This is a genomic window from Microlunatus sp. M237, from assembly GCF_056896895.1.
Window position 1 is genome coordinate 624,553 of record NZ_JBXHBL010000001.1, and the last position, 55,811, is coordinate 680,363.

Below are 55,811 nucleotides of genomic sequence, written 5' to 3' on the forward strand. Positions count from 1 at the left end.
CGGCGAGGATGTCGCGCGCGTTCAGGAGCAGCAGCTCCTGGCCGTCGTACTTGACTTCGGTACCGCCGTACTTGCTGAAGATGACGACGTCACCCTCAGCGACGTCGAGCGGTACGCGGTTGCCGTTGTCGTCGATCCGCCCGGGGCCGGTCGAGAGGACCTTGCCCTCCTGCGGCTTCTCCTTGGCGGTGTCCGGGATGACCAGACCGGATGCGGTGGTCTGCTCTGCTTCGAGCGGCTGGACGAGGATGCGATCCTCGAGCGGCTTGATCGTGACTGCCACGTCAAACCCCTTTCAGAAGTGATGTGTTCAGATGGGAGGTCCCAGCTCGACGTCGTCGCGGTGCCGCCTCGCTGAGTTGGCACACTCACAAGGAGAGTGCTAATCCGACATTAGCACTCGACCTCATTGAGTGCCAGCGCGGTCCCGCCAATCCGGGTCGCGCAGTGGCTGCGGTCAGCCGCCCGTTCGGGGCCGGACCCGGGTGAGCGCCTCCTGGGCGACCCAGTGCCGGCTGCCGCCCGGGGCGGTCACCAGGCAGACTGCCGTGGAGTCGATCACGTCGACCGCCCGCACCACGCTGACGTGGCTGGGTGGGATCCGGCGGCCGTCGGACAGCGTGATCGGCGCGGCCGGGCGGACCGGAGTCCCGACCGCGAGCTGGCGCGGCTTGATCAGCAGCATGGCCAGCAGCAGCAGTGGCCCGCAGATGATGCCGAGCAGGGTGAACAGCCGGTCGTCATAGCCCTTGCGGCGCGCTTCCCAGGCCGCGGCGACGCCGGTGGCGACGTACAGCAGGATCAGCAGAGTGGGATACACGGGCGGGCCGGCTCTCCAGGGGTCGGGATCGGGCTGTCGAACCGTACCGCGTGGGACACAATGGGCAACGCAATGGCACCGAAGGCGTCTGCCCGGCGACGTACGGACGACGACGGAGGATTCCGGTGGACTGGTCACAGGTGGGCATCCTGCTGCTCGCCGGAGTCGGTACGGGGGTCGTCGGCTACGGCGTGGGGCTGGCTTCGCTGGTGTCCTTCCCGACGCTGCTGGCACTCGGCCTGCCGCCGCTGACGGCCAATGTGACCAACACGGTGGCGCTGATGGGGACCACCGCGGGCGGCCTGGTGTCCGCCCAACCGGACCTGGTGGGCCAGCGCAGCCGGGTGCTGAGGTTCGGCCTGGCCGGGGTGGCCGGTGGTGCGGTCGGGGCCGCACTGCTGCTGACGCAACCGGCAGAGGTGTTCTCGGCCGTGGTGCCGTGGCTGGTGGCGTTCGCGTCGGTGGTGCTCATCCTGCGGCCCTGGCTACGTTCGCTGCACGCCGGCCGGATCCGGGAGCGCTCCTGGTGGGTGGTGCTGCTGATCGGGGTCATCTGCATCTACGGCGGCTATTTCGGCGCTGCGGCCGGGGTGCTCATCGTGGCCACACTGGGGGCCTTCATGCCCGACGTCTACGCCCGGATCAACGCGCTGCGCTCGGTCGTCCTCGGCTCGGCCAACGCCGCCGCTTCGGCGATCTTCGTGTTCGCGGGGCCGGTGCACTGGCCCACGGTGCTGCCGCTGGCACTGGGGTGCGTGCTGGGCGCCTCGGTGGCCCCGCCGATCGTGCGACGGGTCCCGGAGACGCCGCTGCGTATCGTGGTCGGCCTGGCCGGACTGTGCCTGGCCGTGGACCTGTACCTCGGCTGAGCCCGGCCCGGGACAGCTCCGATCTCCCTCAGCTCGTGCTGGGCGCCCCGGTCTCGTTGCCGCCGCCCCGCTGGACCCGCGACGCGACCAGCACCACGGCACCCTGCGGTGTGCGGGTGATCACCAACGTGGCCGCATGGGGTCCCTTCGGCCGCAGCCGGCGGCGAAGCGCGGCGGGGTCGAGGTCGAGGCCCCGCTTCTTGATCTCCAGCGTGCCGACCCCGGCCCGCTCCACCCACTGGCGCAGCGCCTTCTCCTTGTAGGGCAGGATCTCGGCCACCTCGAAGGCAGTGACGTACGGGCTGTCGGACAGCGTGTCGGCGGTCAGATAGGCGATCTGGGGGTCCAGCAGCCGGGCACCGAGCAGCCGACCGACATAGCCGATGCCGCCGGCCCGAATCACCGCCCCGTCGGGCTCGTAGAGATAGCGGCCGGGCGGCCCGACCGGCAGCGCGTCGGTGTCGAGCGGCACCTCCAGCCGTACCGCGGCCGAGCCCGGGGCAGCCTTCGGGTCGGGCAGCAGGGTGGCCACGCGCCGGTCGGGGGCACTGCCCGGCCCCGCCCAGAGCCCGACCTCGACGGTGTCCCCCCGCTCGCTGACCCACTCCGCCTCGACCGACGGCGGCAGGAACGAGTGCGGCAGGGCGGGGCCGAGCTTGACCCCCGCCACCCGGGAGCCGTCCAGCAGGGCGAGGACGAACGGCCAGGAAGGGCTGAAGTCCTGCACCTGCCACAACCGACGATTGGCGGTGCGGCGAGCGGGGTCGCAGAACACACCGGTGCCGGGAGCCATCAGCGCGGGTGCGAGCTGCTCGGCGTCGCCGACCACGACCTCGGCCCGGCCTGCCAGGTTGGCCCTGGCCACTGCTGCGGTGGCGGGGTCGAGCTCGACTGCCACGACGTCCAGCCCGGCCGAGGCGAAGGCCATCGCGTCGGTCCCGATGCCGCAGCCCAGATCGACCACGCGGGTCACCCCGGCGGCGGCGAACCGGGCGGCGTGGTGCGCAGCGACCGTCGGCCGGGTCGCCTGCTCAAGCCCGTCCCGGGTGAACAGCATCGTTGCGGCGTCCTGGCCGAACTTGGTGATCGCCCGGCGACGCAGCTCCGTCTGACTGAGTGCGGCAGCCGCGAGGTCGGGGCCGCAGCGCGCCCGCAGCGCACTGGCCGCGGCCAGGCTGGACGGGTCCGGTTGCTCGGCAGCCAGCTCGAGGGCCAGCCGACCCTCGGCCGAGGTGAGCAGGTCGATCCGCGAGTCGTTCACACCAGGATGCGGGCGACCGGCAGCGACGAGTTGGCGCCGATGTCGAATCCCGAGGGACGACCCCCACGGGAGACGATCTCGGATCCCAGCACGGCGATCATTGCGCCGTTGTCGGTGCACAGGGCCGGTCGCGGGGTGCGCAGGGCGATGCCGTTCTCCGCCGTCCGCTCGGCCAGCAGCTCGCGCAACCGCCGGTTCGCCGCCACCCCGCCGCCGATCAGCAGGTCAGTGGCGCCGGTGGCGAGGCAGGCGTCCACCGCCTTCGCACTGAGGACGTCGCAGACCGCTTCTTGGAAGCTCGCCGCCACGTCGGCGATCGGCACGTCCTCGCCGTCGCGCTGACGCGCCTCGACCCAACGCGCCACCGCTGTCTTGAGGCCAGAGAACGAGAAGTCGAAGCGATGCTCCACCAGGTCCTTGCGGGCGGTCAGCCCGCGCGGGAAGGCGATCAGCTTCTTGTCCCCGGTCGCCGCCTTGTCGATGTGCGGGCCACCGGGGTATGGCAGACCCAGCACCCTGGCCACCTTGTCGTACGCCTCTCCGGCGGCGTCGTCGACGGTCGAGCCGAGCTCGGTGATGGCGGATGCGACATCGTCCACTCGGAGCAGGGAGGTGTGCCCGCCCGACACCAGCAGCGCCACGCAGGGCTCCGGCAGCGGACCGTGCTCGAGCAGGTCCACAGCCACGTGCCCGGCCAGGTGGTTGACCCCGTAGAGCGGCTTATCCAGCGCGTACGCCAGCGCCTTGGCGCCGGCCAGGCCGACCACCAGCGCCCCCATCAGCCCCGGACCGGCGGTGACCGCAATACCGTCGACCTCGCTGAGGTCGATGTCGGCGGTGGCACAGGCCCGCTCCAGGGTCGGCACGAGCGCCTGCAGGTGGGCACGGCTGGCCACCTCCGGCACCACCCCACCGAAGCGGATGTGCTCCTCGACGCTGGAGGCGACCTCGTTGGCCAGCAGCTCGTGGCCGCGGACGATGCCGACGCCCGTCTCGTCGCAGGAGGACTCGATCCCCAGGATCAGCGGCCCGCTCATGCGTTCTCTCCGGCTGCGAGCTGGGCGTGCAGGTCATAGAGCTTCAAGATCAAGGCGTGCTTTCCGGGTCCGTAGTAGTTCTGGCGGGCGGCGAGCTGTTCGAAGCCGCACCGCTGATAGAGCGCGATGGCCGGCTCGTTGGTGTATTGCACCTCGAGCATCACCGACCGCGCGCCGAGATGGTGCACCGCGGCGAGGGCGGCCCGGACCAGCCCGGTGCCGACTCCGCTGCGACGGTGTTCCGGAGCGACCACGAGTCGCTGGAGGTCAGCGATGTGGTCGACCGTCTGCATCGAGATCACTCCGACCGGGTGGTGAGCACGCGCCAGCAGAACCGTACGTCGCTCGCCCAACAGCTCCCCCAGCCAGCTGCGCTCGCTCCAGCGTTCCGCGGCCGGGAACCCGGACTCCTCGAGTGCGAGCAGGGCGGGCAGGTCGTCGCGGTGGGCCGGGGTGATGCTGACCTCGGCCGCATCGGTGGCGGGAGTCATGGTCGCGGTCCTCGGGGGGACCTGCGAGGTCCACGCTCGAGCAGCACCGACTTCGGCCGGGCGGGCTCCGTCGCGTCCGGGCGCCGCAGATAGAGCGGCTCGGTGCCGGCGTCCGGCAGCTGCAGTCCGACAGCGGCGAGCACGCCCGGGTCCAGGCGTCGCGGCCCGAGCTCGGCTAGGACGCGGTCCGGATACAGGTCGGCGCCTGGTCCGATGGTCGGCAACGCCGGCAGCTCCGACGGGTCGCTCACCCGCGGGCCGTCCACTCGGGTGCCGTCGGCGGCGTAGCGGGCCCAGTAAAGCTCCTTGCGTCGGGCGTCGATCGCCACCACGAAGTCACCGGGCAGCGGGCCTGGATGGTCGGCGACGTGCTGGACGGCGAGCACGTCGAGGCTGCAGACGCCGTGCAGGGGCGCGCCCCAGGCGGTCGCGAGCACCTGAGCAGTGGCGATGCCGACCCGCAGCCCGGTGAACGGTCCGGGACCCAGCCCCACCACGACGGCGTCGACAGCATCGACGCCGGCCTCGGCGAGCACCGTACGGGTGAGCGGGACCAGCTGTTCGACGTGCTGCAGCCGATCGGTCACCACCTCGGCGGCCAGCACCCGGGGCCCGAGGGCTACACCGGCCGCGACCACCGTGGACGTATCGAGAGCGAGAACCACCTGCGAGGTCATGGACGTCCCTTCACGATCGCTGCCAGGTCGACGCCGTGCCAGCGGGCACCGACCGGGCGTAACACCACCGTACGGGCGTCGACCCCACCCCCGCCGGACTCGTCAGCCGCGCCGGACTCGTCTGTCCCGCCGGTCTCGTCTCCCGCGGACGCGGTGTCTGCCGGATCGGATTCGCCACGGCGGATGTCGATCTCCAACCGATGCTCGGCGAGGGACTCGGCCAGCCCTTCGCCCCACTCCACCACCGTGACGCCGGAGTCCACGGTGGCGTCCAGGTCCAGGTCATCGAGCTCGTCGGCGCCGCTCAGCCGGTAGGCGTCGACGTGCACCAGCGCGGGGTGTCCGTTGGTGGAGGGGTGGATCCTCGACAGCACGAAGGTCGGCGAGATGATCGGGCCGACGCTGCCCAGACCACGACCGATGCCTTGGGTCAGGGTGGTCTTGCCCGCGCCCAGCCCGCCGGAGGCGATCACCAGGTCGCCGGCGGTCAGCACGCCGGCCAGCCGCTCCCCCAGCTCCTGCATCGCCTCGCCGGTGGGTATCCGGACCACCACGGGCAGGTCACGACCGAGCACCACGCCATGCGCCTCCGGTCGAACCACCACGAAGTCACGGTGCCGCCAGTATTCGATCAGCTCGGCGAACTCGCTGCGGGCGAACAGCTCGACCCGGCGGAAGCCGAGCTCGGCGGCGTACTCCTGAGCGGCCGCGACCATGGCCGAGGCGACGCCGTGGCGCTGGAAGTCGGGGTGCACCGACACACGCTGGAAGGTGGCCAGGCCGGGTCGTACCTCGCTGATGAGGATGGCGCCCGCAGGGCGGCCGCCGACCGTGGCCAGGATTCCCCCGCCGGCGTCCAGCGCGGCCGCGATCGTCTCGGGCGTCTCGTTGATGGCGGTGGACGGCGGGTCCAGGGCGGGACGGGCACCGAAGGCCGCGTGGATGACCTCCACCAGGTCGGCGGCATCGTCATGCGATGCGACCGACAAGACGAGGTCTGGAATTGAGGCGTTCACCAGCGGTAATGGTACTGCCGCCGCTGACCGTCCTCAGCCGCACCTGTCCGAGGCGGCTTCGGCCCGGGTTCACCGCACGCCGGCTGGGAACGACGACGGGCCCGCCAGTGCCCACCGAAGTGGAGCACTGACGGGCCCGGCAAAGGTCACGACAGGCGCCGAGGCGCCGGTCGGTAGGTCAGGAACGACCACCCTTGTAGCCGCCACGGCCGCCACTGAAGCCGCGGCTTCCGGCGTCGCGACGGGAGAAGTCCTTGCGGTTGCGGGGACGACCGCCACCGCGCGACGGCGGGGCGATCAGACGCTCGAACTCGACGGTGGTCACCGCTGCCCCGGTGGGACGGCGGGCGCCGGTGGCCTCAGCCAGGGCGCTGTCGCCCGGCCGTGCCTCGAGCGGGGTCGGCTGGACGCCGGCCTGCTGGGTGAGGCGGGTGACCTCACGACGCTGATGCGGCAGGGTCAGGGTGACGACCACGCCGGTGCCACCGGCGCGAGCGGTTCGACCGGCGCGGTGCAGGTATTCCTTCGGACCAGCCGGCGGGTCGACCTGGAGCACCAAGCCGACGTCGTCGACGTGGATACCACGGGCGGCGACGTCAGTGGCGACGAGAACCGGCACCTGGCCGTCCTTGAAGGCGGTGAGGATCCGGGAGCGGGCGCCCTGGGTCAGACCACCATGCAGAGCACCGGCCATCACGCCGGCGTCCCGCAGCTGTTCGGCCACCCGGTCGGCACCACGCTGGGTGCGAACGAAGACGACGGTACGTCCCTCCCGGCCCGCGATCTCGGCGGTGAGGGCGTTCTTGTCGTGCGGCAGGACGTGCAGCAGGTGGTGCTCCATCGTGGTGACGCTGGCCTGGGCCGAGTCGACCTCGTGGGTGACCGGATCCTTGAGGTAGCGGCGGACCAGGCGGTCAACGGCACGGTCCAGCGTGGCGGAGAAGAGCATCCGCTGACCGCCCTCGGGAACTCCGTCGAGGATCGTGGTGACGGCGGGCATGAAGCCCAGGTCGGCCATGTGGTCGGCCTCGTCCAGCACGAGGACCTCGACCCGGGAGAGGTCGACAGCGCCCTGCTCGATCAGGTCGATCAGGCGACCGGGGGTGGCCACCACGATGTCGACGCCACGCTCGAAGGCGCGCAGCTGCGGGCCGTAGGCCATGCCGCCGGCGATCAGGGTGACTGACATGCCGACCACCTTCGCCAGCGGCGCCAGCACGTCGGCCACCTGCATGGCGAGCTCGCGGGTGGGAACCAGCACGACGCCGCGCGGGGTCTTGCTCGCAGACTTGGAGCCCGACAGCGTGGTCAGCATCGGCAGACCGAAGCCGAGCGTCTTGCCCGAGCCCGTCTGGCCGCGGCCGAGGACGTCACGACCGTTGAGGGCGTCCGGGATGGTCGCCTCCTGGATCGGGAAGGGCGCGGTGATGCCCTGCGATGCCAACGCAGCGACGAGCTGCTTGGGCAGGCCCAGTGCGGCGAAGCCGTTCTCGCCGCTCACGGACTTGAGGTTCTCAGGAGCGATCTCCTGTGCGGTCCAGCTCATGTTGTCGCTGTTTCCTTCTTCGTTGCGGTCGGGGCGGTCGAACGAGCGCTCGGACCGGTCGAAGCTGCGTTGCGGGCGGTCGGTCCGGTCGAACGACCGCTGGGGGCGCTCGGACCGGTCATACGACCGGGTGGGCCGGTCGGAGTCGGGCCGCTGCCAGCTGCGGCTCTCCGAACGGTTGGCGGACTCATCCGGACGGTTGGAGGTCCGGGCCGGACGATCACTCCGGTCAAAGCTGCGGGCGGGACGATCGGAGCGATCGAAGTCACGCGCCGGACGATCAGAACGATCGAAGCTGCGGGCGGGACGATCGGAGCGATCGAAGTCACGCGCCGGACGATCACTGCGGTCGAAGCTCCGCGCCGGACGATCAGAACGATCAAAGTCACGCGCCGGACGATCACTGCGGTCGAAGCTGCGGGCCGGACGATCAGAACGATCAAAGTCACGCGCCGGACGATCACTGCGGTCGAAGCTGCGCGCCGGACGATCAGAACGATCAAAGTCACGCGCCGGACGATCACTGCGGTCGAAGCTCCGCGCCGGACGATCACTGCGGTCGAAGCTCCGCGCCGGACGATCAGAACGATCAAAGTCACGCGCCGGACGATTAGTCCGGTCATAGCTACGGGCCGGGCGGTCGTCGCGGCTGGGCCGATCGGCCCGGATCACGCGATCGGAGTCGGCCGGACGCTCGAACCGCTGCGGCCGGTCGGTCGTGCGCTCGGTGCGCGGGCCCCACGACTCACGGTCCGAACGCTGGTAGTCGCCGGTGGTACGCGGCTGGCCACCACTGCGGCGGGCGCCGTGGCCGCGCTCGGTCCGCTCCTCCCGGCTCCACCGCTTCTTGGCGGTGCCGTCGGACTTGAAGCTCTTCGGACCTGACTTCTTAGCGGCCGCGGCGGACTTGCCGGCGCCCTTGGACGTCTTGCTGAAGGCGCGCGAGGACGCGCCGGTCTGCCGTGAAGGCATGAAAAAACCCACTTCTCATCCGCGATGGGGATGGCATTAGTTCAGGCACGTCAACGGCCCAAACTTTCACATCTTGTGGCGGGAGACGAACCAGTGCGCGTTCTGATGGTGAGCGCTAAATGTCCCGTATTGCACTGCGCAACCGGGGAGGGACAACCATATCAGGGTCGTCGTGTTGATCCCAATCGCGCCGACGAGACCGCAGGCGCTCAGACGTGCAGGTGCCGGGTGACCCGGCTGACGAGGTGGTCCAGCACCGCGTTGAACCGGTCGGAATGCTCGATGATCCCCATGTGACCGCAGTCCGGAAGTCGCAACGTCTCCGCACCGGGCAGGAACTCGATGATGCGGTCGGTGTGGGCGATCGGTGTGATCACGTCGTCGACGCCACCGATGACCGCCGTCTCGACCCCGCTGAGCACCTCGAAGGCCGCGGTCTCGTCCAGCTCGCTGAAAGCCGGGTAGTAGTCGGCGACCACCTCGAGCGGGATGTCGGCCAGCATCTCGCTCATGAACTCCACGTACGACACCGGTACGTCGGAGCCGAAGGACATCTGTCGGGTCACCACGTAGCCGAGGTCCGAGCCGGCCCGTCGACCGCGCTCGACCAGCTCCGGCACCCGGTTGAGGGTGGCCATCAGGGGTGGGGCGATCCGGGAGAACGCCCGGCCCGGCAGCCCGCGGATCGGTGAATAGTTGGCCATCTCACCGCTCGACGTTGAGAACAGCGCGACACCGCGGACCCGCTCGCCGAACCAGTCGGGCCGGGTCTGAGCGAGATGCATGATCGTCATGCCGCCCATGGAGTGGCCGATCAGCACCACCGGGCCGTCACCGGCCACCTCGTCGAGCACCTGGGCCAGGTCGTCGGCCAACTGCGGCACCCGACACAGCTCGGGCGCCGATCGCCCGGAGCGGCCGTGCGAACGCTGGTCGTAGAACACCAGCCGGTGTCGACCCCGAAAGTGCAGCCGTTGGAAGTGCCAGCAGTCGAGGCTGAGCGCGTAGCCGTGGACGAAGACCAAGGTGAGGTCCTCCTCGCCAGGATCGCGGTCCGCCTCGTCGCTACGGCTGACGATGTCCAGCTCGTCGATCTCGGTGTGCAGCACGACCCCGTCCGGCGTGGTGACCTTGGGGCCGGTCGAGCGGAGCGAGAAGAACGGCTCCTCGACATCGTGGTCGGCCCGGCGCTGCAGCCGGCGGGTCACCATCCGGCGTTCGAGCTCCATCCCGGCAGCGATGCCCCCGGCAGCCAACGCCGCCACCCCCGCGAACAGGCCGAGGCCCTCGGCCATCCGGCCGCTCGCTGCCGGCAGGGCCGGGATCCGCAGCCGGCGTGGGCTGGCCGCGCTGGGTTGGGCTCGCACTGGCGTACGGCGGCGACCGCGCGACGGCGCTGTCATCGATCAACTCCTCGATAGGTCCGGGGCACCCGGGGCCCGATCCGGGTGACGATCTCGTACCCAATGGTCCCGCACCAATTCGCCCAGTCCGCCGCCGTCGGCTCGCCCGAGGCTCCGGAGCCGAACAACAGCACCTCCGCGCCGACGCCGACCGACGCGTCCGGGCCCAGGTCGACCACGAACTGGTCCATGCAGACCCGACCGCGGATCGGAGCCCGCACCGTGCCCCCCGCCGTACGGATCCCCACCTCGGCGGTGTTGCTCGCGTGCCGCGGAATGCCGTCGGCGTAGCCGAGCGGAACCAGCCCGAGGACGGTGGTCCGGTCGGCGGTCCAGGTGTGGCCGTAGGACACCGAGTCGCCCGACTGCACCGTCTTCACGTTGACCAGCTGCGCTCGCAGGGTCATCACCGGCGTGAGCCGGACCCCGGCGAGATCGGCCAGGCCCGGGGCCGGCTCGACGCCGTAGCCGGCGATCCCGACCCGGACCAGGTCGAAGCGCGCGTCCGGCACCACCAGCGCACCGGCCGAGTTGGCCAGGTGCCGCACGGTCGGTCGCAGACCGGCGGCGGCAGCGACCTGCAGCGCTGAGCGGAAGGCGACCAGCTGACGCTCGGTGCCGGGGTGGCCGGGCTCGTCGGCCGTGGCCAGGTGAGACCAGACGCCCACCACCTCCACCGCACCGGTCGCCTCGGCCAACGCCGCCTCCGCGCAGAGCTCGGCCCACCCCTCCGGACGCATCCCGTTGCGGGACAGGCCGGTGTCGATCTTGAGATGCACCCGAGCACGCCGCTCGGCGGTGCCGGCCGCTGCGACCAGCGCGGACAGCTGCTCCAGCGAGGACGCGGCCAGGTCCACGTCGGCGGCGACCGCGGCTGTCAGGTCGGTGTCCGGCCCATAGAGCCAGGCGAACAGGCGGCCGGTGTCACCGCTCTCGCGCAGCTGGAGCGCCTCCAGTGGGGTGGCGACACCGATCCACTCCATCCCGGCCTCGCGGGCTGCCGCTGCGCACGCGCGCAGCCCGTGACCGTAGCCGTCACCCTTCAATACCGCCATCACCGTCGTCGCCGTACCGACGTGGGCCTGCAGGCGCCGCAGATTCTCGGCGTACGCGGCCAGGTCGATCACCAGCTCGGCCGTGGCGGGGTCGATGCTCGCGAGCGCGGTCATCTAAGGGCCACCAGCTCGGTGTGGCGCACCTGCAGCCGCCCGATCAGCGCCGGGAAGCGCGCGGCCAGCTCGTGCGGCGGATACGGTCCCGGGTTCTCCGCAGCGGCCATCGCCTGCAGCGAGGCGGCCAACAATGCGGCGGTACGGGCGGACAGCCCGACCGCCAGCAACGTCGCGCAGAGTCCCGCGAGCGTGTCGCCGGATCCGGCCTGGCCGGTCCAGGCGGGGCCCGGCACGGCCAGCCCGAGAGCGGCGCATCCGGGTTCGGACACCAGCTGGCTGGCACCCTTGAGCAGCACGGTGGCCCCGGTCCGGTCGGCGGCGGCGCGGACCGCAGCCGGTGGGTCCGACTCCACCTCGCTGCGTGCACAGTCCAGCAGCCGGGCCAGCTCACCCGCATGCGGGGTCAAGAGCCAGGTCGGCGGAACTTCGTCCGGCAGATGCGGGAGGGCCTCGGCGTCGACCACCACCGGCACGCCGGAGTCCAGCGCCGCCTGCAGCACGGCACGACCGTCGGGTCGCTGCCCCCAGCCGCAGCCATACAGCTGGGCCTGGACCCGTCCGGCGGCGAACACCACGTTCGGCAGCTGGGCGCGGATGATCTCCGCGGCCGCGGTCGCGCCGAGGAAGCGCACCATGCCCGCTCCGCCGTGGACAGCACCCTGGGTGGACAGCACCGCCGCGCCGGGGTACTGCTCGGAGCCGGTGTCGACACCCACGACGCCACGGGCGTACTTATCAGTGGCCGGGTCGGGGTACGGCCAACGCAGCGCCACCTCGTCGACGTCCCATGCTTCGATCTCGGGGGCATCGATCCCGGGAGCGAGGCCGATGTCGACCAGCTCCATCTCGCCGCAACGGCCACGAGCAGGTTGCAGCAGATGGCAGGGCTTGTGTACTCCGAAGGTGACCGTGTGCTGGGCCCGGACGGCCAGCCCGGGCACCTGGCCGGTGTCGGTGGCCACCCCGGACGGCACGTCGACGGCCACCACCGGCACGCCGACGACCTCGACGAGGTCCAGCAGGGCGCCGACGGCCTCCGGCAGGCCGGGTCGGCCGCCGATGCCGAGGATGCCGTCGACCACCAGGTCCACCCCCGGACCCCGCTCGAACAGCTCGCGCCAGGCGGCGGTGTCGTCGAGGTCGACCAGCCGCCCACCGCCGGCGAGCAGCGCCGCCAGTCCGGCGGCGTGCGGACGGCCGAGCGTACGGACGGCGACCACGCGGGCGCCGCGGCGCACCAGCCGAGCGCCGGCGAACAGGGCGTCACCGCCGTTGTTGCCGGGGCCCACCAGCACCAGCACGGTGCTGCCGTACACGCCGCCGGTCGTCGACCGCAGCACCCGCCCCAGGGCGCCCGCCAGGCCTGCCGCCGCGCGCTGCATCAGGGTGCCGTCATCGGGGACCGAGGCCGGGTCCGACCCGTCGTCGGCCGCTGTCACACCCTCGGCGGCCACGGCCACTGTCACACTCTCGGCGGCCAAGGCCGCTGTCACACTCTGGGCGGCCAAGGCCGCCATGGCCCGCTGCTCCAGCCGACGGGTCTGCTCAGCGGTGTACGCGGAAATGATCATGCTTCGCAGATCACCACCGCGGAGGCGATCCCGGCGTCGTGTGACAAGGAGACGTGGATGGTGGCCACGCCGAGGCTGGCAGCTCGCTCGGCCACCGTCCCGGTGATCACGAACGAGGGCCGGCCGAGGTCATCGGCCACCACCTCGGCGTCGCGCCAGCTCAGACCGGCCGGAGCCCCGAGCGCCTTGGCCAGCGCCTCCTTGGCCGCGAACCGAGCGGCTTGTGAGGCCACCGGCCGGCTTCGCTCGGCGGACGTGAACAGCCGGTTCACCAAACCGGGACGTCGCTCAACCGTGGCGCGAAACCGCTCGACGTCGCAGACGTCGATGCCGACCCCGATGATCATGGTCGCGGCCCCGAGGTCGACCGGACCCGAGCGCAGTCCAACTCGCTCACTCGACCGTGACCGACTTGGCCAGGTTGCGCGGCTGGTCGACGTCGTGGCCCTTGCGGGTGGCCAGCTCGCAGGCGAAGATCTGCAACGGGACCGTCGCGACCAGCGGCTGCAAGAGGGTGGACACCTTCGGCAGCCGGATCACCACGTCGGCCACGTCGTCGACCTCATGGTCGTCCTCCTCGGCCAGCACCACGGTCCGGGCACCCCGGGCGCGGATCTCCTGGATGTTGGACACCACCTTGTCGTGCAGCTGGTCGCGCCCGCGAGGCGGGACGACGACGAAGACCGGCAGCTGGTCGGCGATCAGGGCGATCGGACCGTGCTTGAGCTCCCCGGCAGCGAAGCCCTCCGCGTGGATGTAAGCCAGCTCCTTCAGCTTCAGCGCCCCCTCCAGCGCGACCGGATAGCCCACATGCCGGCCCAGGAACAGCACCGACGGCTCATCCGCGAACTCCGCGGCCAGGTCCAGCACCGGAGCGATGCCGTCGAGCATGGTCTGGATGGCGGCCGGCATCGTCTCGAGCTCGGCCATGGTGGCCCGGATCTCGTCGCCGAACTTCGTCCCACGCACCTGTGCGAGATAGAGCCCGAGGAGATAGCACGCGACCAGCTGGGTGAGGAAGCCTTTGGTCGAGGCGACCCCGACCTCCGGCCCCGCGTGGGTGTAGATGACTGCGTCGGACTCGCGCGGGATGGTGGAACCGTTGGTGTTGCAGATGGCCAGGACCTTGGCCTTCTGCTCTCGCGCGTGCCGGATGGCCATCAAGGTGTCGGCGGTCTCGCCGGACTGGCTGATGGTCACCACCAAGGTGGTCGGTCCGACGATCGGGTCGCGGTAGCGGAACTCGCTGGACAGCTCCACCTCGCACGGGATCCGGGTCCAGTGCTCGATCGCGTACTTGGCCACCATGCCGGCATAGAACGAGGTGCCACAGGCCAAGACGACGATCTTGTCCACCTGCCGCAGCTCGGCCTCGGAGATTCGCATCTCGTCCAGGGTCAGTGCTTGGTCAGCGTCATGCCGGCCGAGCAGGGTGTCGGCCACCGCCTTGGGCTGCTCGTAGATCTCCTTGCGCATGAACCAGTCGAAGCCGTCCTTCTGGGCGGCCGAGAGATCCCAGTCGACGTGGTACGGGCGTACCTCGGCCGGGGCCCCGTCGAAGGTGGTGACGCTCACCCGATCGGGGCGGATCTCCACCACCTGGTCCTGGCCCAGCTCGATCGCCTCCCGGGTGTGACCGATGAAGGCGGCCACGTCGGAGGCGAGGAAGTTCTCCCCGTCGCCGACCCCCACCACCAATGGTGAGTTGCGCCGAGCGGCGACCACCGTGTCGGTGTCGCTGGTGTCGACCGCGACCAGGGTGAAGGCGCCCTCGAGGCGACGGCACACCGTACGCATGGCGTCGACCAGTGGTGCGCCGGCGGCGACCTGACGCCCCAGCAGCTGCGCCACCACCTCGGAGTCGGTCTCGGAGACGGGCACGATCTGGTCCGCAGCGAGCTCAGCACGCAGCTGGACGAAGTTCTCGACGATGCCGTTGTGGACCAGCGCCACCCGGCCGTTGGCCGACAGGTGCGGGTGGGCGTTGACGTCATTAGGAGCGCCGTGGGTGGCCCAGCGGGTGTGCCCGATGCCCAGGCCAGTACGCGGCAGCGGGTTGTCGGCGAGCTCCTTGTCCAGGTTCGCGATCTTGCCGGCCTTCTTGCGCAGGTGGATCTCCCCGTCGGCGACGATGGCCACCCCGGCGGAGTCGTAGCCGCGGTATTCGAGTCGTCGCAGGCCCTCGACGATGACGTCGACGGCCGCCTGAGGCCCCACGTATCCGACGATTCCGCACATGGGCCACAGGCTACCTTCTGATCCATCGACTCCGAGGCGACGCGGTCGCGCGGGGCGGTGGGGATGGTCCGCGGATCAGCGCGACGCCGGTGCACGGCAGAATGCCGTACATGCCGCACGACGCGCAGGTGCTCAGCCCGTACGTGGAACGCAGCCGGGCCGACTGGGCCGAGCTCGCGACCTCCATGCCGATGACGCTGGACCTGGACACCCTGGACACCCTCCGTGGTCTGAGCGACCCCACCCGCCTGATCGACGTACGCGAGGTCTATCTGCCACTGACCAAGCTGCTCAGCCAGTACGTGCTGCACACCGGCGAGCTGCACCGCTCGACGAATGAGTTCCTCGGCCTCAGCGTCGGCCGGACGCCGTTCGTGATCGGCATCGCCGGCTCCGTGGCGGTGGGCAAGTCCACCACCGCCCGGCTGCTGCGTGAGCTGCTCGCCGGTTGGCCGGAGCACCCGCGCGTCGATCTCGTCACCACCGACGGGTTCCTGTGGCCCAACGCGGAGCTGGAGCGTCGCGGGCTGATGCACCGCAAGGGCTTCCCGGAGTCCTACGACCGCCGCTCACTGCTGCGGTTCGTGATGGACGTGAAGTCGGGTCGACCAGAGGTCACTGCACCGGTGTACAGCCACCTGGTCTACGACATCGTGCCGGACCAGAAGGTGGTGATCGACCGACCCGACATCCTCATCGTCGAGGGCCTCAACGTGCTGCAGCCGGCGCGGGTCCGGGCCGACGGCACGACCGGGCTCGCCGTCAGCGACTTCTTCGACTTCTCGGTCTATGTCGACGCCGACACCGAGGACATCCGCTCCTGGTACGTGCACCGCTTCCTGTCCCTGCGCGACACCGCGTTCCGCGACCCGCGCTCGTTCTTCACCCGTTATGCCTCGCTGACCACGGATGAGGCGGTCACCCAGGCGGAGCACCTGTGGGACACCATCAACGGGCCCAACCTGGCGGCCAACATCCGCACCACGCGGGAACGGGCCACCGCGATCTTGCGCAAGGCCAGTGATCACCGGGTCAAGTGGGTACGGATCCGCAAAGTCTGAGCCACGCCGGAAAACCTCACCCGGCGATGTATCAGAACCCTCGGCACAGCCTCCTGTCCAACGCGTCCGGGACAGCTAGGCCGGCTTCCCGGACGCGCTTGGCCCGCACCGGGGGGCGGACCGCAGGGGGCCGTATTACCTGACGAATGCGGATGGTGGTGGTCCGAAGACGGGTCAAGTGAACGCCGACCGGTCGCAGGTCTGCGAAGACCAGCGGCCGGTTCGGTGCTGCCTCGCTGCTTGGGCGGTAGCGTCACGGCTATGAGCTCCTACCAAGACTCCTCGCGCCACGACGGCCCGCCGACCGTACGCATCGGCGCCGGCACCGCCATCAAGATCGGCTTCTTCGGCGCCTTCGGAGCGCTGCTCTTCTCCATCGTCTGCTCGATCGTGCTCGCCATCATCGTGCTGATCCTCGGCGCGGCGGGGCTGCTCAGCGATATCGGACAGTACTGGGAGTTCTGAGCATCGTGCGCGTCGTTCGCCTCGGTGTCGCGCACCGGGTGTCGGCAAGTCGACGACAGCCCGCGCTGCTGCACTCCGCGTCAGCCGGATCGGTTCTGGTGCAGTGGGTCGACGTCGACGCACTGTGGTCGCATCAGCCGTAGCGGGTGGACGACGTCACCGTGACCATGGTGCAGGCCACGGCCGCCGATCATGTCATCGACGTGGACGGACTCGCCGCCGGGCAGGTCGCGGCAGCGGTGCGCGGCGCTTCTGCTCTGGCCGTAGCCGGCGGTGCCACCACTTCGCCCCCCACGACCACCTCGCATGGTGTGATCTTGGGGTGAGCCTGCGCATCCTCCCGGCAACCGCTTCGCGATGGCCTGACGTCATGGCCGTCTTCGCTGCCCGCGGGCGGAAACCGGACTCCTGCTGGTGCCAGCGATTCCGGCAGCACTCTCAGCCGGACAACCAGTCAGCCTTGCAGCTGGAGGTCCAGACCGCTGCGCCGGCCGTCGGGCTGGTGGCTTACGTCGACGACCAACCCGTCGGCTGGAGTCGCGTCGTGCCGCGTCACACGTTGCCCGGGATCCTCGGCAACCGGGCTCTGCAGCGACTTCTGGACGCCGACGAAGCTGCCTGGTGGGTCGCCTGCTTTCTGGTCCGGCCAGCGCATCGCGGCACCGGCGTCGCCGTCGCGCTGCTCGATGAGGCCGCCGACTACGCCCGTCGGCACGGCGCCTCCGTTCTCGACGGACACCCGGTCGACGTCGAACGACTTGTCGGCGAACCATCGCCGTCCGCGCTGTTCACCGGCACCGTCGCGACCTTTCTGACCGCGGGCTTCGGCGAGATCGGCCGGACCTACCCCAGCAGACCCGTCATGCGACGGAGGTTTGACTGAGCGGTCAGCGGACGTCCGACTGGACCGTCAGATCGCCGATAGTTCGCCGACGAAACCCTTGACACCACACTTGCTCTTTGCAAGTGTCGAGGTCGCCCCAGCTGATGTTCGAAGGAGTCAACGATGACCGCAATGTTCGTCAACCTGCCGGTGACCGACCTGGAACGCGCGAAGGCGTTCTACACGGCGATCGGCTTCACCATCAACGCGGCCTTCACCGACCACAACGCTGCCTGCGTCGTCGTCGAGGAGGACCACAGCTACTTCATGATCTTGGTCCGGGAGTACTTCCAGACCTTCACGGACCTGCCGATCGGTGACCCGGCGGTGAACCCGTCGGCCTCCATCGCAATCTTCCTCGACACCCGCGAGGCGGTCGACCAGGCAGTCGCCGACGGGCTCGCCGCAGGTGGCTCGGAGGCTCACCCCGCCGCGGACTACGGCTTCATGTATCAGCGTCAGGTCACCGACCCGGACGGCAACCTGCTGGAGTTCGGTTACATGGACCCCACCGCCGCACAGTCGAGTCCCGAAGCCTTTGCCGACCAGCAGGACCGAGGGTAGGTGGCCACCCGCGACTATGGGCAATATGACGGCATCACGCGAGCCCTGGAGCTCGTCGGCGAGCGGTGGGCCCTGCTGATCGTCCGCGACCTGCTGGTCGGGCCGCGCCGCTACGGCGAGCTCGCCGCAGGGCTCCCCCGCATCCCGAGCAACATCCTGGCAGCGCGGCTGAAGGAGCTGCAGGCGGCCGGCGTTCTCCGCCGGGTGCCGCACTCACGAGTCATCGTCTACGAGCTGACACCGTACGGCCGTGAGCTCGAGCCGGTCGTGCTCGCCTTCGGCGCGTGGGGCTTCAAGGCGCTGGGTGATCCGCGGCAGGAACAGGTCCTCACCCCCGACGCGATGACCATGTCGCTGCGGACCGCCTTCCAACCACAGGTCGCGGCCACGCTGCCGGCGACCGCCTACGCGGCACAGCTCGGTCGAACCGAGCTGCTGATCCGGGTGGACGGAGCGTCACTGAGCGTGGTGCGTGGCGACGGGCCGGCCGACCTGGCCTTTACCGCCGGCCCAGGCATCTGTCGGATCATCTCCGGCGAGCTCGCGCCGAACCACGCCATAGCGACCGGGGTGGTCGAGGTGCTGCGCGGGCGCCGCGACCTTCTCGACCGCTTCGCCCGGACGTTCCATCTGGCGGCGTGAGTGGACGTTCCTGAAGATCGGCGCACCCAGCCCGCGTGGCAGCCGATCCTGACCGAGGTGAACGCGCAGACCGGCGGGACGTACCGGTGGCAGCGGGAGCTGCCGGGCGGTGAGCAAGGTGGGGCGCAGCTCATCGCCGACGGCGACCGGTCGGTGGTACTGAAGTGGCACCCGGCGGGATGGAAGGCAGAACAGCTGCTCAACGCCTACCCCGCGGTCGCGCACGCGACGGACCGCGGCTGGCCGGCGGCTCGATGGCTGGCAGCCGGTCCGCTTGCCGGCGGCGGAGCCTTCCTGCTCCAGGAGTACGTCGCCGCCACCCCACTGGCGCGACTGGGCGTCCGCGAGGTGCAAGCGGTCATTGCTGCCAATGCCACCCAAAGCGGACTCGCCTGCAGCGGTGCTCCAGACGACTCCGCCCAGCTGGAAGCCGTGCTGAGCGGCGGCTGCGGCTGGAAGGCCAACGTGGCGACCTTCTCCGCGGCCGGAGCCGCGCTGGTGCGCCACGGCGACGAGGTGGTCCGCTGGGCTGGACCAACGCCCATCCCGGTCACCGACGTCGTCCACGGGGACTACAGCAGCTCAAACATCCTGCTCGGCGTCGATGCCGACGTCACGTTCGTCGACTGCCAGGGCGTCGGCCGCGGCAGTCGGGTCCGTGACCTGTCGGACCTGTATCGCCAGGCCTTCGTCTATCCCAGTGCCGCCAACACGGGACTACGCCTGTTGCGGGCTGCGGCGGCCGCCATCGACGGCCCCTCGGTGTTCGCCAGGTGTGCCGTTGCGGTTACCTACAACAACCTGGCCTGGTGGGTCGAGAACAAGACCCGCGCCGAGTTCGACCAGGCCTGTGAGCGACTTCATCCACTCTTCGACGACGTCCGGCACCCGAACTGATCATGGTGGTTCCGATCAGCCTGCGTGGACATGGGGTCGCCGAGCGCGGTCAGGTTCAGCTTGGCGGAGCACCTCGCGGGTGACCGGGGCCACCTCACCCACCCCGAAGAGCAGGAAGCGCAAGAAGTTGACTGCCGGGTTCCCCTCGGTCCATTCGAAGTAGATGTGCGGCTGCCGCCCGGTGGCGTCACGAATGTGAAGCAGCAATGCCGCCAACGCGTTGGGCACGGTCGAGCTCTCCACGGTGATCACGCGGTAACGACCGTGCATGACCTCACCACGCACCCGCAGATCGGTCGCAAACTCCGAGGGATCAGTCACGGTGATCTCGACGAAGATGAAGTCCTCTTCCTCGGCCACGCCGTTGTCCTTCATGATCTGGCGACGCTTCTCCAGGTATTCGCTGGCGTCGCGCGCCTGGGGCTTGTTGGCGATCAGCCGGACCGTACGACGACTGCAGTCGCGGACGAAGCGCTGCGCCTTGTCATCCAGCTCGACGTCGGTCACCCGCAGCTCGAAGGCGCGCGTCAGCCGGGACGTCAAGGACAGCGCCACGATGCCGGCGATGAACAGGGCGGAGATGATGATCCCGCTGGGTTGCTTGACCACGTTGGCGATCAACGCGTAGAGCAGGATGGCGATGAGCGCGGTGAACGCGATCGTGGCGCTTCCCTGATGTCGCCGCGCGGCGCTCACGGTGACCGCGACAGCGCCCGACACCATCATGGCGAGGATGCCGGTGGCGTACGCACCGGCTTGGGCGTTGACGTCGGCCCGGAAGGCGATGGTGATGAGGATGCTGACGACGGTGTAGACGATCACCACCGGCCGCACCGCACGACCCCATTCGGGAGCCATCCCATACGCCGGCAGATAGCGGGGCACGATGTTGATCAGACCGGCCATGGCGGAGGCACCGGCGAACCACAAGATGGTGACGCTGCTCAGGTCGTAGACGGTGCCGAAGCCCTCCCCCAGCATCTCGTGCGCCAGGTAGGCCAGCGCCCGGCCGTTCGCCTCGCCACCCGCTGCGAACTCCTGCGGTGGGATCAACACGGTGGTGATGAAGCTGGTGGCGATGAGATAGACCGACATGATCAAGGCGGCGGCGGTCAGCAGCTTCCTGGTGTTCTTCACCCGTTCGGCCAGCCGCTCCTCGGGGGTCTGTCCGTCGGCCGCGACGAGCGGCATCATGCTGACCCCGGTCTCGAATCCCGACAGTCCCAGCACCAGCAGGGGGAACGCCACGATGGCCGGTCCAGCGATATCGCCGAAGCCGGTGCCGTTGGCGGTGAGCGCCTCGGTCCAGCGGGTCACCAGGTCCGGTGAGCTGATGACCCCGCTCAGCCCCACCACGACGATGGCACCGTTCAGCCCGAGGAAGATGGCCACCAGCGGTATCGCCACCACCACCGCTTCGTTGAACCCCAGCAGGAAGACGCCACCCAGGATGAGCAGCAGCACCACGGTGATGAGCACCGCGTGGCCATGCAGGAAGCCCGGCAGGTAAGGGTTCTCGAGCATATGCACGGTGGCGTCCGCCGAGGACAAGGTGATGGTGATGATCCACGAGGTCGCCACGAACCCCAGCAGGATCAAGACGAAGGTCTTGCCACGCCAGAACGGCAGCAGCCGCTCCAGCATGGCGACCGAGCCCTGACCATGCGGACTCTCCGCGGCTACCCGGCGATACATCGGCAGCATGCCGAGCAGGGTCAGCGCCACGATCAACAAAGTGGCCAGCGGGGACAACGCACCGGCCGCGAGGGCGGCGATGCCCGGCAGATAGGACAGGGTGGAGAAGTAGTCGACGCCGGTGAGGCACATCACCTTCCACCAGGCGTGCGGCTCGGTGTGTCCCTCCCCCGCCTCAGGCCCGGCCGGTTGGACCCGGTTGGCCATCAGCCAGCGCCGTACCGGATGCGGCACAGTCTCAGCTGCACCCACGCTCACCGTCGCGACAGAGTCGGATCCTGCACGCACAGCAGCCTCATATTTCACCTTGTGAGCAGCCACGCTCTGAGCCAAGCCGCCGCAATGCTAGGTGGCGGCATTCGGCCGCGGAACCGACCAGGCGTCAAGATCGCGTTAAGGTCCTCCCCGGGTCGAGCCGGCATCGTCTGCCCGAGGCGGCGGTGGAGCGGATGCCGCGGCGCCGCCCTCAGAGGGTCAGTGAGGACCTGACCACCGTGGCCAGCCGCTCGGCCAGCTCCTGCGCCTGGTCGGCGGAGGTGGCCTCCACCATGACTCGGACGAGCGACTCGGTGCCGGAGGGTCGCAGCAGCACCCGGCCGGCGTCCCCCAGCTCCTCGGCGGCCTCGGCCACGGCAGCGATCAGCGACGGGTCGGTCGAGGCCCGGCTCTTGTCCACCCCGCGGACGTTGATCAACACTTGCGGCAGTCGGGTCATCACCGCAGCGAGCTCGGCCAGCGAACGACCGGAGGTCGCCATCCGGCTCATCAGGTGCAGCCCGGTCAGCACACCGTCGCCCGTGGTCGCGTAGTCCGACATCACCACATGCCCCGACTGCTCCCCACCCAGGGTGAAGTCGCCGGCTTTCATGGCCTCGAGGACGTAGCGGTCACCGACCTTGGTCTGCTCGACCGCGATGCCGTTGGCGTGCATGGCGTGGACGAACCCGAGGTTGCTCATCACCGTGCCGACCACGGTGCCACCGCGCAGGATTCCTGCTTCCTTGCGGGCCACGGCCAAGATCGCGAGGATCTGGTCGCCGTCGACCACGGTCCCGGTGGCGTCAACCGCCAGGCAGCGGTCGGCGTCGCCGTCGAGCGCGATGCCCAGGTCGGCGCCGTGGCGCAGCACCGCCGCCTGGAGGTCCTCCAGATGGGTGGAGCCGCAGTCACGGTTGATGTTGATGCCGTCAGGCTCGGCGTGGATGGCGATCACTTCGGCGCCTTGGACCTCGAAGGCACCGGGTCCGGTCAGGAACGCTGCGCCGTTGGCACAGTCCACGACGACCTTGATGCCTTCCAGCGACACGGGCCGGCCCAGACTCGATACCAGGTGGGCGACGTAGTCCTCGACCAGCTCGGGAGCGTCGGTGACCCGGCCGACCCCGGCGCCGGTCGGGCGCTGCCACCGCTCGCCCAAGCGGGCCTCGATGGCGTCTTCGAGCGTGTCGTCGAGCTTGACGCCGCCCCGGGCGAGGAACTTGATCCCGTTGTCGGGCATCGGGTTGTGGCTGGCGGAGATCATCACGCCAAGATCGGCCTTGGTGGAGCCGGTCAGATAGGCCACACCCGGGGTCGGTGCGACTCCGAGGCGCACCACATTGATGCCGGCACTGGCCAGGCCGGCGACCACAGCCGCCTCGAGGAACTCCCCCGAAGCGCGTGGGTCCCGACCGACGACCGCGAACGGCTGGTGGCCGCCGAACTCGCCGACCTCGGCGAGCACGCGGGCAGCGGCCACAGACAGGTCGAGGGCCAACTCCGCCGTCAAGGCTTCGTTGGCCCTCCCCCGTACGCCATCGGTCCCGAAGATCCGTCCCATGGGTGTCGGATTCCGGGTGGGATCAGCGCTTGCTGTACTGAGGAGCCTTGCGGGCCTTCTTGAGACCAGCCTTCTTACGCTCCTTGATGCGCGCGTCGCGAGTCAGCATGCCGGCCTTCTTCAGGGCCGGACGGCTGGCCTCCGCGTCCACCGCGTTCAGCGCACGGGCCACGCCGAGACGCAGGGCGCCGGCCTGACCGGTGACGCCGCCGCCGTGGATGCGGGCGATCACGTCGTACGAACCGGCGACACCAGCGGTGACGAAGGGCTCGGAGACGATCTGCTGGTGCACCTTGTTCGGAAAGTAGTCATCCAGGGTGCGACCGTTGATGGTCCACTGCCCACTGCCCGGCACCATCCGCACGCGGGCGACGGCCTCCTTGCGGCGGCCGGTGGCGTTGGACGGGGCCACGACAGCCGGGCGTCCGGCCGCGTTCTGCGCTGCGGCGGGGTTGGAGTCGGAGCGGTACGCGATCTCCTGGTCGCCCTCGGTGAAGGGAACGACCTCGTCGCCCTCGGTCGGGGTGGTCTCTACTGCGGTCTCAGTCACTGACGTAATCCTTGGCTCTACTGGGCGATCTGGGTGATCTCGTACGACTGCGGCTTCTGTGCAGTGTGCGGGTGCTCCGGGCCGGCGTAGACCTTGAGCTTCTTGATGAGCTTGCGGCTCAGACGGTTCTTGGGGAGCATGCCCCAGACCGCGAGCTCGACGGCCTTGCGCGGGTCACGGTCGATCAGCTCGCCGTAGGGCACGGCCGACAGACCGCCCGGGCGACCGGAGTGACGGTAAGCGAACTTGTCGGTCCGCTTCTTGCCCGACAGGGAGATCTTCGAGGCGTTGATGATGACGACGAAGTCGCCCCCGTCCATGTGCGGGGCGTACGTCGGCTTGTGCTTGCCGCGCAACAGGGTGGCGGCAGTGACAGCGAGCCGTCCCAAGACGACGTCGTTGGCATCGATGACATGCCATTCCCTGGTGAGGTCGCCAGGCTTGGGGCTGTACGTAGACACGGTCGTTGACCATCTTCCATGAGTTACTGACATTTATGCTGCGGCGCTCTCCGTCGACGGTGAGCACGGGTGCCACGCAGGCGTGAGCGCAACAGCGGTTCAGATTACCGTTGGAGGACGGCCGGGTCAAAACGTCGCCCGTTCCCGCTGCCTCGCGAGCGCGCCAGGTGGCGCGAATCATAGGCGCCCGAGTGGTGGGGTGCACTACGCCACGCGTAGGTTGTCGCCATGACCGATTCGCTCAGCATTCGCGACAATCGTACTGGCCGCGACTACGAGATCCCCATCACCGACGGCACGATCCGTGCGGCCGACCTGAAACAGATCGCGCAAGAAGGCGAACCCGGCCTCGCTACGTACGACCCGGGGTTCGTGAACACGGCTTCGTGCCGCAGCGCAGTCACCTACATCGACGGCGACGCCGGCATCCTCGAGTATCGGGGCTACCCGATCGAGCAGCTGGCCGAGAAGTCCACGTTCTTGGAGGTGTCCTACCTGCTGCTCAACGGTGAGCTGCCCACGTCGGACCAGCTCGCCTCCTGGACCCACGACGTCACCACCCACACGTTCCTGCACGAGAACGTCAAGCAGTTCATCCAGGGCTTCCGCTACGACGCGCACCCGATGGGCATGTTGATGGCCTCGGTCAGCGCCCTGTCCACCTTCTATCCCGATGCCAGCGACATCTCCGACGCGACCAACCGGCAGCTGCAGATCACCCGGCTGATCGCCAAGATGCCGACCCTGGGCGCGTTCGCGTACCGGCACGGACAGGGCAAGCCGTACGTCTATCCGGACAACGACCTGTCCTACGTGGAGAACTTCCTCGCCATGCTGTTCAAGATGAGCGAGCCGAAGTACGCCGCGGACCCACGCCTGGTGAAGGCCCTCGACGTGCTGTTCATCCTGCATGCCGACCACGAGCAGAACTGTTCGGCCAACGCCGTCCGCTCCGTGGGCTCCTCCCAGGTCGACCCCTACTCGGCGGTGGCCGCGGGCGTCGGCGCGCTCTACGGCCCGCTGCACGGCGGGGCCAACGAGGCGGTGCTGAAGATGCTGCGCCGGATCGGCACCACCGACAACATCCCCGGATTCATCGAGGGAGTGAAGGCGGGCAAGGAGAAGCTGATGGGCTTCGGCCACCGGGTCTACAAGAACTACGACCCGCGCGCCACCATCATCAAGAAGGCCTGCGACGACGTCTTCGAGGTCACCGGGGTCAATCCGCTGCTGACGATCGCGATGGAGCTGGAGAAGATCGCGTTGGAGGACGACTACTTCGTCTCCCGCAAGCTCTACCCGAACGTCGACTTCTATTCGGGGCTCATCTACGAGGCGCTGCAGTTCCCGCCGGAGATGTTCACCGTGCTGTTCGCCATCGGCCGTACCCCCGGCTGGCTGGCGCAGTGGTCGGAGCTGGTGCAGGACAAGGACCAGAAGATCGCCCGCCCGAAGCAGATCTACACCGGCTTCCGGACGCGCGACTTCGTCGAGATGAACAAGCGCTGAGTCAGGCTCCGCAACGGGGAGGGTCCCACCGATGATCCGGTGGGACCCTCCCCGTTGTCGTTGCCCGAACTCCGGCGCCGCGGTCAGGAGGCGAGATCGACCAGCTTCTCGAACCAGAACTCATGCTTGAGGAAGGACACGTCGTATTCGTGGCCCGGATACGGCGGAATGAGCTGGGCGGCCTGGATCAGCCGCCAGCCGTCCAGTAGGGCGTCGAGCCCCGAGGTGTACGGCGGGAGGTCGGAGTCGCCCGTGGTGGGCCGGGACCGACCGGTGCCGTCGTAGGTGGACCAGCCGATGACCTTGGAGTCGAGGGCCGACGTGGTGGTGTAGAGCACCATCACCTGCTGACGCAGGGTGGAGGTGGCGGGAGCCGCTGTCTGGAGTGCGGTCATGGTCAGGCCTCGGTTTTCAGGGTCGCGGCGTCCTTGAGACGGCCGAAGAGCGTGGGACTGCCGGCCAGCGGGGGTGAGTTGCGGACCCGGGTGACCCAGTAGTCGATGTCGAAGGTGTCGTCCCCGGTGAGCTCACGCCACAGCAGGACCCGGTTGAAGATCTCCAGCCGGCCGGACGCGTTCTCCATCCAGGGCTGGCGGACGTCGAGCTCGGCCTCGACCTCCGGGGAGTGCAGGTCGGCGGTGTTCCACCACAGCCGCTGCTTGACCGTCGGGTTGAAGCGGATCTTGTACATGTGGCGGATGGCGTCGGAGTCGTTGCGCCGTCCGCCGTGCCAGATGCCGTGGTGGAGCAGCACGATGCTTCCCGCCGGGCAGGTCAGCCGGGTCTGGCCGAGCATGTTCTGGTAGCGGCCGATGTCGCTCTCGTTGATCTGGCGCAGGTGGGTGCCGGGCACGCTGAGGGTGCCGCCCATCTCCAAGGTCACCTCACGCGGGTAGTACATCAGCTGGATGTCGAAGGCGTCGGTGCGGACGTCGATGATCGCGTCGCCGTGCAGGTTCTGCGCCTCCCCCTCGCGCGGGTAGCGGACGTGCACCGCGTGGTGGTCCACCTTGGGGTCGGGGCCGAGGAGGCTGAGCAGCGCACCGGCCACCTGCGGAACCTGGAGCAGGTCGTACGCGAGGGTGCCTGGGCCGAAGGCCTCGGCGATCGTGGCGCCGTACGGCACCCGCCCGATGCCGGCATCGAGCTTGGCGACCGCGGCCCGGTTGACCTCCTCGTCGATGATCCCGTCGAAGCGCAGGAACCCCTGCGCGACGAAGCGGGCGACCTCGACCGAGGTCAGCAGCTGGGAGTTCTGGTCGGCGGTGATCCCGACCGGGGATTCGTGCAGGTCTTGCGCCATGCTCGCGCACCTCACTGTTCGCTGAGTGGTACTGGTTTGGATACTCCAACGTTAGGGGTTGCGACGACACTTTCGCGTGGTGATGCTTCACCATTACTGGTAAATTCTCACTATGTCGCATTCCCAGAGCCGGGTCGATCTCGACCAGCCACCGCGGGTGGCGGGAGCCGGCGTCGCGGTGCACGGGCAGTCCAGCCGCCACGACCGCTTCCAGCTGCCCGAGCTGTGGTCGCTCCACCTGTATCGCTATTCCGCGACCATCTGGCTGGACGGGGTCGCGCATCCGATCCGGCCTGGCACGGTCAGCCTGGTGGCGCCTGCGGTGGACATCCGCTACGAGTACCTCGGTCCGTCCGAGCACGTGTTCGCCCACCTGGACCTCCCCACCGGGGGCGCTGCGCGATGGCTGCCGGCCGTGCAGACGATGGAGGCCCAGACCGCCTTGGTGACCGATCTGATGCTTCAGGTCGTCACCAGCCTGCCGACTGACCCGGTGCAGGCCAGCGCCGCCGCGTGGGCCGTACTGCACCGACTGGCCGCCGCCGCCAGCGGCCCGGGACCCGGCCCCCATGCAGCGGTCACCCAGGCCCTGGCCTACATCGAGTCACACCTGTCGGAATCGCTGTCGGTCGCCGAGCTGGCCCGGACACTGGGAATTTCGCACAACCACCTCACCCGGGTGTTCGGCGAAGCCACCGGCCACACCGTGGTCGGCTATGTCCGCCGCCGGCGGCTTCAGCAGGCGGGTCACCTGCTCCGCCACTCGACCCTGCCGGTCAGCGTGATCGCGCGCTCGGTGGGCTACCCGGACCTGCAGGCCTTCAACAAGGCCTGCCACGCCGAGCTCGGTGGGTCGCCGCGGGCGATCCGCCAGCTCCGGACCTGAGCGGCCGGCCCAGAAGCGGCAGCCCAGAGACGGGCGGCCCAGAGACGGGCAGCCCAGAGACTGGCGGCTCAGAGGTGGCCGAGGAGCAGCAACGCCAAGACGACGAGTCCGCCGATCACGAGGCCACCGACCGCTACGGCCGCCATGATGATCCCGGCCAGCTCGGCGGCGCCCCGCTTCTGCCTCATGCCCAGCTGCTCGGCCACGCCGGTGACGAGCTGTCTGCCCTCCTCGGTGGAGAACTGGAAGTCCAGCACCGGACCGAACCGGCCGGACTTGTCGAACCCCCAGGTGCGCTGGGCGCCGAACTGGATCGTCCGGCCGAGGGAGCGACTGCCCGACATCGAGATCCGCGGCACCCCGGCCTGCCAGCTGAGGTCGCGGACGTCGTCGGTGATCCGATAGACGTCGCCATCCACGCGGACATGGTGGACGACGGTCTTGGACAGCCCGGCCTTGTTGAGCACGCCGTACCAGGTGGCGTCGGCCACCGCCAGGCCCACATCGAAGCCGCGCTCGGTCGGCGTCACCACATACGGGGTGCCGGCTGCTGCCGCTGCCACCGCTCGTTCCAGCTCTGTTCCTTCTGGCTCAATGGCCACCGCTGTGCCTCCTCGTCCTCGCCCGCGTGGGCGCCATCTTGGCGGACGGGCGGTTCACCGCGCAGGCTCGGTCGGTCAGCGGGCGCGCTGCACCCGCGCCTCGTCCCACACCGGCTCGGCCGATTCATACACGCTGCCGTCGGAACCGAAGACCAGGAACCGGTCGAAGCCACGGGAGAACCAGCGGTCGTGGGTGACGGCGACCACCGTCCCCTCGAACGCGTCCAGACCTTGCTCCAGCGCCTCGGCGGACTCGATATCGAGGTTGTCGGTCGGCTCGTCGAGCAGCAGCAACGTCGCGCCGGACAGCTCGAGCAGCAGGATCTGGAACCGGGCCTGCTGGCCGCCGGACAGCGACTCGAAGCTCTGCTCGGCGGCGTGCGCCAGCTCATAGCGGTCCAGCTTGCGCGAGGCCAGCTCACGCCCCATGCCCTCGCGATGGTCGTCACCGCGGTGCAGGATCTCCAGCAGCGTCTTGCCCAGCAGCTCGGGATGGTGGTGGGTCTGGGCGAACCAGCCCGGCCGGACGCGGGCGCCGAGCCGCGCCGTGCCGGTGTGCGCGACCGGGGCGATGTCCACGCCGCCGACCGGTTGATGCTCGATATCGGGGTCGGAGCCGCCGCGGGCCAGCAACCGGAGGAAGTGCGACTTGCCGGAGCCGTTGGACCCCAGCACGGCCACCCGGTCGCCGAACCAGATCTCGGTGCTGAACGGGCGCATCAGCCCGCTCAGCTCCAGCGACTCCACCACCACCGCGCGCTTGCCGGTACGCCCGCCCTGGAGCCGCATCGACACCTTCTGCTCCAGCGGGATGGCCTGCGGTGGACCGGCCTGCTCGAACTTGGCCAGTCGGGTGGTGGCCGCCTGGTAGCGGCCCGCCATCTTGGAGTTGGAGGCGGCCTTGATCTTGTACATCATCATCAGGTCGTGCAGCTTCTGGTGCTCCTCGTCCCAGCGCCGCCGCAGCTCCTCGAACCGGGCGAACCGCTCCCGCCGGGCGGCCGCGAAGGTGGCGAAGCCGGAGCCGTGGATCCAGACGGTGTTGCCCGCGGCGCCGAGCTCGACCGCCGCGATGGAGGTGGCGGCCTCGGCCAGCAGCTCCCGGTCGTGGCTGACCAGCAGCACGGTCTTCTGGGTGTTCTGCAGCTGGCTCTCCAACCACCGCTTGCCCGGGACGTCTAGATAGTTGTCCGGCTCGTCCAACAGCAGCACCTCATCGGGCCCCCGCAGCATCGCCTCCAGGGCGAGCCGCTTCTGCTCCCCGCCCGACAGGGTGGTCAGCTCACGCCACTTCGCCCGCTCGTAGTCGACCCCGAGCGCCTCGGTGCAACAGGCGTCGAAGATCACCTCGGCGTCGTAGCCGCCGGCGTCGGCATAGTCCGACAGTGCCTGCGCGTAGCGGAGCTGGGTGGGCTCGCTGTCGTCGCTCATCAGGGCCAGCTCGAGCCGGTCCACCTCCTCCACTGCAGACCGAAGCCGCGGCGGAGCGAGGGAGAACAGCAGGTCACGTACGGTCGAGCTGTCCCGGATGCTGCCGATGAACTGGCGCATCACCCCTAGCCCGCCGCTGCGCGACACCGATCCGCTGGTCGGGCTGAGGTCGCCGGCGATGATCCGCATCAGGGTCGTCTTGCCGGACCCGTTGGCACCGACCAGGGCGACCACAGCGCCCTCGCCGACCCGGAAGGACACCTCGTCCAGCAGGACTCGGCCGTCGGGCAGCGAATACGAGACGGCTGACAGATCCACGTGTCCCATGCCGCGCATCCTAGGTTCTCGCGCGCCACCCCGGGTATTCGATATCGCCCGGTTCGGCCGCGGCTACTCCCAGGCGAGCAGTGGCAGCCGGACCACTGCCACGAACGCGCAGTCGGTATCGTCACGGTCCTCGAAGGCGACAGTGCCGCCGGCGCGGGTGACGAGCTCACGCACGATCGCCAGGCCGAGCCCGGAGCCGCCTGCGTCGCGGTCACGGGCATCGTCGAGCCGGGTGAACCGATCGAAGACGCGCTCGCGTTCAGCGACCGGGATGCCAGGTCCGTCGTCGGCCACCCTGATGACCACAGTGTCGGCCTCGACCGCGCCCGACAGGCGTACCTGGGTCTCTGCATGCCGGACGGCGTTGTCGACCAGATTGCCGAGCGCCCGGCGCAGCTCGTCGCGGTCGGCGAGCACCCAGGCGTTCGCGACGCTGTCGGTCACCACCGGCACCCGCGCAACCGGGTACGCCGCGGCCACCTCGGCCAGCAGCGGGTCGACGGCGACCCGGCGGCGTAGCGCCGGGCCGCGCTCGTCCGCGTCGGCCCGGGCCAGCAGCAGCAGGTCTTCGACCAGCACCGACAACCGCTGCACATCAGCCAGCACCTCGGCCGAGACCGGCGAGCCCTCGCCGAGTCGTTCGGCCACCTCGAGCTGGGTGCGCAGGCTGGCGAGCGGGCTGCGCAGCTCATGGGCGGCGTCAGCCACGAAGGCCTGTTGCCGGGCCCGGGCCGCGGACAGCCGGTCCAGCATGCCGTTGACGGTGATCGCCAACGCGCGGATCTCGTCGGCGGCGGCGGGTACGCGTACCCGCTCGTCCCGACCAAGGCCGCTGATCAGCTCGGCTTCCCGGCGCAGCTGCTCGACCGGCCGCAGCGTCCACCCGATCACCCGCCAGGCGATCAGGGCCAGGGCGGTGACCAGCAGCGGGATGCTGATCAGCAGTGCCGTCCGCAGGGCGGCCCGGCTGGTGAGCACGTCACCGACCTGCAGCGCGACGATCACGGTCATAGCCGGCTCCCCCGCGCTGGCGTTGGTCGGCAGGGCATTGACCCGCAGCGGACCGCTCAGTCCGGTCCGGGCGCCGCTGACCTGGACCGCCCGCCCGGTCAGCGCCTGGTCGATCTCGGCGGGACGCAGCAGCGGGATCAGCCGGTCGGCGTTGGCCGAGCCCGCAATCACCCGGCCCTGGGCATCGACCACCTGGACCAGCTGGGCACCGGACACCGGGATCGGGCTGGGCAGCTGGTTCGCGTCCACCATCGCCACCACCTGCGCGGCGGTGGCCAGCGCCTCGGTGTCCAGGGTCCGGTCCACGGTCGCCTGCAGCACCAGATAGAGCGCGATCCCGCCGGCCGCCAGGGCCACCGCCACGCCGGTGACGCCGACCAACATCAGCCGCACCCGCAGGCTGAGCCGGCCGAACCAGTCGCCGCTCACGTCACCAGCATGTAGCCCGCACCCCGGACCGTCACCAGCCGGTTCGAGCCGATCTTGCGCCGCAGATAACCGACGTAGACCTCGACCGCGTTGGGCGCGGTGTCGGCCGCACTGTCCCAGACATGGTCCAACAGCTCGACCTTGCCGATCACCTGGTCGGCCCGGCGGATCAGATATTCCAGCAGCACGAACTCGCGTGGGGTCAGCGAGATGAGCCGGCCGGCTTGGCGTACCTCCCGGGTCGCAGGGTCCAAGGTGAGGTCTCCGGCGGTGAGCACCGCCGGCCGGGCCACGACCTGGCGCCGCAGCAGGGCCCGGATCCGGGCCAACAGGACGACGAAGGAGAACGGTTTGGTGAGGTAGTCGTCGGCGCCGCAGTCGAGACCGTCCGCCTGGTCGTGCTCGCCCGACTTGGCCGAGAGCATCAGGACCGGCACCCAGTTCTCCTCGGCCCGGAGCCGGCGGACGACCTCATAGCCCGACAGCCGCGGCAGCATCACGTCGAGCACGACCGCGTCGAAGTCACCCAGCAGGGCCAGCTCGAGCCCATCGGGGCCGGTGGTGGCCACATCGACCGCGAAGCCTTCCGCGACCAGGCCACGGCGCAGGGCCTCAACCAGACGAGGCTCGTCGTCGACCAGCAGCAGGCGCACGGGGTCAGCCTGACACGTCGGTCAAGTCTGCATCGTCACCACCGGCTGAGGGGCGAGCCGGAGGCGCCGAGCCGGAGGCGCGAGTGGTGAGCTAGGGCGCGCTAGGGGCGCGAGCCGGTGAGGTGTCGGTGGCGCCGAGCAGCCATCCGCGCCTCGCAAGCTCGGCGCTCCCGCCAGGCCCGTCCACGCTCGGCGCCACCGACACCTCACCGTCTCGCTTGGTTGCTTTGCTGCGGACTGTGTGGCGCGGTCGCAGGGCCCTAGCTGGCGGACTCGCGCCCCCAGCCAGCCCACTCGTGGCTCCTGTGGTCCGGCGCTCAGCGTTCTCACAGCGGGGGCGCGCCAGACTGTGCGCATGCGTACCTTCGAACGTCGCCCAGCGCTGCGCTGGCTTGCTCCGCTGGCTCTGGTTCTCGCCGTCGGCGGGACGGGGAGCATCGTCGCCGTCACCGCCTCCGCGGACCCGCCGTTGCCGCCCAAGACCGCCGAGCAGCTGCTGGTCGACCTGCAGGGCTCGAAGGTGGCCGGGCTGTCCGGCACTGTGGTGCAGAGCTCCGATCTAGGAATCCCGGCGCTGCCCGGCAGCGACTCCGATCTGACCGCCCTCGTGGCCGGCACCCACACCCTTCGGGTCTGGTACGCCGGCGAGCAGAAGGCCCGGCTCGCGCTGCTGGGCACACTCGGGGAGTCCGACGTCATCCGTAACGGTGACGACCTGTGGCTGTGGTCAAGCAAGGACAACACCGCCACCCATCGGACGCTGACTGGCGACGAGGCCCGCGGGCCGGCCACGCCGCGGAAGCCGAGCGAGCTGCCGAAGACACCGCAGGAGGCGGCTGACGCGGTGCTCGCCGCACTCGAGCCCACCACCGCCGTCTCCACCAACGGCACCGCCACGGTGGCCGACCGGTCGGCGTACGAGCTGGTGCTGCGGCCGAAGACGACTGGTTCCCTGGTGACCGAGGTGCGGCTGGCGATCGACGCAGAAACCTCGCTGCCGCTCCGGGTCCAGGTGGTGGGCGCCAACGGCAAGCCCGCCTTCGAGGTGGCCTTCAGTGAGATCGACTTCGCAGTCCCCGACGATGAGCAGTTCGCGTTCAACCCGCCGCCCGGGACCAAGGTGACCGAGATTCCCGCCGACGGTCGTGACAAGCCGCGACCGGAGCCCAAGAAGCCCAACCGGGAGGCGATGGACGAGCCGACCTTCGTCGGCACCGGCTGGACCACCGTCGCCGTCGTCAACGCCGGCAGCGACACCCGGCAGGGCCAGCTCGGTGCTGTGCTGAACAACCTGCCCAAGGTGTCCGGCGACTGGGGCTCGGGTCGGCTGCTGACCGGCAACGCCTTCTCCGTCGTCGTCGCCGACGACGGCCGGGTGGCCGTCGGCTCCGTCAAGCCCGAGCTGCTGTACGAGGCTCTCGCCAAGTGAGCGCGGCTGCGGCCGGCGACACCGAGCTGCTTCCCGAGCATCCAGTGGCGGCTGACCCGGCGCCGGCCGTCGTCACCCGTGGCCTGACCAAGCAGTTCCGGTCCCAGGTGGTGGTGGACGGAATCGACTTGGCGGTCCCGCGCGGCGCGACGTACGGCTTCTTGGGCCCCAACGGGTCCGGCAAGACCACGACGATCAGGATGCTGCTCGGACTGATCCGGGCCACGTCGGGTGAGATCGAGCTGCTGGGCGAGGCGATGCCGGATCGGGCCGGGACGGTGCTGCCCCACGTCGGCGCCCTGGTCGAGGGACCCGCGTTCCATCCGTATCTGTCCGGTCGGGCCAACCTGGCTCGCCTCGATGCCGCCGACGCGGCCAGCGACCCGAGCACCGCCGCCGCCCGGATCGAGTCGGCGCTGGACCGGGTGGGCCTGCTCCCCGCGGCCGGCAAGCGCTACCGGGCGTATTCGCTCGGGATGCGGCAACGGCTGGCCATCGCCAGTGCACTGCTGATGCCGCGTCAGCTGCTGGTGCTGGACGAGCCCACCAACGGCCTCGACCCCCAGGGCACCCGTGAGGTGCGCCACCTCATCGGCGCCCTGGCCGCGGACGGGGTGACGGTGCTCGTCTCCAGCCACCTGTTGTCCGAGGTGGAGCAGATGTGCAGCCACGTCGGTGTGATGCACGCCGGCAAGCTCGTCGCCCAAGGCCCGGTCGGGGACCTGTGGGCCGGCGCCGCGCAGACCGTACGGATCGACACCGACCAGCCGACCCAGGCGGCCCGGGTGCTCACCGAGCTCGGACTGAGTGAGGTGCAGCCGGGAGGCGGCCGGGTGCTCGGTCAGCTCGGTGGCGTGGCCGTGGAGAAGATCGCGCCGGCCCTGGTGCACGCCGGGGTGCCGGTGCTCGGCTTCACCGTCCAGTCCCCCACGCTGGAGGATCTGTTCGTCTCGCTCACCGGAGAGGGTTTTGATGTCAGCGGCTGAGCTGCTCACCACGTCGGCACCACAGCGCCATCCCGGTCGCTGGCTGCGCTTCCTGCGCAGCGAGCTGCAGATCATCTTCGGTCGTCGCCGCAACCAGGCCGGACTGGCCGTGCTCGCTGTGGTGCCGATCATCTTGGCCTTCGCCGTGAAGTACGCCGGCGGCGGCGGGGTCGGCCCCGACTTCGTCAGCTCGATCGTCGGCAACGGGTTGTTCGTGGCCCTGGCCGCCCTGACCCTGGAGCTGCCGTTGTTCCTCCCGCTCGCGGTCGCCGCCATCTCCGGCGACGCCGTGGCCGGCGAGGCCAACCTCGGGACCCTGCGCTATCTGCTGACCATCCCCGCCGGTCGCACCCGGCTGCTCGCGGTGAAGTACGCCGCCATCGTGATCTTCGCTCTGCTCGCCACGCTGCTCGTGACGGTGGTCGGCTCGGTCCTCGGCCTGGCGTTGTTCGGCGGCGGTGACATGACCGTACTGTCCGGTGACCAGATCAGTCTGGCGGCGGGAATCGGTCGGCTCCTGCTCGCCACCGCGTACTTGGCCGCCGGTTTCGCCGCCCTGGGCGCGATCGGCCTGTTCGTCTCCACCCTGACCGAGCAACCGATCGGGGCCACCATCGCCGTAGTGCTGATCAACGTGATGATGTTCATCTGCGACTCGATCTCCCAGCTGGACTGGCTGCACCCCTGGCTGTTGACCCATTGGTGGATGGCGTTCGGCGACCTGCTGCGCGAGCCGGTCGCCACCGACGCCCTGTCCCGCGGCCTGATCACCTACGCCGTCTACGCCGGGGTCTTCTGGCTGGCGGCCTGGGCCCGGTTCTCCAGCAAGGACGTCACCAGCTAGTCGGCGTTCACGTCGGCGGCGGTCCGGCTAGTAGATTCTGTGACCATGCCCGTTGATCCGAAGACCCGCCGTGAGCTCGCCCAGTCCGGCCGGTTGTGGGGTCTATCGCTGATCTGCGCCACCGCGGGTGCGACCACGATCTATCTGAGCGATGACCTGGCCAGCGGCATCGGGGTGTTCCTGGCCACGCTCGTGGTGCTCGGCAGCCTGCTCTGGTACTACGAGAAGCGACACAAGAAGTGAACCCCGACACCGACCGGCCGCAGCGTCCCCGGGTCCACCGCGAGGTGGTCTCCTTCGTCCGCCGCAGCGCGCGAATGAACACCCAGCAGCGCAAAGCCTGGGATGCGCACCACAGCCGATGGGTGATCGACGTCCCCCGCGCCGACACCGACACCTCGATCGACCCGTCCTTCACCCTGGACCTGGCCGCGGCGTTCGGCCGCCAAGCCCCGTTGGTGGTGGAGATCGGGCCCGGCATGGGCGAATCCCTGGTGCCGATGGCTCAGGACCGCCCCGACGTGAACGTGCTCGCCTTCGAGGTCTTCCAACCGGCCGTCGCGCGCATCCTGGGCCGGATGGCCAGTGACGGGGTCGACAACATCCGCCTGGTGCTGGCCAACGTGGTCGAAGGGCTGACCACCCTGGTGCCGGAGGCGTCGGTGTCGGAGGTGTGGATGTTCTTCCCCGACCCGTGGCACAAGTCGCGTCACCACAAGCGCAGACTGCTGAGCACGGAGTTCGCCGATCTGGTCGCCTCGCGGCTGCAACCAGGCGGGCTGTGGCGACTGGCGACCGACTGGGAGGACTACGCCGGGCAGATGCGCGATGTGCTGGACGACCACCCCGCGTTCACCAACGACAACTCGGGCGGCTGGGCGCCCCGCTGGGGCGCTCGTCCGGTCACCCGGTTCGAACAACGTGGCGTCGACGCCGGCCGGCACATCTTCGATCTCGCCTACCGTCGGCGATGACCGGTCCCAAGACGCCCACCCGGCGGTGGCGGCTGGATCTGGCCTACGACGGCGCCGGCTTCTCCGGCTGGGCGGTGCAGCCGGGTCTGCGGACGGTGCAGGGCGAGCTCGAGCAGTGGCTGCCGCAGGTGCTGCGGCTGGATCAACCGGTCAGCCTGGTCTGCGCCGGCCGCACCGACGCCGGTGTGCACGCCCGCGGTCAGGTCGCCCACGTCGACCTGCCGGCGGACGCGCTGCCCGACGCAGGCGCCACCCTGCTGCGTCGGCTCCGTCGGGTGCTGCAGCCCGATCTGGTCGTTCGTACGGTCACTGCGGCCCCACCCGGGTTCGATGCCCGGTTCGCCGCCATCTGGCGGCGCTACGCGTACCGGCTGTCCGATGACGGTGTCCCGGTCGACCCGTTGCAGCGCGGCTACGTGGCCGCCATCCGTCCGGCGCTCGACCTGGATCTGCTGAACGTCGCCGGCGCCGGCCTGCTCGGGCTGCGCGACTTCGGCGCCTTCTGCCGGCGACGTCCCGGTGCGACCACCATCCGTACCCTGCTGGACCTCACCGGGCACCGGGTGGCGTCCGGTCCGCTGGCCGGCACGGTGGAGATCGGCGTCCGGGCCGACGCCTTCTGCCACTCGATGGTGCGATCGCTGGTCGGCGCGCTGGTCGCCGTGTCGTCGGGTCGCCGGGACCTGGCCTGGCTCACGGAGATCACCGACACCGCCGCCCGCGACTCGCGGGTCGAGGTGATGCCGGCCGCCGGCCTGACCCTGGAAGAGGTCGCCTATCCCCCGAACGACCAGCTCGCGGCGCGGGCCGCGCAGGCCCGGGCGAGCCGTGACGAGCCCACCACCGAAGAGGACCGATGACCGAGCACTACTTCTCCGACACCCCCGACGGACCGGAGAAGCGGCGGACCATCCGCGCCCGGATCTGGGGCGAGGAGCTGGAACTGACCACCGCCAACGGGGTCTTCTCCGGCGACGGCCTGGATCTGGGCACCGCGGTGCTGCTGCGCGAGTCGCCGTTGCCCGCGGACGGAAGCCGGCTGCTGGACCTCGGCTGCGGCTACGGCCCGATCGCGGTGGCCCTGGCGCTAGCGTGTCCCGGCGCCATGGTGGATGCGGTGGACGTGAACGACAGGGCGCTGAGGCTGTGCGCCGACAACGCCCGGCAGCTGGGCGTGGCTGACCGGGTCCGCACACTGCGCCCGGACGAGGCCGACCCCGACCGTCGCTACGACGAGATCTGGTCCAACCCGCCGATCCGAATCGGCAAGGAGGCGCTGCACGCCCTGCTGTTGACCTGGCTGGCGCGGCTCGCCCCGGACGGAGTGGCCCGGCTGGTGGTGGGACGTAACCTCGGCGCCGACTCACTACAGCGGTGGCTGGGCGAGCAGGGCTGGTCCTGCGAGCGCACGGCCAGCGCCAAGGGTTTCCGGGTTCTCGTGGTCCGACGACACTGACCGTGCTCCGCGAACCGGCTCAGCCGGCGAGAGGGCTCAGGCGGTCCGCTCGCTGACCGCCCGCATCACCTCGGGCCAGCGCCGGTCGAGCAGCGCACCGCCCTTGCTGATGCCGAGCCGCAGGACGATCAACCCGCTGATCACACCGACTGGGATGGACAGATAACCGAGCCAGGTGATCCAGAACGACGCCACCACCAGCGCCAGGGTGGGCAGGGCCAGCACGAGGGTGCCCAGGGTGGCGAGGGTGAAGGACAAGAACGCCGGCAACCCGCCACTGCTGCCCTTCTGGAACGGGTTGGCTCCCGGTGGGGGCGCCGGCCACTGCCAGATCGAACCGACGTAGGAGCCGACCCCGAGACCGACCAGCATCAAGGCGACCGTGCCGCCGGCGGCAGCCGGCAGCAGCTCCCACTGGCCGGTCAGCGCGGTGGCGACGAGCAGCAGCAACACCACCATCGGGCCGAAGATGGTCAGGGTCGACATCACCCGCCCGGAGCGGTCGTCGGCCCCCCGCAGACCAGAGGAGACGTGCAGCCACACCGCCGTCCCGTCGTAGGCGAGGTCCTGAGCGACGCTCATCCCGATCAACAGCCCCAGCAGCATCGGCGAGAAGGTGGCCACGGCCAGGCTGCCGCCGCTGGGGTTGGCCAGCTGGCTGGCCACCAGGACGATCGGAGCGATCAAGAAGCCGGCCACGCCGGCGAGATAGCGGGGGTCGCGGCGCCAGTAGCGCAGTGTCCGGCCGGCCACCCCGCCCGCCGGCGTCGCCGGATAGAGGCGCTCGACGAAGGTCCCCTCCTTGACCTTCTTCGACGACTCCGCGCCACCCTCGATCGGCTCGGTCAGCCGTTTGCCGAGGAAATAGCCCCAGGCCACCCAGAGGGCGGCGACCAGCGCCAGCGCCAGCACCAGGTGCAGCGCCGCCGTGGCCCAGTTGCCGCGAGCGACGTCCGCGGGCACCGCCCAGATCCAGCCGAACGGCGTCCAGCCGGCGATGGTGGCCGCATCACTCAGCCCGATCCGCATCGAGGCTGCGTTGGCCTCCACCATCGAGCCGAAGAGGTTGCCGCCGATGCCCAGCACGGCACCGGACAGGGCAAGGGCCACGAAGGCGAGGTCGCGGAAGCGGCGCGACGACAGGAACGCCGAGAAGGCCGAGGTCCCGACCCGGGACACCAGGAAGCAGGTGGCCACCCCGACCGGAACCGCGATGACGGCGGCGAGGACCTCGGCCGGACCCCGAGACCAGGTGGCGACCAGTCCGGCCGAGACCAGCACCGTGGCGATCCCGGGACTGCCGACCAGTCCGGCCACCAGCAGCCCCGGCAGGAGGTCGCGGGCCCGTACCGGCAGCAGCGCGAACTTGGCCGGGTCCACCGTCTCGTCGACGCCGTAGACCAGCAACGACAGCATCAGCCAGCCGAGGGTGAGCAGCGCGAAACAGAGCACGGTGACGTCAGCTGCCAGCTCGACCCCGCTGAACCGGAGCGCCACCAGCCCTCCGATGGCCAGCGCCACCAGCGACAGGGCGTACAACATCCCCAAGATCAACCCGACGGTACGCCAGACGCTGCGCTTGAGACTGTTGCGGAGCAGGCTCAGCTTGAGCTTGACGAGGAGCGCAACCATGCCAGACCCTCCTCTCCCGCGGCGGTGAAGCCCACCAGGTCGAGGAACCGTTGCTGCAGGCTGGAGCCGGCGCGCACCTCGTCGATCGTGCCGGCAGCGAGGACGCGGCCCTGGGCCACCACGGCCAGCTCGTCGCAGAGACTCTCCACCAGCTCCATCACGTGGCTCGACATCACCACGGTGCCGCCGCCGCGCACGTAGTTGCGCAGAATGGAGCGGATGCCCTCCCCGGACACCGGGTCCACGGCCTCGAACGGTTCGTCCAGGATGAGCAGCCGGGGCGCGTGGATGAGGGCGCAGGCCAGACCGATCTTCTTGGTCATGCCGGCGGAATACTCGACCACCAGCGTGTCGCGGTCGGCGGTCAGGCCGAGGGCCTCCAACAGCTCGGACGCACGAGCGGCGATGTCGGCCGGCGCCACCTTGCGGAGCAGCCCGACGTAGTGCAGCAGCTCCCAGCCACTCAGCCGGTCGAAGAGGCGTACGCCGTCGGGCAGCACGCCCATCAGCGCCTTCGCCGCGGCCGGGTCGGTCCAGACGTCATGGCCGAGGATCGCGGCAGTGCCGGCGTCCGGACGCAGCAGCCCGGTGGCCATCGACAGGGTCGTGGTCTTGCCCGCTCCGTTGGGTCCCACCAGCCCGAACATGCACCCGGCCCTCACCTCCAGGTGCAGGTTGTCGACGGCTCGTTTCTGTCCGAATGCCTTGTGCAGTCCCACCAGGGACATCGCTGACGCCATGGCAGTAGTCAACACCAGCAGCCGGGCCACCGGGCAGGACGGATGTCACCGGTTCGCAGGACAGATGTCATGTCGACCCGAGCCCTCTCAGCTCGCTCACAGAGGGCGGTACGGGCGCCTACACGGGCCGGATCGACGCGCGTAGGATGCGAATCGAGTTGAACGACCCGCTCATCCCCGACTGCGAGAGGAACCTCATGGCGGCATACAACCTCCCTGACCTGCCCTACGACTACAGCGCACTCGCGCCGCACATCGCCCCCGAGATCATGGAGCTGCACCACTCGAAGCACCATGCCACCTACGTCAAGGGTCTGAACACCGCTCTCGAGCAGCTGGAGGAGGCGCGGGACAGCAACTCCTTCGGCAGCATCGGCGGCCTCGAGCGCACCCTGGCGTTCAACCTGGGTGGGCACATCAACCACTCGATCTTCTGGAAGAACCTGTCCCCCAACGGCGGCGACAAGCCCGAGGGCGAGCTGGCCGCCGCGATCGACGAGTTCTTCGGCAGCTTCGACAAGTTCCAGGCCCACTTCGAGGGCACCGCGAACACGATCCTCGGCTCCGGCTGGGCGATCCTGGCGTACGACACCCTCGGCCAGCGGCTCAACATCGTGCAGCTGTATGACCAGCAGGGCAACGTGCCGGTCGCACAGATCCCGATCGTGATGCTGGACATGTGGGAGCACGCGTTCTACCTGCAGTACAAGAACGTCAAGGCCGACTACGTCAAGGCCTGGTGGAACGTGGTCAACTGGGCCGACGCGGCGCAGCGCTTCGCCGCCGCCAAGACCCAGACCCCCGGCCTGGTCTGATCATCGGAGTCTGAACCGCTGATCGACGACGGCGTCCACCGATTCCGGTGGGCGCCGTTTCGTCTGCCCGGACCGGTGACCAGGTCAGCCGGCAGCCCGTTCGGCGCGGACGCCGACCGCCGCGCCCACCGGTTCGGCCCACCACACCTGACCGCCGCCGTGCACGGTGGCGCCCCGGTTGATCACCAAGGCGGTGTCCTCGTCGATGGCCACCCCGCGGTCGAGCTCGAACCTGGACACGGCTGCCACCAGCCGCGATACGTTGCCCCACTGGGCGGCATGGACGTCCACGGTGAACGGCACCAGACCGAGTCCGTCCACCACGGTGAGCTCGTCCAGGTCCTCGGCGTTGTCCTCGGCACAGACGGCGACACCACCGTCACGCCAGCCGCCGACCAGCGCTCGCTCAGCGGCGATGGCGGCACCCGCCGAGAAGCCGAGGTACGGCATGCCGTCGCCGACCATCGCCGCGAGCTCCTGCTTCATCCCGACCAACGCCTGGAGATAGGCCGGGGTCAATCCGCCACCGACCAGGATCGCATCGGAGTCCGCCACGATCGTCGCGGGGGCGAGATCACCCTCGGCGACCGCGACGCCACTGACCTCGACCTCGGTGAGGCCGGCGAGAATGTCGGCGAACTGGTTGATCCTGGTCGCGGCGTCGGCGCCCGCGGCCACCACCACGACGGTGATCACCGCCGCTCTGGCGCCGCGGCTACGGGCGCGGGCGGCGGCCTCGGTAGCGAACCGCCGATAGACCTGCTCGCGGTGCATTCCCGACCACCCACCACCGACAAGGTGCACGCTCACGGCTCGACCCTAGTCAGTCGACGACGCCGGCACACCGCAACGCGAGAATCCGCCACCTCAGTCGAATCCATGCCGATCAAGAGCGCCCAGCATGATCAGGCGATGGCTGGAGCGCTTCGATGGCCAGCACCGGATCGTCGACGACGATAGCCGCCGGAGCGATGGCGATGGCGCCGTGGACGTCGTCGACGGTACGCACCGGCCAGACCCACAGGTCCACACCGGCGCGGCGGAAGTCATCCGCCATCGGAGCGACCCGCCGCCAGTTCGGCATGTAGCAGCTGCCGGTCGCGCGTACGATCTCGACGTCGATCGAGAGGCTGTGATCGCTGATCAGGCTGTAGCGCAGCCGGCGCCGACGGTCCACCTGCTTCACCAGCTCGATGACCTGCCCGCTGGTGGACGACACGATGGTCCGGCGTGCCAGCCCGTAGCGGTAGATCGCGGCGACGTACGCCGTCGCCTGGGCGCCGGTCAGCGCCCGACCCGGGGCCAGCTTGATCTCCGGGTTGATCAGCAAATCGGTGGTGCGGGCGAACGCGAGCACCTGGGCGAAAGTCGGGATCCGCTCCCCGGCGAACTCCGGTCCGAACCACGAGCCGGCGTCGCACCGGTCCAGCTCGGCCGCGGTCAGGTTCTCCAGCGGTCCGGTGCCGTCGGTCGTGCGGTCCACCGTGTCGTCGTGCAGCACATACATCTGGCCGTCGGCGCTCCAGCGGACGTCGAACTCGATCGCGTCGACACCCGCCCGGTGGGCGTAGCGGAACGCTGCCATGGTGGATTCCGGCGCACCGGTCAACGTGCCACGGTGACCCGACACGATCGGTCGATCCCTCGGTCCGGCCACCGGAGCCACGTTGCGTCGAAGCGGTAGCCGCTCTCGCAGCCCGGTGAGCGTCGCTCGAAGATGATCAGTCGCCGCAAACGTAGCCACGGCCGCCATTCTTGCCGATGCGGCTCCCAACGGGTGGCCCGCCGCCGAAGACGCGCCGTGTTGATCATTCGAGCTCTCCGTCGCCGCCCGCTCCGAAACGACCCCGCTTGGTCGCGTTGCGTCCAGAGACCGTCCACGGGAGCATGTCAGCTGCCCGGCACGGTGCCCACCGTGCCCCGAACCAGCGGGAGCACTCATGCCCTACGACAACCTGGAGCTCGACTCGACGCTGTCTGTCCCGACCATCACCGACCTGTTCCGCGCCACGATCAGCGACGAAGCGCCGCAGGCGACGTTCGGCACCATCGATGTGTCTGCTGACCGCGCCGACGACTTCGGCGGGTTCGCCAAGGACAAGCGGCTGACGACGCAGTGGTGCGTCCAGATCTTCGTCCGCGACGACGGTCCGAGCCGGCATGTCCAGCTCGTCGTGCTGGGTTCGTCGGCGTTGGCCAAGGTCTGGTCCGGCACCCGCAACACCTACTCGGCGACTGCTGGGCGCCCGAAAGCGCTGGCCGTCATTGACGCTCTCCGGGCGGCGGAGCGCGACGGGCGCTGACGTCAGGACCCCAGTCCCCGCCAACAGGTGAAACGATTTTCCATCGCTCTTCTCGATCTTCCCCAGGGGGTCTAGGTTGGCGCTCATGCGCTTTGGTCTGTTCATTCCCCAGGGTTGGAAACTCGATCTCGTCGGCATCGCCCCCACCGAGCAGTGGAGCACGATGCGGTCACTGGCTCAGTACGCCGACACCGCCCCCGCGGGGGCCGGCGGCCCGGGCGACGACCCGGCGTGGGAGTCGATCTGGGTGTTCGACCACTTCCACACGGTGCCGGAGCCGACCGAGGAGGCGACCCACGAGGCGTGGAGCCTGATGGCAGCCTTCGCGGCGAGCACCGACCGGGTTCGGCTCGGCCAGATGTGCACCTGCATGGCATACCGCAACCCCGCCTACCTCGCCAAGGTCGCAACGACCATCGACATCATCAGCGGCGGCCGCGTCGAGATGGGCATCGGTGCCGGCTGGTACGAGCACGAGTGGCGCGCCTACGGCTATGGCTTTCCCAGCGCCGGCGACCGCATCCGCGCGCTGGCTGAGGGCGTCGACATCATGGCCCAGATGTGGCGGCACGGCACCGCCACGATGGACGGCCGCTACTTCCAGGTCGACGGCGCCCGCAACTACCCGCAGCCGCTGCAACACGCAGCGGGAGCGTCGGCCGGACCCAGCATCCCCTTCTGGATCGCGGGCGGCGGCGAGAAGAAGACGCTGCGGGTCGCGGCCGAATATGCGCAGTACACCAACTTCGACGGCTCCCCCGACGGCTTCCAGCGCAAGTCAGACATCCTGCAGAGCCACTGCGCCGATGCCGGCACCGACTTCGACGCCATCGTCCGTTCGGCGAACTACAACGTGGTGATCGGCGAGAACGACGCGGAGGTCGCCGACCGGATCTCCTGGTATGCCGACCGCTTCGCCACGCTGGTGCCCAACAAGGCAGCCGAGTCGACCGAGCAGCTGCGCAACGGACCGCTGGTCGGCACCCCCGAGGTGATCATCGAGCGACTCAAGGAGATGGAGTCGCTGGGGATGACCTACACCATCACCAACTTCGCCGAGGCAGCGTACGACCGTAGCGGCATCGAGCTGTTCCAGCGTGAGGTCATCCCCGCCTTCCGCAGCTGAGAGCTAGGTCGACACCTCCGGGGCCAGCGCCTTCACCGTGTCCAGGGTGTCGACCTGCTCGACGGTCTTGTCGTCGCGATAGCGCAGCACCCGTGCGAACCGCAGGGCCACCCCACCGGGATAGCGACTGGACCGCTGCAGCCCGTCGCAGGCGATCTCGACCACCAACGGCGGGTCGACGTACACCGTTCCCGTGGTGCGCCGGACCTCGCGGGCCAGCAGCTGTTCGGTCTGCCACGTCAGCAGCCCGTCGGTCAGGCCTTTGAACGTCTTGCCGAGCATGATCAGCTCACCCGAGGGCTCGCGCGCAGCCAGGTGGAGATTGGAGAGCCATCCTTGCCGTCGGCCGTGGCCCCACTCGGCGGCCACCACGGCCAGGTCGAACGTGTGCCGCGGCTTGATCTTGACCCAGGACGAGTCGCGCCGTCCGGCACCGTAGGTCGAGTCGAGATCCTTGACCACCACGCCTTCGAAGCCGGCAGCCACGACGTCGCGGAAGGTGTCCGCCACCCGCTCGGCGGTATCGCACACCGCCCGTCCCACCACCAGCTCGGGTGGCAGCACCTGGGTCATCCGGGCGACCCGGGCCTGCAGCGGGAGATCCAGCAGGTCCTCCCCGTCGACGTGCAGCAGGTCGAAGAACGAGACCGTCAGCGGCGTCTGCGAGGCAGAGCCGGTCACGTCGACGGTGGTCGCGGTGCGGGAGGCGATCACCTGGAACGACTCGGGTCGCCCGTCGGGCCGCAGGGCCAGCACCTCGCCGTCCAGCACCAGTCGCCGGTGCGGCAGCGCGCTCACCACGGCGACCACCTCGGGCAGCCGAGCGGTGATGTCGTCGAGGCTGCGGCTGTAGACCGAGACCTCGTCGTCGCGACGGTGCACCTGCACCCGGATCCCGTCCAGCTTGTGGTCGACCAACGCCGGCAGACCCGTCTTGGCGACCGCGGTCTCGGCGTCCGGGGCCGCCGCGGCCAGCATCGGCTGGATCGGCGTGCCGACCTGGAGACCGACGCTCTCCAGTGCTGCCTGACCACCGGCCAGCAGCACCGCCGCAGCACCGGTGGTGGACGACAGCAACATGGCCGCCCGCCGCACCACCGCCACCGGAACCTCGAACGCCGCGGCCAGCCCTTCCTGCACGGCGGCCTCGAGCGCACCCTGGCGCAGGTCGCCGAACACGAGCCCACGCAGCAGCTGTTGCTCCGCCTCGGTCGCCTGGCCGAACAGGTCCATTGCCTGCGCTGCGCGTGCCGCCGACGAGCCGGGCCCCGCCAGCGCGGCGATCCGCTCCAGGGCGGCGTCCGTGGCGGCCAGGGTCAACACCGGCTCGGTGACCGGCGGCGGCATCTCCTGCAGTGACGCCCACCCCAGACCGGTCCGGCGCTGGCGCAGGCTGCCGGCGAGATAGCTCACCGCGATCTCCACGTCGTCGACCGAGGCGTCGCGCAGGACTGCCGCGATCAACTCGCGCTTGGTGATCCGAGAACGCGTCGCAGCCAGTTCCTGCGACGCCGAGGCGATCCGTGCCAGCAGCATGGGCCCATCCTGCCGCTCAGCGCTGACACCGTCGCACCCGGCGGCACGCCGCGACCGACCGGTCGCGGGGGCCGGCCAAAATACACGACATTCGCGCCTCAGAGAGGCTCTCGTCAATATTTGTCGAGGCAATCGATGACCTCTTGGTCGCGGGATTTCTTTTGAATAAACATCTGTTCGTCATTTGTTCACGGGCCATTGACACCGAACCGGTTCAGTGGTGAGTTGTCTACAGCAATGGGGCTGGAGTAACGAGGGGACGCAATGATGCAGACCGGGGCGCACCGCAGCTTCCGTAGGCCACGTCCTCCAGCGCGCACCACGACATGATCCGCAGCAGGCTGCGGCGTACCAGCGGTGAACCTCATCATCGTGAGCCCCGAGGCCTCGTTTGCCTTGCCGCTCCCCTGTTCACCTGCGTCCGATCACGGCACAGTTCGACCCCGCGCCCCGCGGCGGGCTTCGCGTCGTGCGCCATCGTCACGACGGTCACATCTCCTGGGAGGATCTAGATGAACGACGACTTGAACGACAGCCCCGACCTCGGCCAGCCCGACGGCAACCACTGGGGCACCACCTGGGCCACCAGTCGCCGCCGGTTCCTGTCGCTCGCCGGCCTGGCCGCCGGCGGGGCAGCCGTCGGGGTCGGCGCGGCCGGCTGCGGCACGGCCAAGACCGGCAACGACACCGGGCCGGGCAACCAGGGTCGTCCGGGTGCCTCGGGCGACACCATGTTCGTCGCCGGCTTCCAGTGGGGACCGCCCAGCAACTTCAACCCGCTCAGCCCGTCGCCGGCGTGGCCGACCAGCGGTGGCCAGAGCCAGCTCATCTACGAGTCGCTGCTGCGCTTCAACCTGCTCGACGGCTCGCTCGCCCCCGGTCTCGGCAAGGAGCTGCAGGAGCCCCAGCCCGGAACGATGGTCGTACCGCTGCAGGAGGGGACCAAGTGGTCCGACGGTTCTGAGCTGACCGCCGACGACGTGGTCTTCACCTACGAGCTGGCCAAGACCAACACCGGCCTGAGCTTCTCCAACGTCTGGCAATACCTGGAGTCCATCGAGGCGACTGACCCGCGCACCGTCACCTTCACGCTGAAGAAGACCCCGTTCAACCCCGGTCAGGTACGCGCCTCGATTGCCGGCGTCCTCATCCTGCCGAAGGCGGTCTGGAGCAACATCGCCAGCGACAAGCTGGTGTCGGAGACCAACCTCAAGCCGGTCGGCAGCGGGCCGTTCCTGCTGGACAAGTATGACCAGACCCAGGTGGCCCTGAAGCGCAACGACGACTACTGGGGCAAGACCGTCTACGGAACCCCGGCCATGCTCGCGATCAACCACCCCATCTTCAAGGACAACAACGGTGGCGACGTGAAACTGGAGAGCGGCGAGATCGATGCCAGCCAGCAGTTCACCCCGCAGATCTGGAAGATGTGGGAGGACAAGGGCAAGCCGGTCAGCACCTGGCTGAAGGAGAAGCCGTACCACCTGCCCGGCAACCTGCCCTTGTTGATCTTCAACCTCAACGTCAAAGGGCTGGACAACGTCAAGGTGCGTCAGGCCATCGCCTACGCCATCGACTACCCCAACATCGCCAGCACCGCGATGAGCAACTACTCCGACCCGGCCAACGCCAGTCTGATCGTGCCCACGGGATACGAGGAGAAGTACTACGACAAGGCCGCGGTCGAGGCCGAGGGCTGGACGTACGACAAGACCAAGGCCGTCGACATCCTCGAGGGTGAGCTCAAAGCCAAGAAGGGGTCCGACGGCATCTACGTGCTGCCCGACGGGACCAAGCTGGGCGGCTGGAAGCTGATCACCCCCACCGGCTGGAGCGACTGGAACACCGCCTGCGAGATCGTGGCCAAGAGCGCCAAGGCGGTCGGCATCGGCATCGAGACCGAGTTCCCGCAGGCACCGACCATGACGTCGAAGATGCAGAACGGCGACTTCGAGCTGTGCATGTTCAGCTATTCCGGCGTCGGCGCGGCAAGCCCGTGGACCCGCTTCCGCGACGCGCTCGACGACCGTGGCGTGGCCGCCGTCGGCAAGACCGCCTACTACAACTACAACCGGTTCTCGCATCCAGACGTCCCCGGGCTGCTGGACACGGCTGCCGAGGCGGCGACCGACGAGGAGCGCAAGACCGCGCTCGGCCAGCTGGACAAGATCTACCGCGAGCAGATCCCGGTCGTGCCACTGATGTATCGCCCGCTGGAGTTCTTCGAATACAACGAGTCCAACTGGACCGGCTTCCCGTCGGCCGAGGATCCCTACGCACCGCCGATGTGGCAGGGCGCCGGCATCCAGTGGCTGTTCAAGATCAAGAAGGTAGGGACATAGGCGGCCGCGGTAGCAGGAAGGACCTCCCAAATGAGCCTGGCCCGCTATCTCGGTCGGAAGCTGGTGTGGTACCTCGGCGTGCTGATCGTCGCTCTGCTGCTCAACTTCCTGCTGCCTCGTCTCATCCCGGGCAATCCGGTCGACGCGATCGTCGCCCAGATGTCGCGCGGTGGTGGGGCGAGCGGCGAACAGCTGAAGCAGACGTACGAGAACTACATGCGTGAGTTCGGTCTGGACCAGCCCTTGTGGCGCCAGTTCCTGACCTATCTCGGGAACCTCGCGCACGGTGACCTGGGGACGTCGCTGGGACAGTACCCAGCGTCGGTCAACACCTTGGTGGGCCAGGCTCTTCCCTGGAGCATCGTGCTGCAGGTGCCGGCGATCCTGATCGGCTGGATCGTCGGCAACCTGCTCGGTGCCATCGCGGCGTTCCGCGGCGGTTGGTTCGACCGGGGCGTGTTCGTCAGCTCGCTCTTCCTCACCTCAATCCCCTACTACTGCCTGGCCATCCTCTTGGTCTTCATCGTCGGGGTGCGGATGGGAATCCTGCCGGTCAGCGGGGCGTACTCGTTCGGGCTGACCCCGGAGTGGTCGTTCGCCTTCTTCGGCGACGCCATTACTTACTTCTGGTTGCCGTTCTGGTCCCTGGTGCTGGTCTTCATCGGTGGCCAGGCGGTCGGGATGCGGTCGATGGCGATCTATGAGCTGGGCGCCGACTACGTCAACTACGGCCGCGGACTGGGCCTGGGTGACAACCGGATCACCCGCTACATCTTCCGCAACGCGATGTTGCCGCAGATCACCGGTCTCGCGCTGTCGATCGGTGGGCTGGTCGGTGGCGCTCTGGTGACCGAGCTGGTGTTCTCCTATCCCGGCATCGGCTCGCTGCTGTTCAGCGCCATCGGCACCAACGACTATCCGGTGATCTCCTCCATCACCTTGATCATCACCGTCACCGTGCTGGCCGCCAACTTCGCGGTCGACATCCTGAACGGATTCATCGATCCACGCATCCGGGCAGCCCAGGCAGGAGACCGCTGATGAAGGCCATGAACTTCACCCCACGATTCTGGGTGGCTGCCAGCTTGATCCTCTTCACGCTGATCTTGGGCCTGCTTGGACCACTGGTGGTCCGGATCGACCCCGACACGGTCGTGGGTGGTCTCTATGACAAGCCGACCAGTGGCTCGCTGGCCCTGTTGCTGGGCACCGACAACGAGGGCCAAAGCGTCTTGGCCAACATCGTCTACGGGATTCGGACCTCACTGCTGGTCGGCCTGATCGCCGGGCTGATCGCCACCGCCATCGGCCTGGTCATCGGTCTGGTGGCCGGCTACCAGGGCGGCCTGCTCGACGACATCCTCTCCGGCATCACCAACATCGCACTGTCGATCCCCACCATCGTGATCATCATCTTGGTCGGCGTCTCCCTCGACAGTCGCAGCCCGGTCAGCCTGGCGATCCTGATCGGCCTCACCTCCTGGCCCTGGCTGGCCCGTGCGGTTCGGGCCCAGTCGAGCAGCGTCCGTACCCGTGAGCACATCGACGTGGCACGGCTGTCCGGGGCCCGCTGGATCTCCATCCTCGCCTGGGACGTGCTGCCCTATCTGTTCAGCTATGTCGCGATGGCGTTCGTGCTGCAGGTGTCCGGCGCCATCTTGGCCGAGGCGACCCTGAGCCTGCTCGGTCTCGGTCCGGCGGGCAGCGTCAGTCTCGGCGTGATGCTCTATTGGGCGCAGGTGTGGGGGTCGGTACGTACCGGCGCCTGGTGGGCGTTCCTGCCCCCGACGATCATGCTCAGCATCGTGGCTTTCTCGCTGCTGCTGCTGCAGTCGAGCCTGGACGAGGTTTTCAACCCGCGGCTGCGTCGTGGTCGCACCAAGCGCCGCAAGCGCGGCTTGGCGAGCGCCACGAGCGCGGCGCCCACCCCGATCGGCGCCACCGGCATCGTCGAGAGCCCGGTCCCTGCTCCCAGTGGAGGTTCGCGATGACCCGCCTGCTGAATGCCGAGCACCTGCGTGCCGCCTATCGCACGCCGGACGGCCGAGAGGTGGTCGCCGTCGACGACGTCAGTGTCCATATCGACGAGGGGGAGGTCCTCGGCGTGGCCGGCGAGTCGGGTTCCGGCAAGTCGACGCTCGGCGCGATCCTCTCCCTGACCGCCCGCGACCCCCTGTTCGTCGAGTCGGGCACCTTGGACATCGACGGCAAGCGGCAGGAGTTCGGCGAGCGCAGCAAGATCCCCCGCACCTGGCGTGGGTCGGTGGTGTCGCTGCTGCCGCAGGGAGCGATGAACTCCATCAGCCCCACGCTGCGGGTCCGTGACCTGGTCTTCCACGTCGTCCGGGCACACGACCGGTCGATCAAACGGGACGAGGCGCTGGACCGGGCCCGCGACCGGCTGACCAGTCTGGACCTGCCGGCCCGGGTGCTGGACGCCTACCCGCATCAGCTGTCCGGCGGCATGAAGCAGCGCACCGTGACGATCATCTCGACGCTGCTCAACCCGCGGCTGCTGATCGCCGACGAGCCGACGTCGGCGCTCGACGTGTCGTCGCAGAAGGCGCTGATCGAGATGCTGTTGCAGATGCTGGAGCAGAAGATCATGGCCGGCGTCGTCTTCGTGACCCACGACCTGCCGGTGCTCCGTACGGTCTCGGACCGCATCGCTGTCATGTATGCCGGCAAGATCATCGAGGTGGGTGACGCCGATGAGCTCACCAGTCGGCCGCGCCACCCCTACTCGGCGGCCCTGCTCGGCTCGGTGCTGGTGCCGGAGCCGGCATACCGGAAGATGCGGGTGTATGGCATTCCCGGTGCGCCGCCGAACCTGGCCAACCCGCCCTCGGGCTGTCGCTTCCACCCGCGCTGCGGCCTCGCGATGCCCGAGTGCCACACCGAAGAGCCGCCCCACGTCGGCACCGAGCTGCGGTTCTCCAAGTGCTTCTGGTCGCTGCAGCACCCCGGCGAGTCGGTGCCGCTCAAGGCGGTGGCCTCAGCCGACCTGGCCGAGTCCGACCCGGTGGTGGCTGATCCAGAGCCACGGAGCGAGGAAGCGAGCGAGGTGCCAGCATGAGCAAGGTCTTCTCCGCCACCAACCTGACCAAGACGTTCGGCCACGGGAAGAACGCCGTCGAAGCCGTCAAGCAGGTCTCCTTCTCGCTGCAGGAGAACGAGGTTGTCACCGTCGTCGGTGAGAGCGGCTCGGGCAAGTCCACCCTGGCGCGGATGGTGCTCGGTCTGTTGCCGATCACCTCAGGCACCATGACCTTTCAGGACAAGGACGTCACCCACCTCGACGCCAACGCCCGCGCCGCATACTGGCGCGACGTGCAGGCGGTGTTCCAGGACCCCTTCTCCTCGTTCAACCAGTTCTTCACCGTGCGGCGGCTGCTGAACCGCTCGCTGCGGCTGCTCGACTCCGACGTCGGCCGCGAGCGGTTGGAGGAGTCACTGAACTATGTCGGGCTGACCGGACCCGACGTGCTGGACCGCTATCCGCATCAGCTGTCCGGCGGGCAGCGGCAACGGATCATGATTGCGCGAGCGCTCATGCTGCGCCCCAAGATGCTGGTGGCGGACGAGGCGACGTCGATGTTGGACGCGTCGCTGCGGGTCAGCGTGCTCAACGTGTTGACCGACCTGCGCGATGAGCTGGGCATGACGGTGTTGTTCATCACCCACGACATCGGCCAGGCCTGCTACATCGCTGACCGGGTGCTGGTGATGGAGAACGGCGTGATGGTCGAGCAGGGCAGCACCGACGACGTGATCTTCAACCCGCAGCACGAATACACCCAGCGGCTGCTGAGTGACGTACCCCGGTTGCACGAGGCGGGCTGAGCCGCACGACGAGGACCAGGCTGAGCCGGCAACGCCTCAGGTCGGATTGACGACTACGCGGGTGATCACGTCGACCGCGGCCTTGATCTCCGCGAACGCCTCGGCGTACGCCTGATCACCGCGACGGTAGGGGTCGGCCACGTCATCATCGGCCGGGCGTGGCTGCTGCCCGCCGCGCTGCGCGGACGCCAACGCAATCGAGGCCTGCAGCCGCTCGGCCACCGATCCGTTGGGCAGCTCCGCCGGGTCCACCCGGTCCAGCAGCCGGGCGTACTGGCGCAGGGTGAAGGTGCGACGTACGGCGGCGGGCCAGAGCTCGACCACCGCACCGCGGTGGGCCCGGGTCATAGCCAGCACGAGCCCAGCCGGCTTGATCACGCGTTCACTCAGTTGCGTGGCGGCGAAGTCGGCGGCTGACCCGCCTGCCTGTTCGATCAAGGTATCCATCGGCGGCGACACCGGATCGCCCGCCATCGCGTACGTGCCGGCCGAGATCACCTGGACGGTCGGTCCCAGCGCGGCTGCGAGCAGGCGCTCGGCGGCGGGTGACCGGCAGATGTTGCCGGTGCAGACGCAGAGAACGGTGAAGGGGGTGATCTCGGCCATCACAGGCGGTGCTCCTGATCTTGGTGCCGGCACGACCGGCTTCTTGTCGTTGTGTCGTCGACGCTTTGGGCAGCGCGTGAACGATAGGCTCGCCGAATGCGCCATTGGCTACAGCAGAACATGCGGTCCGTCGCGACGATAGCAGGGCTCTTGGCGTTGAACGCCATCCTCATCGGCACGCTGGTCCTCCGTCCGTCGCCCGTGATCCCTGCCGTCCCCGCGGACACCAGCACGTCGTCACCGTCGAGCGAGCCGACTGACAGCACTGACGATGAGAGCCCCGCACCCGACGACGACCCGTCGTCCAGTCCCTCGGAATCGTCGACCACCGACGAGTCCGACCCGCAAGAGAGCGCTGTCCCCAACACTCGGATGCTGACCCTGGCCTCGCCGACCAAGGCGTGGCGCGCGACGGCCGGCGACTGCGACCAGATGGGCACCATCGAGCTGAGCACCGACAGTGGGGCCAGCTGGGAGCCGGTCACCGGCCCCGACCTCTCCCCCGTCTCGCGGATCCGGAGCACCGGCACCAACACCGTGTTCGCGGTCGGTGGCAACTCGGACAACTGCAATGCCACCTATGCCATCTCCTACTCCTCCGGGGACGCCTGGGATATCCGCCCCGAAAGCCTCCGCGGCACCTGGTATCGCACCCCCAAAGTGGCCTCCGAGGTACGGGCTCCGACCGGCGAGCGTTCCAAGCCATGCGGCAACGACGTGGTCGATCTGGCGGCCCCGGACAGCCTCAACGCCGCGGTCCTCTGCCTGGATGGCACCCTGCGCATCTCACAGGATGCCGGCGAGACCTGGGAGGAGTCCGAGACGCTCAGCAACGCCGTCGCCCTAGGCGCCGACACCCAGGGCTACGCGGTCGCTGGGCTCGGCGACCGGTGCGAGGGGGTCACGGTGACCACCTTCCAAACCGGCGATCCGGCCGATGCCGGCGAGGAGGGCTGCGCGCCCCTTAAGGATGCCGAGGCCGGCGCTGTCGCGGTAGCCAAGCGTGGCAGCAACGTTTGGGTATGGGCGGGCACTGCGGTCGCCGTGTCGACAGACTCGGGAATGACCTGGTAGCTTGCGCGCCTGTGCACCGTCGGGCTAGGAAAATATTGCAAATCGTTCCTTTGAGCGCCGGACAATCAAAGTCGGACCACTTTGGGGCCGCGAGCCGCATTCCTGGTGTCGAGCACTGACGTTTCCGTACCAGCGATGATTCCGAGGTCGAACGCGTCGTGATCTGTAAGGAGCACGCCCAAGTCGACTGCGCCAAGAATCTCCGCTGTCAGTTCGACCGGTTCGGCTCCTCGTGGCCAGCGATATTCCTCCACGTGCGGGTCAACAGCAAGCACGCGAGCGCCGAGCCCAGTCAGTATTTCGATCAGCTTAAGCGACGGCGACTCCCGAATGTCCCCCGTATTCTTCTTATAGGACAGGCCGATCAGGAGCACCACACTCCCCCGCACCGACCGCTGCGCATCGTTGAGGAGGGCACTGATCCGCTGTGCCACGTAGTTCGGCATATGATCGTTGACATCATTGGCCAACTCAATGAATCGGAAGCTTTGTCCCAATTGCCTACGAACCTGCCACGACAAATAGCTCGGATCCACCGGCAAGCAATGGCCACCGACGCCCGGTCCGGGAGTGAATTTCATGTATCCGAAAGGTTTCGTACTTGCCGCATCGATAGCCTCCCATATGTTAATGCCCAATTGGTCGGCAAAGACGGCAAGCTCATTAACCAGCGCAATATTCACATGTCGGAAAGTATTCTCAAGCAGCTTCGTCAGTTCGGCCTCCTTCGGCGAGGAGACCGGAACTGTGATGTCGACCAGGTGCCCATATAGCCATTGAATTTTCTCTAAGGAAGCGCCATTGACGCCGGACACAACCTTAGGCGTCTCCACGAAGCCGTACTTCGGGTTACCGGGATCTATTCTCTCTGGCGAATAGCCGACATAGAAGTCGGTCCCCGCGCGCAGCCCGCTGACATCTTCCAATATTGGCACCATAAGTTCTTCGGTCGTTCCCGGATAGGTGGTCGACTCAAGCACCACCGTGGCGCCGGGCGCCAAATACTCCCCGAGCTGGCGTGCGGCATCTTCGATGAACGACAAGTCGGGCAGAGTCTCACGAAGAGGTGTCGGGACTGTGATAATGGCGAAGTCAAACGCCCGACACGCCGAATACTCCGTAGTCGGCTCGAAAAACCCACTCTCGACCGCCGCTGCGAGCTCACCATTCGACACGTCTCCTACGTACGAACGTCCAGCTGTTAGCTCCGTCACGCGGTGACTATCGGTGTCTAACCCAACAACAGAGAAGCCGACGGCCACCGCCCTCATAGCGACCGGCAAGCCAACGTATCCCTGGCCAACCACGACCAATTTACCCATACGATCTTTCACTGATTGCTCCTATCGAGCGATGCTTATGACGGGTCGAAGCGTCATTGCTTCAACGCCCCTTCAGCGTCTGGCTAAAGGGTCCAAGGACTGGCTAGCTCAGGCAGGTTCTCAAACTGGTCACACAGTTGATTTCCTGGGGTTCCCCTTTAGTGGCTTGTAGTCATACGAATAGGCTTGGGCGGACTGGACATCAACCTTATTCAGGACCACCCCCAGCACCTTTGCCTCGACCGAATTCAGGGCGGACAACGACTGCTCCAGCTGAACGCGATGCAGCCGATCAGCACCTGCGACGACGAGCACACCATCAACCGCTCGACTAAGCACAGCCGCGTCCGTCACCGGCAGCAGCGGCGGGGTGTCGATTACTATCATCTCGTAGGAGGCGCTTAGGTCGAGGAGCAGCTTTGCCATCGCGGGCGAACCCAGCAGTTCGCTAGGATTGGGGGGAATTTGGCCGGCTGGGAGTATATCCATGGTCGATTTCGCCCAAGGCTGCACGACGTCCTC

57 protein-coding genes (2 of these 57 only partly in view) are annotated in these 55,811 nt (G+C 68.9%); 26 read left to right on the forward strand and 31 right to left on the reverse strand.

Features of this window, described 5'->3' with window-relative positions:
* Nucleotides 1–283: the 5' portion of a co-chaperone GroES gene (groES, locus tag AC1XX3_RS02885; protein ID WP_483319570.1), read on the reverse strand. It extends 14 nt beyond the left edge of the window; the window shows 283 of its 297 coding nt (coding positions 1–283); its start codon is at nt 281–283; the stop codon falls past the left edge of the window.
* Nucleotides 284–457: 174 nt separating this feature from the next.
* Nucleotides 458–820: a hypothetical protein gene (locus tag AC1XX3_RS02890; protein ID WP_483319571.1), complete on the reverse strand. Its 363-nt coding sequence runs from the start codon at nt 818–820 to the stop codon at nt 458–460.
* Between the two features lie 125 nt (nt 821–945).
* Here AC1XX3_RS02890 and AC1XX3_RS02895 point away from each other — a divergent pair, with 125 nt between their 5' ends.
* A complete protein-coding gene (locus AC1XX3_RS02895) occupies nt 946–1,689 on the forward strand; it encodes a sulfite exporter TauE/SafE family protein (RefSeq protein WP_483319572.1) in 744 nt (247 codons plus the stop codon).
* A 28-nt stretch (nt 1,690–1,717) separates the two neighbouring features.
* Here AC1XX3_RS02895 and AC1XX3_RS02900 read toward each other — a convergent pair whose 3' ends face one another.
* The 11 genes from AC1XX3_RS02900 to glmS form a co-directional block, all read right to left on the reverse strand.
* Nucleotides 1,718–2,950: a class I SAM-dependent methyltransferase gene (locus tag AC1XX3_RS02900; protein WP_483319573.1), complete on the reverse strand. Its 1,233-nt coding sequence runs from the start codon at nt 2,948–2,950 to the stop codon at nt 1,718–1,720.
* Complete coding sequence (gene tsaD, locus AC1XX3_RS02905) at nt 2,947–3,987, reverse strand: tRNA (adenosine(37)-N6)-threonylcarbamoyltransferase complex transferase subunit TsaD (RefSeq protein ID WP_483319574.1); 1,041 nt, start codon at nt 3,985–3,987, stop codon at nt 2,947–2,949. The genes AC1XX3_RS02900 and tsaD overlap by 4 nt, the downstream gene beginning before the upstream one ends.
* The gene (locus AC1XX3_RS02910; RefSeq protein ID WP_483319575.1) at nt 3,984–4,478 is read right to left on the reverse strand and encodes a GNAT family N-acetyltransferase; all 495 of its coding nucleotides are present in this window, start codon (nt 4,476–4,478) and stop codon (nt 3,984–3,986) included. The genes tsaD and AC1XX3_RS02910 overlap by 4 nt, the downstream gene beginning before the upstream one ends.
* On the reverse strand, nt 4,475–5,155 hold the full coding sequence (gene tsaB, locus AC1XX3_RS02915) for a tRNA (adenosine(37)-N6)-threonylcarbamoyltransferase complex dimerization subunit type 1 TsaB (RefSeq protein WP_483319576.1): 681 nt from the start codon (nt 5,153–5,155) through the stop codon (nt 4,475–4,477). Before tsaB ends, AC1XX3_RS02910 begins: the two co-directional genes overlap by 4 nt.
* Nucleotides 5,152–6,171 carry a tRNA (adenosine(37)-N6)-threonylcarbamoyltransferase complex ATPase subunit type 1 TsaE gene (gene tsaE, locus AC1XX3_RS02920; RefSeq protein WP_483319577.1) on the reverse strand — a complete coding sequence of 340 codons (1,020 nt, stop codon included), beginning with the start codon at nt 6,169–6,171 and terminating at the stop codon, nt 5,152–5,154. Before tsaE ends, tsaB begins: the two co-directional genes overlap by 4 nt.
* Nucleotides 6,172–6,349: 178 nt before the next feature.
* A complete protein-coding gene (locus AC1XX3_RS02925) occupies nt 6,350–8,689 on the reverse strand; it encodes a DEAD/DEAH box helicase (protein WP_483319578.1) in 2,340 nt (779 codons plus the stop codon).
* A gap of 209 nt (nt 8,690–8,898) precedes the next feature.
* On the reverse strand, nt 8,899–10,092 hold the full coding sequence (locus AC1XX3_RS02930; protein WP_483319579.1) for an alpha/beta fold hydrolase: 1,194 nt from the start codon (nt 10,090–10,092) through the stop codon (nt 8,899–8,901).
* Nucleotides 10,089–11,261 carry an alanine racemase gene (gene alr, locus AC1XX3_RS02935; RefSeq protein WP_483319580.1) on the reverse strand — a complete coding sequence of 391 codons (1,173 nt, stop codon included), beginning with the start codon at nt 11,259–11,261 and terminating at the stop codon, nt 10,089–10,091. Before alr ends, AC1XX3_RS02930 begins: the two co-directional genes overlap by 4 nt.
* The gene (locus tag AC1XX3_RS02940) at nt 11,258–12,835 is read right to left on the reverse strand and encodes an NAD(P)H-hydrate epimerase (protein WP_483319581.1); all 1,578 of its coding nucleotides are present in this window, start codon (nt 12,833–12,835) and stop codon (nt 11,258–11,260) included. The genes alr and AC1XX3_RS02940 overlap by 4 nt, the downstream gene beginning before the upstream one ends.
* On the reverse strand, nt 12,832–13,182 hold the full coding sequence (locus AC1XX3_RS02945) for a holo-ACP synthase (protein WP_483319582.1): 351 nt from the start codon (nt 13,180–13,182) through the stop codon (nt 12,832–12,834). The genes AC1XX3_RS02940 and AC1XX3_RS02945 overlap by 4 nt, the downstream gene beginning before the upstream one ends.
* A gap of 46 nt (nt 13,183–13,228) precedes the next feature.
* A complete protein-coding gene (gene glmS, locus AC1XX3_RS02950) occupies nt 13,229–15,073 on the reverse strand; it encodes a glutamine--fructose-6-phosphate transaminase (isomerizing) (protein ID WP_483319583.1) in 1,845 nt (614 codons plus the stop codon).
* 101 nt (nt 15,074–15,174) lie between these two features.
* Here glmS and coaA point away from each other — a divergent pair, with 101 nt between their 5' ends.
* The 7 genes from coaA (at nt 15,175) to AC1XX3_RS02985 (ending at nt 19,585) form a co-directional block, all read left to right on the forward strand.
* The gene (gene coaA / locus AC1XX3_RS02955; RefSeq protein ID WP_483319584.1) at nt 15,175–16,134 is read left to right on the forward strand and encodes a type I pantothenate kinase; all 960 of its coding nucleotides are present in this window, start codon (nt 15,175–15,177) and stop codon (nt 16,132–16,134) included.
* Nucleotides 16,135–16,395: 261 nt separating this feature from the next.
* Nucleotides 16,396–16,599, forward strand: a complete 204-nt coding sequence (locus AC1XX3_RS02960; protein WP_483319585.1) for a hypothetical protein — start codon at nt 16,396–16,398, stop codon at nt 16,597–16,599.
* Between the two features lie 146 nt (nt 16,600–16,745).
* Complete coding sequence (locus AC1XX3_RS02965; protein ID WP_483319586.1) at nt 16,746–16,925, forward strand: hypothetical protein; 180 nt, start codon at nt 16,746–16,748, stop codon at nt 16,923–16,925.
* 44 nt (nt 16,926–16,969) lie between these two features.
* Nucleotides 16,970–17,482 (forward strand): GNAT family N-acetyltransferase, encoded by a 513-nt coding sequence (locus AC1XX3_RS02970; protein WP_483319587.1) that lies wholly within the window; start codon nt 16,970–16,972, stop codon nt 17,480–17,482.
* A 123-nt stretch (nt 17,483–17,605) separates the two neighbouring features.
* A complete protein-coding gene (locus tag AC1XX3_RS02975) occupies nt 17,606–18,046 on the forward strand; it encodes a VOC family protein (RefSeq protein WP_483319588.1) in 441 nt (146 codons plus the stop codon).
* Nucleotides 18,047–18,688, forward strand: a complete 642-nt coding sequence (locus tag AC1XX3_RS02980; RefSeq protein WP_483319589.1) for a winged helix-turn-helix transcriptional regulator — start codon at nt 18,047–18,049, stop codon at nt 18,686–18,688.
* Entirely contained in the window at nt 18,689–19,585 is an 897-nt protein-coding gene (locus AC1XX3_RS02985) for a phosphotransferase (RefSeq protein WP_483319590.1), read from the forward strand.
* Between the two features lie 15 nt (nt 19,586–19,600).
* Here the strand turns inward: AC1XX3_RS02985 and AC1XX3_RS02990 are convergent, their stop codons facing one another.
* From AC1XX3_RS02990 to rplM, 4 genes are all read right to left on the reverse strand, one after another.
* A complete protein-coding gene (locus AC1XX3_RS02990) occupies nt 19,601–21,532 on the reverse strand; it encodes an APC family permease (RefSeq protein WP_483319591.1) in 1,932 nt (643 codons plus the stop codon).
* A gap of 214 nt (nt 21,533–21,746) precedes the next feature.
* Nucleotides 21,747–23,099, reverse strand: coding sequence for a phosphoglucosamine mutase (gene glmM / locus AC1XX3_RS02995; RefSeq protein WP_483319592.1), 1,353 nt, complete (start codon nt 23,097–23,099; stop codon nt 21,747–21,749).
* Nucleotides 23,100–23,121: 22 nt separating this feature from the next.
* The gene (gene rpsI, locus AC1XX3_RS03000) at nt 23,122–23,649 is read right to left on the reverse strand and encodes a 30S ribosomal protein S9 (RefSeq protein WP_483319593.1); all 528 of its coding nucleotides are present in this window, start codon (nt 23,647–23,649) and stop codon (nt 23,122–23,124) included.
* 17 nt (nt 23,650–23,666) lie between these two features.
* Entirely contained in the window at nt 23,667–24,110 is a 444-nt protein-coding gene (gene rplM / locus AC1XX3_RS03005; protein ID WP_483319594.1) for a 50S ribosomal protein L13, read from the reverse strand.
* A gap of 228 nt (nt 24,111–24,338) precedes the next feature.
* On the opposite strand from rplM, the gene AC1XX3_RS03010 reads away from it, so the two are divergent.
* Nucleotides 24,339–25,619 carry a citrate synthase gene (locus AC1XX3_RS03010; protein WP_483319595.1) on the forward strand — a complete coding sequence of 427 codons (1,281 nt, stop codon included), beginning with the start codon at nt 24,339–24,341 and terminating at the stop codon, nt 25,617–25,619.
* Between the two features lie 83 nt (nt 25,620–25,702).
* Here the strand turns inward: AC1XX3_RS03010 and AC1XX3_RS03015 are convergent, their stop codons facing one another.
* Together AC1XX3_RS03015 and AC1XX3_RS03020 are read right to left on the reverse strand one after the other, a co-directional pair.
* The gene (locus AC1XX3_RS03015) at nt 25,703–26,014 is read right to left on the reverse strand and encodes a hypothetical protein (protein ID WP_483319596.1); all 312 of its coding nucleotides are present in this window, start codon (nt 26,012–26,014) and stop codon (nt 25,703–25,705) included.
* A 2-nt stretch (nt 26,015–26,016) separates the two neighbouring features.
* Nucleotides 26,017–26,922 (reverse strand): phytanoyl-CoA dioxygenase family protein, encoded by a 906-nt coding sequence (locus tag AC1XX3_RS03020; RefSeq protein ID WP_483319597.1) that lies wholly within the window; start codon nt 26,920–26,922, stop codon nt 26,017–26,019.
* A 112-nt stretch (nt 26,923–27,034) separates the two neighbouring features.
* Between AC1XX3_RS03020 and AC1XX3_RS03025 the strand changes: the two genes are divergently transcribed.
* Nucleotides 27,035–27,808 (forward strand): AraC family transcriptional regulator, encoded by a 774-nt coding sequence (locus AC1XX3_RS03025; protein ID WP_483319598.1) that lies wholly within the window; start codon nt 27,035–27,037, stop codon nt 27,806–27,808.
* Nucleotides 27,809–27,876: 68 nt separating this feature from the next.
* Here AC1XX3_RS03025 and AC1XX3_RS03030 read toward each other — a convergent pair whose 3' ends face one another.
* The 4 genes from AC1XX3_RS03030 to AC1XX3_RS03045 form a co-directional block, all read right to left on the reverse strand.
* Nucleotides 27,877–28,410 carry a hypothetical protein gene (locus AC1XX3_RS03030; protein ID WP_483319599.1) on the reverse strand — a complete coding sequence of 178 codons (534 nt, stop codon included), beginning with the start codon at nt 28,408–28,410 and terminating at the stop codon, nt 27,877–27,879.
* A gap of 75 nt (nt 28,411–28,485) precedes the next feature.
* On the reverse strand, nt 28,486–30,168 hold the full coding sequence (locus tag AC1XX3_RS03035; RefSeq protein ID WP_483319600.1) for an ABC-F family ATP-binding cassette domain-containing protein: 1,683 nt from the start codon (nt 30,166–30,168) through the stop codon (nt 28,486–28,488).
* 63 nt (nt 30,169–30,231) lie between these two features.
* On the reverse strand, nt 30,232–31,608 hold the full coding sequence (locus tag AC1XX3_RS03040) for a sensor histidine kinase (RefSeq protein WP_483319601.1): 1,377 nt from the start codon (nt 31,606–31,608) through the stop codon (nt 30,232–30,234).
* A complete protein-coding gene (locus tag AC1XX3_RS03045; protein WP_483319602.1) occupies nt 31,605–32,261 on the reverse strand; it encodes a response regulator transcription factor in 657 nt (218 codons plus the stop codon). Before AC1XX3_RS03045 ends, AC1XX3_RS03040 begins: the two co-directional genes overlap by 4 nt.
* A 355-nt stretch (nt 32,262–32,616) precedes the next feature.
* Between AC1XX3_RS03045 and AC1XX3_RS03050 the strand changes: the two genes are divergently transcribed.
* From AC1XX3_RS03050 to AC1XX3_RS03080, 7 genes are read left to right on the forward strand one after another with little or no spacing between them, the layout of a single operon-like run.
* Nucleotides 32,617–33,690, forward strand: a complete 1,074-nt coding sequence (locus AC1XX3_RS03050) for a LolA family protein (RefSeq protein ID WP_483319603.1) — start codon at nt 32,617–32,619, stop codon at nt 33,688–33,690.
* The gene (locus AC1XX3_RS03055) at nt 33,687–34,676 is read left to right on the forward strand and encodes an ABC transporter ATP-binding protein (protein WP_483319604.1); all 990 of its coding nucleotides are present in this window, start codon (nt 33,687–33,689) and stop codon (nt 34,674–34,676) included. Before AC1XX3_RS03050 ends, AC1XX3_RS03055 begins: the two co-directional genes overlap by 4 nt.
* On the forward strand, nt 34,663–35,520 hold the full coding sequence (locus tag AC1XX3_RS03060; protein WP_483319605.1) for an ABC transporter permease: 858 nt from the start codon (nt 34,663–34,665) through the stop codon (nt 35,518–35,520). The genes AC1XX3_RS03055 and AC1XX3_RS03060 overlap by 14 nt, the downstream gene beginning before the upstream one ends.
* A gap of 45 nt (nt 35,521–35,565) precedes the next feature.
* Nucleotides 35,566–35,763, forward strand: a complete 198-nt coding sequence (locus AC1XX3_RS03065; RefSeq protein WP_483319606.1) for a hypothetical protein — start codon at nt 35,566–35,568, stop codon at nt 35,761–35,763.
* Entirely contained in the window at nt 35,760–36,494 is a 735-nt protein-coding gene (gene trmB, locus AC1XX3_RS03070) for a tRNA (guanosine(46)-N7)-methyltransferase TrmB (protein ID WP_483319607.1), read from the forward strand. The genes AC1XX3_RS03065 and trmB overlap by 4 nt, the downstream gene beginning before the upstream one ends.
* Nucleotides 36,491–37,354 carry a tRNA pseudouridine(38-40) synthase TruA gene (gene truA / locus AC1XX3_RS03075; RefSeq protein WP_483319608.1) on the forward strand — a complete coding sequence of 288 codons (864 nt, stop codon included), beginning with the start codon at nt 36,491–36,493 and terminating at the stop codon, nt 37,352–37,354. The genes trmB and truA overlap by 4 nt, the downstream gene beginning before the upstream one ends.
* Nucleotides 37,351–37,950: a class I SAM-dependent methyltransferase gene (locus AC1XX3_RS03080; RefSeq protein ID WP_483319609.1), complete on the forward strand. Its 600-nt coding sequence runs from the start codon at nt 37,351–37,353 to the stop codon at nt 37,948–37,950. The genes truA and AC1XX3_RS03080 overlap by 4 nt, the downstream gene beginning before the upstream one ends.
* 36 nt (nt 37,951–37,986) lie before the next feature.
* On the opposite strand, the gene AC1XX3_RS03085 is transcribed toward AC1XX3_RS03080, so the two are convergent.
* Nucleotides 37,987–39,582, reverse strand: coding sequence for a hypothetical protein (locus AC1XX3_RS03085; RefSeq protein WP_483319610.1), 1,596 nt, complete (start codon nt 39,580–39,582; stop codon nt 37,987–37,989).
* Nucleotides 39,552–40,322 (reverse strand): ABC transporter ATP-binding protein, encoded by a 771-nt coding sequence (locus AC1XX3_RS03090; RefSeq protein ID WP_483319611.1) that lies wholly within the window; start codon nt 40,320–40,322, stop codon nt 39,552–39,554. Before AC1XX3_RS03090 ends, AC1XX3_RS03085 begins: the two co-directional genes overlap by 31 nt.
* 197 nt (nt 40,323–40,519) lie before the next feature.
* Between AC1XX3_RS03090 and AC1XX3_RS03095 the strand changes: the two genes are divergently transcribed.
* Complete coding sequence (locus AC1XX3_RS03095) at nt 40,520–41,137, forward strand: superoxide dismutase (RefSeq protein ID WP_483319612.1); 618 nt, start codon at nt 40,520–40,522, stop codon at nt 41,135–41,137.
* Nucleotides 41,138–41,221: 84 nt separating this feature from the next.
* Here AC1XX3_RS03095 and AC1XX3_RS03100 read toward each other — a convergent pair whose 3' ends face one another.
* Nucleotides 41,222–41,947, reverse strand: a complete 726-nt coding sequence (locus AC1XX3_RS03100) for a Type 1 glutamine amidotransferase-like domain-containing protein (RefSeq protein WP_483319613.1) — start codon at nt 41,945–41,947, stop codon at nt 41,222–41,224.
* 76 nt (nt 41,948–42,023) lie between these two features.
* Nucleotides 42,024–42,881 carry a glycerophosphodiester phosphodiesterase gene (locus AC1XX3_RS03105; RefSeq protein ID WP_483319614.1) on the reverse strand — a complete coding sequence of 286 codons (858 nt, stop codon included), beginning with the start codon at nt 42,879–42,881 and terminating at the stop codon, nt 42,024–42,026.
* A 196-nt stretch (nt 42,882–43,077) separates the two neighbouring features.
* On the opposite strand from AC1XX3_RS03105, the gene AC1XX3_RS03110 reads away from it, so the two are divergent.
* Both AC1XX3_RS03110 and AC1XX3_RS03115 read left to right on the forward strand, forming a co-directional pair.
* Nucleotides 43,078–43,440: a hypothetical protein gene (locus AC1XX3_RS03110; protein ID WP_483319615.1), complete on the forward strand. Its 363-nt coding sequence runs from the start codon at nt 43,078–43,080 to the stop codon at nt 43,438–43,440.
* Nucleotides 43,441–43,525: 85 nt separating this feature from the next.
* Nucleotides 43,526–44,566 (forward strand): LLM class F420-dependent oxidoreductase, encoded by a 1,041-nt coding sequence (locus AC1XX3_RS03115; protein WP_483319616.1) that lies wholly within the window; start codon nt 43,526–43,528, stop codon nt 44,564–44,566.
* Nucleotides 44,567–44,569: 3 nt separating this feature from the next.
* Here AC1XX3_RS03115 and AC1XX3_RS03120 read toward each other — a convergent pair whose 3' ends face one another.
* Nucleotides 44,570–46,102: an ATP-dependent DNA ligase gene (locus AC1XX3_RS03120; protein WP_483319617.1), complete on the reverse strand. Its 1,533-nt coding sequence runs from the start codon at nt 46,100–46,102 to the stop codon at nt 44,570–44,572.
* A gap of 512 nt (nt 46,103–46,614) precedes the next feature.
* Between AC1XX3_RS03120 and AC1XX3_RS03125 the strand changes: the two genes are divergently transcribed.
* The 5 genes from AC1XX3_RS03125 to AC1XX3_RS03145 are packed head-to-tail and all read left to right on the forward strand — an operon-like array spanning nt 46,615 to nt 52,287.
* Complete coding sequence (locus AC1XX3_RS03125; RefSeq protein WP_483319618.1) at nt 46,615–48,444, forward strand: ABC transporter substrate-binding protein; 1,830 nt, start codon at nt 46,615–46,617, stop codon at nt 48,442–48,444.
* Between the two features lie 30 nt (nt 48,445–48,474).
* Nucleotides 48,475–49,485: an ABC transporter permease gene (locus tag AC1XX3_RS03130; protein ID WP_483319619.1), complete on the forward strand. Its 1,011-nt coding sequence runs from the start codon at nt 48,475–48,477 to the stop codon at nt 49,483–49,485.
* Complete coding sequence (locus tag AC1XX3_RS03135) at nt 49,485–50,435, forward strand: ABC transporter permease (protein ID WP_483319620.1); 951 nt, start codon at nt 49,485–49,487, stop codon at nt 50,433–50,435. Before AC1XX3_RS03130 ends, AC1XX3_RS03135 begins: the two co-directional genes overlap by 1 nt.
* Nucleotides 50,432–51,520 (forward strand): ABC transporter ATP-binding protein, encoded by a 1,089-nt coding sequence (locus AC1XX3_RS03140; protein ID WP_483319621.1) that lies wholly within the window; start codon nt 50,432–50,434, stop codon nt 51,518–51,520. The genes AC1XX3_RS03135 and AC1XX3_RS03140 overlap by 4 nt, the downstream gene beginning before the upstream one ends.
* Nucleotides 51,517–52,287: an ABC transporter ATP-binding protein gene (locus tag AC1XX3_RS03145; RefSeq protein ID WP_483319622.1), complete on the forward strand. Its 771-nt coding sequence runs from the start codon at nt 51,517–51,519 to the stop codon at nt 52,285–52,287. Before AC1XX3_RS03140 ends, AC1XX3_RS03145 begins: the two co-directional genes overlap by 4 nt.
* A 36-nt stretch (nt 52,288–52,323) precedes the next feature.
* On the opposite strand, the gene AC1XX3_RS03150 is transcribed toward AC1XX3_RS03145, so the two are convergent.
* The gene (locus tag AC1XX3_RS03150; RefSeq protein ID WP_483319623.1) at nt 52,324–52,893 is read right to left on the reverse strand and encodes an arsenate reductase/protein-tyrosine-phosphatase family protein; all 570 of its coding nucleotides are present in this window, start codon (nt 52,891–52,893) and stop codon (nt 52,324–52,326) included.
* Between the two features lie 96 nt (nt 52,894–52,989).
* Between AC1XX3_RS03150 and AC1XX3_RS03155 the strand changes: the two genes are divergently transcribed.
* Nucleotides 52,990–53,967 (forward strand): hypothetical protein, encoded by a 978-nt coding sequence (locus AC1XX3_RS03155; protein ID WP_483319624.1) that lies wholly within the window; start codon nt 52,990–52,992, stop codon nt 53,965–53,967.
* Between the two features lie 65 nt (nt 53,968–54,032).
* On the opposite strand, the gene AC1XX3_RS03160 is transcribed toward AC1XX3_RS03155, so the two are convergent.
* On the reverse strand, nt 54,033–55,301 hold the full coding sequence (locus tag AC1XX3_RS03160) for a nucleotide sugar dehydrogenase (protein ID WP_483319625.1): 1,269 nt from the start codon (nt 55,299–55,301) through the stop codon (nt 54,033–54,035).
* Nucleotides 55,302–55,418: 117 nt separating this feature from the next.
* A protein-coding gene (locus AC1XX3_RS03165; protein ID WP_483319626.1) for a tyrosine-protein kinase domain-containing protein crosses the window boundary here: on the reverse strand, nt 55,419–55,811 show its 3' portion. It continues 1,053 nt past the right edge of the window; only the last 393 of its 1,446 coding nucleotides appear in the window; its start codon lies beyond the right edge, outside the window; its stop codon occupies nt 55,419–55,421.

Excerpts from the sequence above, each read along its gene's own strand:
- tsaD (WP_483319574.1), bottom strand. The coding sequence starts at position 3,987 with ATGAGCGGGCCGCTGATCCTGGGGATCGAGTCCTCCTGCGACGAGACG.
- AC1XX3_RS02910 (WP_483319575.1), bottom strand. The coding sequence starts at position 4,478 with ATGACTCCCGCCACCGATGCGGCCGAGGTCAGCATCACCCCGGCCCAC.
- tsaB (WP_483319576.1), bottom strand. The coding sequence starts at position 5,155 with ATGACCTCGCAGGTGGTTCTCGCTCTCGATACGTCCACGGTGGTCGCG.
- AC1XX3_RS02925 (WP_483319578.1), bottom strand. The coding sequence starts at position 8,689 with ATGCCTTCACGGCAGACCGGCGCGTCCTCGCGCGCCTTCAGCAAGACG.
- AC1XX3_RS02930 (WP_483319579.1), bottom strand. The coding sequence starts at position 10,092 with ATGACAGCGCCGTCGCGCGGTCGCCGCCGTACGCCAGTGCGAGCCCAA.
- alr (WP_483319580.1), bottom strand. The coding sequence starts at position 11,261 with ATGACCGCGCTCGCGAGCATCGACCCCGCCACGGCCGAGCTGGTGATC.
- AC1XX3_RS02940 (WP_483319581.1), bottom strand. The coding sequence starts at position 12,835 with ATGATCATTTCCGCGTACACCGCTGAGCAGACCCGTCGGCTGGAGCAG.
- AC1XX3_RS02945 (WP_483319582.1), bottom strand. The coding sequence starts at position 13,182 with ATGATCATCGGGGTCGGCATCGACGTCTGCGACGTCGAGCGGTTTCGC.
- glmS (WP_483319583.1), bottom strand. The coding sequence starts at position 15,073 with ATGTGCGGAATCGTCGGATACGTGGGGCCTCAGGCGGCCGTCGACGTC.
- coaA (WP_483319584.1), top strand. The coding sequence starts at position 15,175 with ATGCCGTACATGCCGCACGACGCGCAGGTGCTCAGCCCGTACGTGGAA.
- AC1XX3_RS02960 (WP_483319585.1), top strand. The coding sequence starts at position 16,396 with ATGAGCTCCTACCAAGACTCCTCGCGCCACGACGGCCCGCCGACCGTA.
- AC1XX3_RS02970 (WP_483319587.1), top strand. The coding sequence starts at position 16,970 with ATGGCCGTCTTCGCTGCCCGCGGGCGGAAACCGGACTCCTGCTGGTGC.
- AC1XX3_RS02975 (WP_483319588.1), top strand. The coding sequence starts at position 17,606 with ATGACCGCAATGTTCGTCAACCTGCCGGTGACCGACCTGGAACGCGCG.
- glmM (WP_483319592.1), bottom strand. The coding sequence starts at position 23,099 with ATGGGACGGATCTTCGGGACCGATGGCGTACGGGGGAGGGCCAACGAA.
- AC1XX3_RS03010 (WP_483319595.1), top strand. The coding sequence starts at position 24,339 with ATGACCGATTCGCTCAGCATTCGCGACAATCGTACTGGCCGCGACTAC.
- AC1XX3_RS03015 (WP_483319596.1), bottom strand. The coding sequence starts at position 26,014 with ATGACCGCACTCCAGACAGCGGCTCCCGCCACCTCCACCCTGCGTCAG.
- AC1XX3_RS03020 (WP_483319597.1), bottom strand. The coding sequence starts at position 26,922 with ATGGCGCAAGACCTGCACGAATCCCCGGTCGGGATCACCGCCGACCAG.
- AC1XX3_RS03025 (WP_483319598.1), top strand. The coding sequence starts at position 27,035 with ATGTCGCATTCCCAGAGCCGGGTCGATCTCGACCAGCCACCGCGGGTG.
- AC1XX3_RS03035 (WP_483319600.1), bottom strand. The coding sequence starts at position 30,168 with ATGGGACACGTGGATCTGTCAGCCGTCTCGTATTCGCTGCCCGACGGC.
- AC1XX3_RS03050 (WP_483319603.1), top strand. The coding sequence starts at position 32,617 with ATGCGTACCTTCGAACGTCGCCCAGCGCTGCGCTGGCTTGCTCCGCTG.
- AC1XX3_RS03060 (WP_483319605.1), top strand. The coding sequence starts at position 34,663 with ATGTCAGCGGCTGAGCTGCTCACCACGTCGGCACCACAGCGCCATCCC.
- AC1XX3_RS03065 (WP_483319606.1), top strand. The coding sequence starts at position 35,566 with ATGCCCGTTGATCCGAAGACCCGCCGTGAGCTCGCCCAGTCCGGCCGG.
- truA (WP_483319608.1), top strand. The coding sequence starts at position 36,491 with ATGACCGGTCCCAAGACGCCCACCCGGCGGTGGCGGCTGGATCTGGCC.
- AC1XX3_RS03080 (WP_483319609.1), top strand. The coding sequence starts at position 37,351 with ATGACCGAGCACTACTTCTCCGACACCCCCGACGGACCGGAGAAGCGG.
- AC1XX3_RS03085 (WP_483319610.1), bottom strand. The coding sequence starts at position 39,582 with ATGGTTGCGCTCCTCGTCAAGCTCAAGCTGAGCCTGCTCCGCAACAGT.
- AC1XX3_RS03090 (WP_483319611.1), bottom strand. The coding sequence starts at position 40,322 with ATGGCGTCAGCGATGTCCCTGGTGGGACTGCACAAGGCATTCGGACAG.
- AC1XX3_RS03095 (WP_483319612.1), top strand. The coding sequence starts at position 40,520 with ATGGCGGCATACAACCTCCCTGACCTGCCCTACGACTACAGCGCACTC.
- AC1XX3_RS03110 (WP_483319615.1), top strand. The coding sequence starts at position 43,078 with ATGCCCTACGACAACCTGGAGCTCGACTCGACGCTGTCTGTCCCGACC.
- AC1XX3_RS03115 (WP_483319616.1), top strand. The coding sequence starts at position 43,526 with ATGCGCTTTGGTCTGTTCATTCCCCAGGGTTGGAAACTCGATCTCGTC.
- AC1XX3_RS03120 (WP_483319617.1), bottom strand. The coding sequence starts at position 46,102 with ATGCTGCTGGCACGGATCGCCTCGGCGTCGCAGGAACTGGCTGCGACG.
- AC1XX3_RS03125 (WP_483319618.1), top strand. The coding sequence starts at position 46,615 with ATGAACGACGACTTGAACGACAGCCCCGACCTCGGCCAGCCCGACGGC.
- AC1XX3_RS03130 (WP_483319619.1), top strand. The coding sequence starts at position 48,475 with ATGAGCCTGGCCCGCTATCTCGGTCGGAAGCTGGTGTGGTACCTCGGC.
- AC1XX3_RS03135 (WP_483319620.1), top strand. The coding sequence starts at position 49,485 with ATGAAGGCCATGAACTTCACCCCACGATTCTGGGTGGCTGCCAGCTTG.
- AC1XX3_RS03140 (WP_483319621.1), top strand. The coding sequence starts at position 50,432 with ATGACCCGCCTGCTGAATGCCGAGCACCTGCGTGCCGCCTATCGCACG.
- AC1XX3_RS03145 (WP_483319622.1), top strand. The coding sequence starts at position 51,517 with ATGAGCAAGGTCTTCTCCGCCACCAACCTGACCAAGACGTTCGGCCAC.
- AC1XX3_RS03150 (WP_483319623.1), bottom strand. The coding sequence starts at position 52,893 with ATGGCCGAGATCACCCCCTTCACCGTTCTCTGCGTCTGCACCGGCAAC.
- AC1XX3_RS03155 (WP_483319624.1), top strand. The coding sequence starts at position 52,990 with ATGCGCCATTGGCTACAGCAGAACATGCGGTCCGTCGCGACGATAGCA.